Origin of the sequence: Pricia antarctica (genome assembly GCF_900101815.1) — a bacterium.
Classification (GTDB): domain Bacteria; phylum Bacteroidota; class Bacteroidia; order Flavobacteriales; family Flavobacteriaceae; genus Pricia; species Pricia antarctica.
In genome coordinates, this window is sequence record NZ_FNAO01000002.1 from 403,701 (window position 1) to 461,371 (window position 57,671).

Below are 57,671 nucleotides of genomic sequence, written 5' to 3' on the forward strand. Positions count from 1 at the left end.
GCGTATTGTTGGACGGCTTCCATATGACCATCGAAGAGAAGAACATCCGCAAGGCGATCAATTCAGTTGGCGACAAGCTCATCCACGTACAGGTATCCGAAAACCACCGCGGCATCCCCGGAACGGGACTCACCCCCTGGAACGATTTTAAAAAAGGGCTAGAGGATGTCAATTATAACGGAGCGATATCCATAGAAAGCTTTACCCCCGAGATCAAGGAACTCGCCGGGGCCGTCTGTATCTGGAAACACATGGCCGATAGTCAAGATCAATTCGCATCCGAGGGGCTGAAGTTTTTGAAGAAAAATTTCAATTGACCATAAAATAGAACCTAAAGAAACGGATTCCCACGGAAGCCTGTGCTGAGTGCAGTCCTGATACGGGAACGACAAAAATTAGAATAGCATGAAACAAATCAACATAGCCATAGTCGGATTGGGCTTCGGCGCGGAATTCATCCCCATTTACCAAAAACATCCCAACGCCAATCTGGTCGCGATCAGCCAACGCAACGAGACGAAATTGAACGAGCTGGGCGATGCTTTTGGCATTGAAAAGCGTTACACCTCCTACGACGAACTCCTGAAAGACCCCGAAATCGATGCGGTACACATCAACACGCCCATCCCCAATCACGGGGAGCAATCGATCAAGGCCTTAAAGGCGGGAAAACATGTGGCCTGTACCGTGCCCATGGCGACCACCGTTGAAGAATGCGAGGAAATCGTGCGATTGACCGAGGAAACGGGACTCACCTATATGATGATGGAAACCGTGGTCTACGCCCGGGAATTTCTCTATATGAAAGAACTCTACGAAAACGGCGAGCTGGGCAAGATCCAGTTTTTAAAGGCCAGCCACCAACAGGATATGGACGGGTGGCCCAACTACTGGCCAGGTCTGCCGCCCATGCACTACGCCACGCACTGTGTCGGCCCCGTACTGGCACTGACCCGAGGGGAAGCGGAATACGTTTCCTGTTTCGGGTCCGGCACCATCCGTGAGGAACTGATCAAGGAATACAATTCCCCCTATGCCGTGGAGACCACCCATATCAAATTCCGCAACTCCGATCTGAGTGCGCAGGTGTACCGCTCGCTGTTCGATGTCGCAAGACAATATCGCGAAAGTTTTGAGGTCTACGGTTCCAAAAAATCGGTGGAATGGCCCTTGATCGAAGGAAAACCTTTGGTGGTGCACACCGCCAAAAAACCCGAACCTGAAATTCCCGAAGAAGTCGGGAGTCCCGATTTTGCCAAACTGTTGCCGAAGGAAATCCAACATTTTACTACCAAAGGCGTGTACGATGAAGACGAGCACCAGCATCTGTCCTTTACCCAAGGGGCCGGCCATGGCGGGTCGCATCCGCATTTGGTGCACGAATTTGTCGATACCCTGGTCAATGAACGCTCGCCCTATCCCAATGCGAGGCAGTCCGCCAACATTACTTGTGTTGGGATCTTGGCGCATGAATCTGCGTTGAAGGGCGGGGAGATTATCCGGTTGCCGGAGTTTACTTTTGGGATATAAGTTTTATAAGTTTTTTATTACATTTCTAAGGCAGTAAATGAGTTAAAAACTAAGAAAATATACCACATACACACAATTATAGACGACTTATACACTTCCATTTCCTTTCGCAGTACTATTTTGATATTTTTTGGTCGTAATTCAAATGGATATCGTATCCCCTAAGGAACAGATATCCTTTTCCGCTACAACCGTTTTTAAACATCCTTCCAAATAGTACGTGGCATGACTGAACAAACGTCTATATATATTGCCGGTTTTTGCCCTTTGCTGCTGCACGGACTTGAGTTCATGTTAAAACAGGAGCAGTTTAATTTTGAAAAAAAAATCGTATCCGATGCGCTTGCTATCATTGAGCCTTCTAAAAACAAATTTTTGTTATTGTTCCATTTGAGAAAAAACTTTGCCGGAAATAGAAAATCGGTAGAATGCTTCTTAAAACGATATCCATTATCGCGAATCATTGTACTTTCCGAGAACTGCAAGCAAACCCATATCAAGGCATTTTTTAAGTTGGGAATTCGGGGATATGTGTTGCCGACTATTGGAGATATGAGACTGAAACAAGCCATTTATGAGGTACTTTCAGGTAAATCGTTTTTAGATCCCTCGATTAGTAAAAAATGGATCGATATGACCTTTCACAATGCGAAACCTAATGCAAAACTTACCCGAAGGGAAGAAGAGGTACTCGATTTGATCATTGATGAATATACCACGAAGGAAATTGGGCAAAAACTTTTCATTAGTTCCTGTACCGCAGAAACCCACCGTATCAATATCATTCGAAAATTAGGGGTGCGCAATACCGCGGGTGTAGTTCGAGAGGCGATGCGCATGGGTCGATAAATGACTTTCCTTTTCAAAAATCATGGTTTTCCATGATATTCAGATTTACAGGTTTTCCGTGATGTATCTGATCGGTACCTATTCTACTTTTAGTATTCCGTAAAAGTTCCCGCACCCTTCATGTGATTATGAAGAATGATATTGATTGATTATCAAGGATCATGCCCGCAGTACGAGACACGATATCCGACATTCTAGCAGTCCTAAGATTCAATCTGGAAGAGGCCTTAAACGACCTTGCCCCCATGCCGGACAATACCGACGATGACCGGGTGGTTCTCGGCAATATAGCTTTTCACGAAAGTTCCGATACTTCTATTACCAATGCCATAGGCAATCGCATTGTTTTGACGTTGGTAAAGACCGAAGAAGAATATGCCATGAAAAACCGGCCCAATCATAGACGCAATCCGGTATCCGGAAATTTGGAGTATGCCAATCCCCCGGTTTTTCTTAACCTCTATGTATTAATCACTGCAAACGTCGGTGAGTATGAAGTTGCCTTATCCTTTCTATCGAGGGTCATCAGCTATTTTCAGCACCAAAATGTCTTCAATGAAAACAACACGGTAGCTCCCTCGGGTGGGTTCGTGCCGGAAATTTTTCATTTTAATGTCAGCATGGTATCTCCCGGGTTGGAGCAGCTCAATCATCTATGGGGCGTACTGGGCGGAAAGATTATGCCGAGCGTTTTTTACAAATTACAGTTACAACAAATCGAATACATTCCAGATGAACCGCAACCGGCAAGCCCGATAACGAAAATTACCTTAACGGAACAAATAAATTAGTATGGGGTTTCAAATTACATATAACAAGCTTTTCGAAGTAGCCTTTTGGCACCATGCCCAACTTCGTACGAGCAGTTATGACCCCGCGCTATTTGGATATGATACTGTGGGATACGACCCCCTTACAAGCCCCTTTATAATTCCGTTATCTACGGTCGTGCCCGATGAAGTAGGTCGACGTCTTTTAAACTTCGACCTGCGGAACCTTTTGCACATCCGACCGAATCCTGAAACGGCGGAGCTGTTAAAGCAACTGGGACTTGTTTTCAAGACAACCACCCTAGGTTTTTGGGTGGTATATAACGAACTAAGGGATCTGCCTGCTGATGACGCGCTCCGGTTTACCTTCGATGTTGCCCTTGTCGCCCCCGAGTTTATCGACCAGGTCGAGGTAAAGCCCGATTGGCCCAGAGGAAAGGTATTTCATTTGTCAAATGCCCAGCAGCCTCCCGAAAACCGCTATCTATTAAGCGACAATGCCGCGGTAGGGGAAGTATTGCATAGCAATCATTTTTTTGAAAGACGCGGGCGCATCGTACGGGTGCCGCAGCTTGCTCCCGGATCAGCAACCACTTTGGAAGTGTTTGACGCCTTGGCCGCTGCCGCCGCTCCGCCCATCTTTACGGTAGACTTCCCGGCCGTTAACCAACAAACTGAGTACGAACTGGATCTGCGCCCGTTACGGGAAGGACGATACCGGATTAATGGACCCAACATAAATGAAATCACCTTATATCTGGGGCTGGAAAACCGTCCCGGTATACTAGGGGTTATAGACCTCTTTCCGAATGCATGGGAAGGAACCATTTATGACATACGATTGGCCGAAGCAACGGTCTAAGGCCTGTAAATAAATGAATATAAATCTTAAAACCTAATTCTTATGCCCAGTAACTATTCAATACCAGGGGTTTATGTGGAAGAAATCACAAAATTCCCGCCTTCGGTCGCCGCGGTGGAAACGGCTATTCCTGCCTTTATAGGATATACCGAACGCCGACTCGCCACCGATGGCTCTGAACTTGACCCGAATTCACCGGTACGCATTTCGTCGCTGACCGAATTCGAGACCCGCTTCGGCTTTGCGCCGAGGTTGACCGTAACGGAAGTGCGATTAGATGCCTCTGACAACTTTCTTGGAGCCGACATTTCGACCTCACACTACCTCTACCACGCGTTACAGCTTTTTTATGCCAATGGAGGCGGCGATTGTTATATCGTTTCTGTAGGCACTATAGGTTTACCTGCATATGACACAGGTGATATCGAAGATGGTATCAATGCTCTTGAGGCGTTCGACGAGCCGACTATCATCTGCTTCCCAGATGCGGCGGCCTCCGATGGTACAGACCAATTGTATGATAGACAGGTTCAGGCTCTTATGCAATGTGCTGACTTGGGTGATCGGGTAACGCTATGCGACTTGTATGATTCGGATCCTACAGGAACTGATTTTCGGGATGGAATAGGGATTAACAACCTAAAGTATGGAATGGCCTATACGCCTTGGCTAAGAGCAACATTACCTAAAAATGTGACCTATGCTGAACTGGACGGTGACATTTTTTTACGTGCGGGTGCGGCCGCGGCGGTAGGTCTGGAAGATCTCACCACGGACACTGATATCGGCGCATTGATTACCGCTTACGATACAGCGATAGCCGCTCCTGAAACCGCAGAACAACTTGCTGATCGTGAATTAGAACTTATAAATACGTTCGGTCTTTATAAAGCAGTCGTCACAGGTCTCAATTCATTACCGCTAAATATCCCGCCCAGTGGAGCGGTGGCCGGTGTATACGCATCTGTCGACCGCACCAGGGGGGTTTGGAAAGCCCCGGCAAATGTGAGTCTTAATTTGGTGGCTGAACCTGCAGACACATTTACACAGTCCCAATTGTCAGCCCTCAATATCGATACAGCCGCTGGAAAATCAATCAACGCCATCCGCACTTTTACCGGTAAGGGTACTTTGGTTTGGGGCGCCCGTACCCTGGCAGGCAACGATAATGAATGGCGTTATATCAATGTACGCCGTTTTTTTAATATGGTAGAGGAATCGGTGAAAAAAGCCAGTGGCCAGTTTGTGTTCGAGCCGAATGATGCGAACACCTGGGTACGGGTTCAGGCGATGATCGAAAACTTCTTGAGCCTGCAATGGCGCGACGGTGCACTTCAAGGGGCTACCCAGGAACAGGCATTTCAAGTGGCAGTGGGTTTAGGGAAAACTATGAACGCCGACGATGTGCTTAACGGTCGTATGATCATACAGATCGCGATGGCCCCCGTACGTCCAGCAGAGTTTATTATCCTGCGCTTTGAGCAGAAAATGCCCGAAGCCTGATTTTTTAACATTCTAAAATTAGTTTAACAACATCACTATTATGGCAAATTATCCACTTACAAAATTCAGCTTCCTTGTAGAATGGGGCGATGCGCGTTTGGGTTTTACCGAAGTTACGGGCCTGGAACGCACTATTGAACCTATTGAATATCGCGAAGGGTCCAGTAAAACATTTTCGAAACTCAAGATGCCGGGAATGGAGACCTTAACGAATATTACGTTGAAACGCGGAACCTTTCAAGGAGACAACGGTTTTTACGATTGGTTCGATACCGTTCAGATGAATACGGTAGAACGACGCGATGTCATCATCAAGTTGCTCAATGAAAATCTTGAACCCACCATGGTCTGGCGTATGGTGAACTGCTTCGCCGTTAAATATCAGGCAACCGAACTCAAGGCCGATGGCAACGAAGTAGCCATCGAGACTCTGGAAATCGGTCATGAAGGATTCAAATTGGTGACTTAGTAATTTGAACCGATAATCAGCGATACCAATTATGGCCCACTACCCTCCCGTCGGATTTCACTTTCTCGTCCGCTTTGGTTTTAGCGGAAATGAAGACGATTCCCGTTTTCAAAGTGTTTCGGGCCTTAGTGTCGAGTACGATACCGAAACTATCATAGAAGGAGGTGAAAACCGGTTTGTACATGAACTTCCGGTTCGTACCAAGTACAGTACACTGGTATTGAAGCGGGGAATGTTAGTGGGGTCCGATGTGGTCAAATGGTGTTTGGATGCCTTTGAAAAACGCCAATTTGTACCGACCGACCTGCAGGTGCTGCTGCTAAACGAAAATTCCGAGCCTTTGAAGGTTTGGAAATTGGCACGGGCCTGGCCTAAAAAATGGAGCGTTTCCGATTTTAATGCCGAAGAAAACGCACTGGTAATCGAAACCTTGGAGCTGAGTTACCACTACTTTAAAATTGAATAGAATGCCAATAGAAATAAGGGAATTGATTGTAAAGGTAAAAGTAAACGAAAGGGAAAACAACAATGCCGCGACCACCGACCCCAATGCCCGTAAACAGGAACGCGATGCATCCGAGGATGCCATTATTGCCGAATGTGTGGAACAAACGCTCTTGGTACTCAATAAGAAAAAGGAACGCTAAATGGACTTTCTGGGAAAATTGGAAAAGATGAAAATCCTGGCTTTTAAGGATGTGGCCCACCAAAAGCCGGCCGTCCCTGCTTCTTGGCCGGTCTTGGTCAATCCGGAATCCTATGCTCTCGACTATAAGATCGAATATAATACCGATACGGCCCAGGGCAATGACGGTACCGCAGCTCGTTATACCCGACATGATCCCGAAGAGTTTTCGTGTGACCTATGGTTCGACAATACCGGAATACTGGACAATGCGCCCCGACCCGATATCTATGTCGAGATGGAGGATTTCCGAAGTTTTCTATTGGATATTGAAAGCGAGACCCATGAGCCCCGGCATTTTATGATCATCTGGGGCAAAATGCTCTTTAAAGGCCGTATTACGGGACTGCAGATTCAGTATAAACTCTTCAAATCGGACGGTACGCCCATTCGTGCCATGGCCACGGTAAGCTTTAAGGGCAGTTTTGACGATGTACTGCGATTGGCGAAGGCCAATTTGCTCTCCCCCGACCTGACCCATAAAAAAGTGGTCAAGGCAGGCGATACCTTGCCGAATTTATGTGACGAAATATATGAAAGCACGCGATACGCAACACAGATTGCCCGACTAAACGATCTGGATCAATTCCGGAAACTGGCCGTCGGTACCGAGCTCTATTTTCCACCTTTAAATAAAACCGAATAATCCTATGTCCGCACGATTGATACCCACACCGGTCGCCCCTAGTGTAAGCACTTTTACGATTCTTTCCGATGGGGAGGTCGTATCGGCGCAATACCAGGTCATGTCGGTTTTGGTGTATCGCTCGGTCAATCGCATTCCTTCTGCGACTTTGGTAATTAAAGATGGTGACGCCGCCGCCCAGATCTGGGAAGTAAGTGAAACGGATTACTTTATTCCGGGTAAGCCCATTGAAATTCGAGCTGGCTATCAAGGTACGGAGGATACAATTTATAAAGGCATTGTCGTAAGTCATAGCATTAAGGTCCGGGAACAACGTTCGGTATTGCGTATCGATTGTAGGGATGAAGCCTATAAAATGACCCTGCGTCCGCAAAGCCGTTTTTTTAGGGAGCAATCCGATAGCGATGTCATAGAAGATATGGTAAGTCGGGCAGGCTTGCAATCGGAGGTGGAGGCCACGACCTTTACCCACGGTGAATTGGTACAGTACAATTGTACCGATTGGGATTTCATTCTTACCCGTACCGATGCCATGGGCAAAATCTGCGTTGTAGAGGATGGTACGCTGAAAATCAACAAACCGGACCTCGAACAATCGGCCAGTCTTGATTTGGAGTATGGTGCGACCATCTTGAATTTTGATGCCGAGATCGATTCTCGAAATCAATTTGAAGCTATCGAATCGATGGCATGGAATCCTGCAGATCAGGAAATTCGGTCGGTAGAGGAAAGCAATTTTAATAGCCCTCAAGTAGGTAACCTCACGGCGGAGACCTTAGCGGCAACCCATGCCCAAAATCCGTTTCGTCAACAACATGGTGGCCCCTTATTGGAGGAAGAACTAAAAGACTGGTCCGTAGCCCGTCTACAGAAAAGTCGTTTGGCCCGTATACGGGGGCGGGCACAATTTCAAGGAATCGCCAGCATCTTGCCCGGACAGGTTATCAAATTGGCAGGCGTCGGAGAACGGTTTAACGGGGAGGTTTTCGTAGCTGCCGTTCGACATGAAATAGGGAACGGCAATTGGCTCACCGATGTGGAATTCGGTCTCGATGATGATTGGTTTACCGAGCGATTTTCAATAACACAGGCCCGGGCAGCCTCCCTTATCCCCGCAGCTACCGGACTCCAAATAGGAATCGTGACACAGCTCGCTGACGATCCGCTCGGAGAACATCGGGTCATGATTCGATTGCCCATATTGAGTACCGAAGACGAAGGGGTCTGGGCACGGATCGCCACGCTAGATGCCGGAGAGAACAGGGGCAGTTTTTTTCGTCCGGGAATCGGTGATGAGGTCGTGGTCCATTTTCTGAACAACGACCCGCGTTATCCCATAATCTTAGGGGCCTTGAACAGCAGCGCAAAACCGGCCCCTATCGACGCTACCGATGAAAATTTTGAAAAAGGATTCGTTACCGAGAGCGGCATGCAATTGCTCTTCAATGATGAATACAAGAATATCTTACTGGAAACCCCTGATGGGAATCGGGTCGCTATTTCCGGCGAAAATCAATCGATTACGATCGAAGACCAGAACAGCAATAAAATTGTAATGGACACCTCCGGCATCACCATAGAAAGTGCGAAGGATATTGTGTTAAAGGCAAATACCAAATTGGAAGCGTCGGCTCCCGAAGTAAAAATCGAAGGAAGTGCTACGGCGGAGTTTTCTGCAAGCGGCACCAATACCATTAAGGGAGGCTTGGTACAGATCAATTGAGGATACCAATACGTTCACCGGTAAATGTCATCTGATACATGCCATGTGAATAAAAGAAAGATAATGATATGCCAGCAGCGGCCAGAGTAGGGGATATGCATATTTGCCCCGCGGCAAATGGACCCGTACCCCATGTAGGAGGGCCAATTTTGCCCCCGGGCGCCGCTACCGTATTGATTGGTGGAATGCCTGCGGCACGGGCCGGTGACCAGGCAACCTGCACCGGACCACCGGATATCATTGTGGCAGGTTCTGGAACCGTGTTGATAGAAGGTATGCCCGCGGCCCGTATGGGCGATGCTACGGCACATGGGGGAACAATTGCCCTTGGCGCGCCCAATGTTATAATCGGTGGATGATAAAAAAAGAACGATGGAAGAAAAGAAGCTGAGCACGAATTTTTTAGGTACCGGTTGGAGTTTTCCACCCATGTTTCGACGGGAACTCCGTGGCGTAGTGATGACGTCGGCAGAGGAGGATATTGATCGGAGTCTAGAAATTTTGTTCTCTACCTCCCTCGGCGAACGTGTGATGCTTCCGGCCTACGGCAGTAATTTGGAGGAATTGCTTTTCGAACCGATGGATACGGGCCTACAAACACTCATTTTTGACCGCATCAATACCGCCGTCCTCTACTATGAGCCCCGTATCAAGGTTTTAGAACTGATTGTCAGCGATGAACGGATCATAGAGGGCATCTTACTCATCAAGATGGACTATCGGGTGCGTGCCACCAATTCGCGGTTCAATTTTGTGTATCCATTTTATCTTTTGGAAGGATCTGAAATCAATATTCCTAAATAAAAATTACAAATGGCAAGTCCATGTTCCGACATACGAAATGAATTTAGTTGGGATCATCCCGGAACGGCACAGTCTGAAAGGCAATCGCTCGCGTTGGACCCAAACTATGCGCTGCTTGATGAAAGAAGCTTTGCCGACTGGATCGTCTTTGTGCGCGACTACGCCCGTTTTGTGCACTACTTCAACAGCGATAATACGGCAGACGGAAATTGGGAGGATTTTTGGAGTGCCAATCCCGCCATTATCTTGGCGAACCTCGCCGCAGCTTCCATAGATAATTTCAGGGAAACCGCCAGACAATTGCTCATTGAGCTGGAAAAACTGGAATTTCAGGATAATACGGCCAGTGATAACGAGCATTTGCAACAACATTTTCAACGATTTTTCGATGTGTTCACCACCTTGCTTTGGCAATTGGATCGGCATATCGCAGGCTTGCCCGATACCCTTGCCATCAAAGATTCGCTACGGAGTAGAATCAATCAGCAGCTCTCGGCGCCTTTTCAAAAGTGGATAGCATGGCACAAGCATGCCGTAAATGGGCCTAATAGGTTGGTAGACGTTAATACCAGTACTTTAAGTGACCGGCTATTGAACTTTAAGGTGCTTGGCGCCGATATTTTGCCCACGGAAAATTTCTATACCACTCCGCCGACCCCCCTTCTGTTTAGTGAAGACTGGTTGCCGGAGGGGGAAACCGATTGGTCGACGTATATACAGAATATTGCGGAAGATGCTTCCATATTTGGCGCAGGTATAGCTATTCCAACGGATATCAATGCCGCGATCAAACACTTTTTCTTTACCGGCGTTTACGAACAGTTCATTCAGTCATTTGCGCTGATTATTTCAGAATCGGAGAAAGCCTTGGAAGCGCTTCTCTTTAACTGGAACCGGCATGAACCTCATTTTGCGCTGTTTCTGGCTTTTCTAAGACTACTGACCGAAGAGCAGGCCGCTTTGAATACCCTGACCGATCGGCACCTTCGTTTTTATTATGAACGTGTGCTCCGTATTTTCCCACTGGCCCCCAAACCACATCAGGCCTATTTGACGGCGACTTTGGCAAAGCATGTTTCAGCTTATTTGCTTCCAATGGGCACCCAATTCAAAGCAGGTAAGGACGAGACCGGTCAGGAAATCCGTTTTGAGCTTACCGAAGATTTTGTGGTCAACAAGGGCAAGGTGACCGAATTGAGAAGTTTGTTCAAGGCACCGAATACCTTGGCGCTCTATCAATTCGGCGATGTAGAGCGACCCATTTATAAAGGGGTTGATAAGGATAGGTATTTCGCTGCTGCTGTGAGTAACTCGGCAGATGGTATAGGTGAGAAGAAATTGGCTTCGCTAGACGGACGATGGCATCCCTTTGGCAATCGAAGTGTAGATACCAATACCGATCCGGATACCTGGAACATAGATTTGCCGCGAGCGGAAATAGGCTTTGCCATCGCTTCGCATTATCTTTTTTGCCGACAGGGAAAACGGATCATTTCCCTAAAATTTGAGGGAACCTCCTTGAATGCCTTGAACGGAGTCAAATTCAAGATTGCCCTAAGCACTGAAAAAGGATGGTTGGAAAAAGAGGTGATTGCCACGGCCAACGAATATCAGCTGAGCATACCGATAGATGCCGACGAAGACCCCATTCTCCCCATAGACCCTAAGGTCCATGAGGGCGATTTTGATACTTCCTTCCCCGTTTTAAAGGCCTATTTGATTCATGATGACAGCGTTGATTTTCCCTATCAAGCATTGAAAAACACCCTTTTGAGCCAAATTGAGCTAAAAGTAGTGGTGGAGGATAAGCGCGATATGAGCTGGAGCGGCAGTACAGGTCCTCTAGATGTGAGCAAGCCATTTCACCCTTTTGGTCCAGCGCCTGGCACAGGGGCGGTTTTCGTGATGGGAGACAAGGAAGTATTTCAGAAAAAGGCTACTATCAGCTTGCATTTTAACTGGAAACAGAAAATTGATAATACAAAATACTTTTCAGGTTTTTTAGATGATTCTCCGAAGACTAAATTTCAGGTTCTCGAAGATGGTACGTGGTCTCTTGAAAATGATTCCGTTGATAAAGAAATAGTACCCGCTACACAGAACAATGTTGATTTGGACAACAAAATAATTTTGGGAGCCCTTAATTTGATTGCGCCTGATTTTATTGAAAATCGGCCTTATAGTTCCAAGACCACCGCAGGTTACCTGCGCTTTAAGCTCGATGGGGATTGGGGGCATGCCATCTATGCCAAAGCTTTGGCCGAATATGCAAAAAACGCACCCGCGGACGACCCGCCCCCCCCTGCGCCACTTCCCTTATTCGACCCCCAACTATTGGAGGTAAGCCTTGATTATGACGCAACACAGCGCATCATACTCGATGACTCCAGTGCGACCGACGAGCCGGCCGCTACCTTTTATCATCTGCATCCGTTTGGTTTGGCCGCCCGTCATGGGGGTACCGATAAGGTGCGAATGTTCCCCGAATTAGTACCCCAAAGCAATACGATTACACCTGACGGTCCGCAGAACAACGTCGGGAATGATGGGGGCGAATGGCTGATCGGGATAGAAGATCTAGCTCCTCCGCAGGTGGTATCATTGCTTATTCAATTGGCCCCAGGCACTGCCGATCCCCTTCTGGAAAAGCCAAAAGATCACATCCAATGGTGGTATTTAAAAAATAATGATTGGGTGCCTTTTGAAGATAAAGAGGTCACCGATAGCACCCAGCAACTTTTGCAGTCGGGTCTAATTCGTTTCAGCATACCCGAAGAGGCCAATACCGAACACACCTTATTGCCAGCCGGTAAAACATGGATCAGGGCTACGGTAGAGACAGGGGTAGATGCCGTAAACCAGATCATCGGAGTGCATGCACAGGCATTTCCGGTTATCATGATCGATAATAGTAATGACCCGGCACTTGGTGCACTTCCCTTGCCTGCCGGAACCATTGCAAAATTAATCGATCCAGTAGCGGCCATCAAAAAAGTGGAACAGCCGTATGCCACTTTTGGGGGGAGTGCCAAAGAAGGAAGCATTGCATACTATAACCGAACAGGCGAGACACTTAGGCACAAGGCCAGGGCCATTACGCAATGGGACTTCGAACGCATAGTGTTACAGCAATTCCCCCATATCCATAAAATAAAATGCTTGAATCATTTAAGGTACGAGCCGGGAACTACTGATCCTATTTATCGGGAATTGGCACCGGGGCATGTCACCTTGATTTCGGTGGCTGATCTAAGACAGCTCAACGGGGTCGATCATTTGCGTCCCTATACAAGTTTGGCCGATTTGACGGCGATGCACGAGTACCTGTCCTGTCGAACGACCTGTTTTGCCGAAATACATGTACGCAATCCGCAATTCGAACCGGTGAAGGCCTCATTCAGGGTAAAGTTCCATTTAGGATACGATACAAGTTTCTATGAAAAACAATTGAACGAAGATATGGTTCGCCATTTATCCCCATGGGCCTTCGACAATGCCATCGGTATCGAGTTCAGTACCGAAATGTCGAAATCGGTACTGATCAATTTTATCGAAGAGCGGGTATATGTCGATTATCTGGAAGATTTTGTTCTGAGCCATACTACCGATGTGACCCAGCAAGATGTGGAGACCGTAAGGCCTACGAAGCAGGTTTCCATACTGGTTTCCGCAAGGGAACATGATATAACGCTCATTGATGCCGATGCTGAAAATGAATGGATTGAAGACTGCGGATGCGCCGAGGAGCCAATAACAGGACAAATTATGTGGGTACGCCAGCAATAGTATAGAACATGGAAGAGAGATCGATCACCATAGCAAAGAACGCAAAGCTACCCTTGGCAGAGGATTACGACCGCTTAAGGGCCAAAGGTTTTAGCGCCATCCAAGAACTTGGCAATGCCCAATGGACCGATTACAATGCCCACGATCCTGGGATTACTCTGCTCGAGGCACTGACCTATGCCCTGACCGAATTGGGATACCGAACCGGAATCGACATTGCCGATATCCTTACAGAACCTAGTGGCTATATCAGTTTTCGGCAGGTCCTCTTTACCGCACGCCGTATTTTAACCAATAATCCCTTGACCGTAAATGACTTTCGGAAGGCGATGATCGATTTGCCCAACGTGGCGAATGCCTGGTTTCTTTGCAAACGCTGTGCCTGTGAGACACGGTTTTATGCGGAGTGCGATGAAAATGCCTTGTTTCATGCCCCCCAATGGCGGCTTCAAAATGCCGATGGTGGAACATCCGTTTTCCATGAACATCCTGTTTTTGTCAGGGGCCTGTATGAAGTGCTTTTACATTTGGACCGCGATACCGAATTGGGGGACTTAAACACCCATAAACTTGTACATACCACTACGGTTTCTTCAGGGGTGGCCAATGAACGCCTTCCTTTGACCATCGAATTGCGCTTTTTCGATTGGAAAAGAGAGCAACCCGAACTGTACGGCCTTTTTACCGGGGATCACCCCGATTTCAATTTTACGAATATCCAAGTAGACCGTTTTTCAAGGGATCGTTCCGTCGACGAGATAGTTACGAACGACTCTTTCGCCCAAGGATGGAGAAATCCATTTTTTGTCGATTTTACGGTCGCTTTTGTGACGGTAAGTGGCGGTACGGAACACAGTTTTCAGCTACGGGCCGTTCCCATTCGTTTTTTCTCCTTGGTCGAGCAGGTTAAAAACAGTCCGAATATCGTTGCCGCTGTTTCCGATATGCTGCAGGAAGTATCTTTGGGTGGTGTCTGGGATCGATATCGCAGAAAATTGCAGGCCATTTCCGAAGCGGTGGCTTCGGCCCGTTTTGCGCTACATGATTTGCGAAACCTGGGTGAGGATTTTTGTAAATTCGATACGATTCAAATAGAAGATGTAGCTTTTTGCGCCGATGTTGAGGTAGCCATAGATGCGGATATCGAATATGTGTTGGCGCATATCTTTTACACCATTGAAAAACAGTTTAATCCGGTGGTTCCCTTTTACACGCTTCAGGAGTTGGCGGAAGAAGGTTACACTACCGAAGAAATCTTTCAAGGGCCTCCTTTGGAAAACGGTTTTATAAAGGATGAAGATCTGGTTACTTCTGAACTGAGAGCGGAAATACATATTTCCGATCTCTATAACGAACTGATGGATATTCCCGGTCTGAAGGCGGTCAAGCATGTGCTGTTTACCCGATATGACGATGTGGGCAACCCAATAATGCCCGCGCACCAATGGCATATTCCGATACGGGCCCTGCATGTTCCTAGACTTTATCAGCTGGCCTCCCGTGTTCTGTTCTATAAAAATAACCTGCCCTTTTTGGCACGAATGGATGAGGTACAAGCTATCCTTGCACAACTCCGCGGGCAAGACCTTCAGGGCAAAGTACCTTTGGCGGCCCGAGACTATCCCATCCCGGTAGGCCGCCACCGCAATCTGGCGGGCTATACCCCGGTGCAACATACCTTGCCGTTGACCTATGGAACGGGCCCCGCTGGCCTTGACCCACGTGAAACGGTTTTACGGCATGCACAGGCCCATCAATTAAAGGGATTCTTATTGCCTTTTGAACAGCTCTTGGCAGATATGAACCAGCAATTGGCGCATACCCCAGATCTGTTCTCGACCGACGAAAAAATCGATAAAACCTATTTCAACCACTTTTTTGACCCTTCGCTGTTGCCTCCCGAAATAACGGCCTTAAACGCCCTCGCAACTACCGAATTTACCGAAATCAATCTACGGCAGCTGTCGGAAAGTGCCGCTACCTACGAAGATCGTAGAAATCGTTTTCTCGACCATATGCTGGCCCGATTTGGGGAGCAATTTCGCGACTATGGGCTGATGCTGTATGCCAATGCCGACCGCATTCCCTTTTCCAATGAAAAATTGATTCGGGATAAAATCCGGTTTCTTCGATTCTACCCCAGGATCAGTGCCGATCGTGCGCGCTCCTTTAACTATCGCTATACCGATCGTTGGTGCGACCCCCGTAATCAAACGGGACTGTCAGAACGACTTGGGCGTCTGTTGGGAATAGAATCCTTAAAAGCATACTTCAATGTTGAAATTACCAGCCAATTTGATGTCTTTTCCGCACGTTTTGAGTTGGATAATAGTAACGAGGGCGCACCGGGAACGCTGCTTCAAGAAGTGGATGCCCTCACGGCAAGTACCGGTGAGGCGGTCGAAGAAGCCGTTTGGGAATGGATCGGCAACGTCATCGGTAACTGTACGAACGCGGGGCAATATGTAATTAATGGTAGCGAAACCATTCTACAGGACGAGAATGGAGATGATCTTGCCCTTCTAGCTGCCGGGGTAACCACGGATCAAGTAGTTGATTTTTGCCACGATATTTTGCGAAAAGAACGCCTTTTTACCATAGAACATATTCTTTTGCGCCCCGTCTTTCCAGGAAGTCCTTTTATGGAGGTGTGTTTGGATTCCGATTGCAATTTTTGCGGGGAAGAAGACCCCTATTCCTTTCGGCTAACCTACGTTTTACAGGGAAATTTAGAACCCTTTAGCTACGACATCGATCTTCGGAACTTTGCAGACCGCACCATCCGCAAAGAGACGCCCTCCCATCTGCTGCCCAAGATTTGCTGGGTGGGAAATCTCGGGTTCGAAAAGGATGTGTGCGCTCCCGTTTTCTCGGACTTGGTCGAATTGTTACAACAAGAACAGGGGATGGACGCACAGGCCGAAACAACCTGCGACTGTGCCCATAGCCTTTACGATGGTTTTGATGTGATTTTCCAAAATTATATGGAGGGACAGGAACTCGCCTATCGAGACAGGGCGGCGTGGGAGACGGGCCTACGGAATTTGTTCTTGCTCTTGGACCCCGGTGATTTTCCTTGCCTGATATCGGGGAATGGTTGGGATGTGCTACGGGACAGACTTTTGAATCATTTTACGGACTTGGCCGTTACGGGCTATCAGTTCGATAGGTTCGAACAGGCCTGGTGCCTTTGGTTGGAAGCCAACGATTCATTCGATTGGTTTGTTCTAAACCAACAATTGCAGCGGCAAACCGAACTTTGGTTGCAAGACGGCCTGACGATAACGCAGGGTGGAAACACCTGTGCATGTACCGAAGGTCTCACTGCTTATTTCGGAGATCGTTATCGGCAATGGATAGACCATCTCGTAGAAGCCGAAATCGACTTTGAGGATACCGCGGTAGTACAAGATCAATTGCAGACCCTAGTCTGGGAACCATTTCTTGAAGATTTAGGCAGCGCAAGGGAAAATGACCCGGAATTTTGTCAAGGAATCGATCTGATTGAAAACGATGAAAGATGGGAAGAACTCCGGCTGATTTGGTTCGGATTCTATACCGAATGGATCGAAGTCTCTTATCGCTTAAATATCCTATTACGCATTTTTACCCATTTAAAAAGTATATACCCGACTGCTACACTACACGATTGTGACGATGGTAGTGATGATAATCCCGTACGATTGGATAATACGATTCTTGGCAACCTTTAAAGTCCAAATTATGATACCTGAACAAATTTCCTATCCCAATTTTGAAGCAAATCAAGTGCTGTCAAGTGCGCACCTGAACGATTTATTTAAATATCTTGACGAGCAAGACCGCTTGACCCGTACCAATCTGATCGGTATCGGAATTGTCTGTGGTCTAGAGCCGTCGATAGCTGTCTCGGGAGACAGCATGCGCATTAGTAAGGGTTGCGGCGTTACCTCGGCCGGGTACATGGTCGTATGGGAAGATGCAGCGCCCTTGGAATGGGTTCGACCTTATGGGGTACCTGTCGAACTGCCGTATCGCGAATTTGAAAATCGGGCGACCGAACCACCTCAAGCTTTTCCCATGTGGGAACTGATCGCTGACCGAAACGATGATGCCACCGCAACTAGGTTATCTTCTGATTTTTTGACCGGAAATAACCAGCCTATAGGTAGCGATGATGAGAAAATACTGGTGTTGTTTTTGGAGTGTTTAGCGGAAAGTAACCGTAATTGTACGCCTAATTCGTGCAACGATAAAGGCACTACGGTCACCGCCAGCGTCAGGCCCCTGTTGATACGAAGAAGCGATATTGACTTGTTGCAAGCCCGTATTGAGGCTTTGGGACCCGAAGCCCAAGCCTATTTTACCATTGCCAATTCCACCAATGCACGGTATGGATTGCCTACCCTAAAACTTCCGCGGTACGATGTCTCCGCCACTATCCTAGGGAGCACTACCTCTGTCTTAACGGCTTTTCAAAGCACATTGAACGCAGCCTTGGTCAACTCCGTAACCACTGCCCTGAATGAAGCGTATACCGCCTTTCAACCCTTGTTGCCCGCTTTTCCGACGAATCCATTCCTGAATTTGGAGGGTTCATGGGCCTTTCTCCACGACGGAAGCATAGTAACCAACAATCTATATCTGTGGTATCAATACTATTACGATCATTTGGATACAGTTATTCAAGCTTACGACGAGTTCCGACTAAAGGGAATGGATGTGTTAGGGCTATGTTGCCCCGATAAACGATTGTTCCCAAGACATCTGATGTTGGGAAATGTCGGGGTAAATCCCGTAGATTACGCCTATCGGCATACTTTTGTCCCTTCCCCTATCCATTCCAGTCAAAATGGCGAGATGGAAGAACTCCGGTTGTTGTTCCGACGTCTGGTAGAACTGATTCTTGTTTTGGAACTGCCGCCCAATCTGAACCTGGTTCTCGGAGATGGTTCTAACCGTAGATTTGGTATGGACTTTCTAAGGGCTAACAATTTTAATAGACCCATTCGAATTACGCCGAGCCATTTAGGCAAACCACTGTCCCAAAAAGCGATACCCTACCACTATCGTCCCGTTCCACTCTATGAATATTGGAATTTTCATTTGAACAGACAGGGAAAGGCCAATGAAAATCTGGGCTTCCGCTCCCCAAGTTGGGATTTGGGAGTTCCGTTCGTAAGGTTTCCGCTTGCCTATGATTTAGAGCCATATAGCTTTCTTCGGATCGAGGGCCATATCGGTAGAAACTATCAAGACGTACTCGAAGATCTGATCCATCAAAAAGAGGTGAACAGGCTTCCTATTGATTTGGTAGCGGTAAAAACTGGGTATAACGAAGACAATATTCCGATGCCGGCCGAGGTCGAAGGCTGTCACTTTCAAGATTTGGAAGCGCTATATGCTGCCTTTCGGGAAGAGCTGCTTTGCCAAATCTGTGAACTTCTGAAACATCTGTACAACCTACCCTATCCGCCGGATAGCACACCCAGGACCAGGGTGCAACAGGCCCCGAGGTTGACCGCTTTGCGGCGTTGTGCGCCCGAGTTCCGATATTATACCGATACCTTGGGGGAATTTTACGAAAACCGTCTCAATTCGTTTGCGATATCACCCATTTTTAGCAACTTTTTCTTAGTGCCGGCCTATGTGAACTATGTTATTGGAATCATTCCAAGACTGAATAATCTATGGTTATCCCTCTCCGAAACTTTGAGTTCCTTTCGTTTTGATGATTTCCGGAATATTTACGGCCCGTTGCGCAGCTCGATCGAACCGGTCAATAGAAACCTGATTTTTATCACCAATGATGCGGACAAGGGTGAAAACAACGCCAACCTAGATCTTGAGGAACTTCAAGATCAACTGGACCATTTTCTTTATGCCTGCAAGCTGGAAACCTTTCAGCAGATCAAAAGTGAATATGAAAGACGGGTAGGAAATTTGAAGGAACGGTTGCTCTTATCGAATTTTGCACGCAAGCATGATGGATTACAGCATAAGGCAGGGGTGCCTTTGGGGGGTACGTTTGTCATGGTATACCATGGCGAAGATCAACAGGATGCTATGCCCAGGTTACCGGGTTTCTTTACCGTTAGGGGACAAGTTATTGATGAAAGTGGCCCCTTACCGGGCGTCAATATTGTAGTTGTGGGCACCTCAACGGGCACGATGACGGACTTTGACGGTAATTTTGTCCTGTTTAGGGTTAGTTTACCGGCCCGGCTTAGGATATCGTATATAGGATTTCCAGATCGACTAGTATGGGTTACCTCCAGCACATCTCCCTTACGGATCGACATGGGTTCCGACCAATCTGAAACAGGTTCGACAGGTCGTTTTAATGACATAGGTGTGGGTGTCGTTATCGCAGATTTCTACCTGCCTTATCTCTGCTGTTCCGATTGTGCCCCGATACAGTTTGTATTGCCCAAGGCACCGCCCACTTTCATCTGGGAACAGCAGGGTTGTACCGACGCTAAAGGAGGGGGGCTTGTGCTTATCACCGCAAACGGCGGAACCGCCCCTTATGAGTATAGTACGGACAGCGGTCAGAAATGGATAGCCCTTGGGGAAGATGCCATTTTCATGTTCGACGGGGCGCAGATACAAATACGCGATGCGGAGGGAACTGTATCGGTTCGCAGAACCGTACAGTTGACGCCACCCTTTGTGGTAAGCCAATTGGGCCCGGGGGAATGCAATCCGCAGGGCACTGAGTTTACCGTGGAATTTACCATCAGCGGTGGAAGGCCCCCCTATACACTGCTTACCGAAAATACGACTTCCACTGTTCAGGCCGGTCAAAATGGAACACTTACTTTACCCAGTAATCAAGGTGCCGAAGTGCGGGTTACAGACAGTAATGACCCCGCTTGTGAGCAACTGATTACGGTCGAGCCCGTAAACTGCCCTGAACCTTGCGGCCTTCCATGTAACGGGATTACCAGGGAACCAAGATATCCTTTTTGGATGCAACGCAATAGCAACGCAAACTTGGTATACCATGATGTGCAGCTGATCGTAACCAATTTTGAGTTATTCCTCGAGAATGGTGATACCCTTCCCTTAGATACCGGCCAATTGACGGAAATCTTAAATCCCGATAGGGATATTATCACCAATAATTTTTTGTTGTACTGGAACAGCGCTATATCCAAGGCCAACGATTTTATCCGTAAAGAATTAGGGGATAAGTTGGGTATTGACGAGACTCCGCTGAGGCTCACCTTGGTCCAAGATAGTTCACCGAATGTATCCACATTACGCATAGCGCATTTTGAATGTCATCGTTTTGAATTTAGCCTTGAAGTCCGGTTTACGACAGATAGCGGAAATTTTAAGCCTTCGTATACAAGGGTTTTCAGCTACAACCAGTTGGGAACGACCTTTACAGAGAATATAGAAAATATAGAAAAGCCACAATCCAATAAAGGCGTCCTGCCCGCATTCGATGTTATGCGAAGAGACCGCTGCAATCCTGACAGTAAAGAAATTCCTTTATGTAAGGAACCAAAAGAAACGACCCTAACTTTTGAAACTAATGGGGACCAGGTTTTTTTAGGCACGAAACCATCAGAAGACCTTCCCACACTTTGGATATTGGAACACGGCATTCCGGCCCTGTTCCTTGGCACTACCATGGAATCGGCGATAATGGGCAACACCACTTATGAAGCCAAGGTAATTGTCGTAGATCCCGATACTACCTGCGCGGCAATTGACGTTCGCGATGTGCGTATCGATATAATCATCTAATGATGCAAAGTCCACAACCCCATATCGTGTTAAGAACTACGGTCATTCTCGAAAAGGAAACGAGGGGCGGGCAGGGAAATCATCAAATACTTTTGGAGCGGTTGTCGGATTTGGCAAATGATTCGTTGCCCGCCCTCTTCAATGATAGCTTCAGTGCGGTAATACCCGACAATGAGATTTGGCGTATGGATCGGTTGACCTTGGAAGTTGACATAAATGACCTGTCGGAACTGGAGGAAACCATCAAGCTCCGATTACCTGGCTTGATAAAAGCGGCCGTTAGGAAAACTTCGTCCAAATCTGAAAACACCAAGCTGCGTTTACCAGCGGAAACCCTTGGCAATACGGATTTGATACTCCATTATCTGAAGACCGGAACCTTGTCATGGAACAGTCCGCATACCACTTCCATAATGGATGTTCACGAAGCATTTGACAAAAGCTTGGTGGCGAACCCAACCTTCGTGAGGCAACTGCAACACTTGTTTCTATCCAACGAAAAGGCGCTGGAACGCTTCCTCCTTTACTTTGAAACACCACAGCAGTGGCAACTTTATGAAGCGATTCGGAAGACCATTCCCGAAAAAAAAGGAGCTGATTATCCCGATGGGCTACAGCGATACGGGAAGATGCAAAAAAGAAGCCCGGCAACCGTGAAAGACTATTGGCGGCAACTATTAAAAAGCGTTTCGCATAAAGAAATATCGGGGATGCCCGATAATCCCGAAGCGTTCGATATCGGGGAAAAGTCCGAAGAAAGAGAGGAAGGGCAATCGGAAACTAAGGACCGGGCGATTTATTTGAATCATGCCGGTCTTATCTTTTTGCATCCGTTCATAGCGCGATTTTTAGAAAGTCTAGAACTCGTTCGGGAAAAGGCGATACTTCGGCCAGATAAAGCCGCCTGCGTTTTGCATAGTTTGGTTACTGGCACACCTCCCGAATCGGAATGGCAGTTGGTTTTATCCAAAGTACTCTTAGGGCTTTCCATGGATACCCCATTAAAGCTTGAGCCTGTTTCCAAGAACCAGCTAGAAAGCGGGACTGAAATGATACAGGCCGCCATCGGGCACTGGTCAGCACTTGGTAATGTATCGATAAAGGGTTTTAGGGAAAGTTTTTTACAACGGCCGGGAAGACTTACTCCCATTAAAGAAGGTTGGCTGCTGGAACTCGAAAAGGCACCTTACGATATGCTGATGGGTCAACTGCCATGGCAAATGAGCTACATCCAACTACCTTGGATGAAGACCTGTATACGGATGAATATTTAAGTATAGGGATGAAAACTACCGCGGATAAAACGACACATCATACCCATTTAGATGCCCATAGGCATGGAGATCAAGATGGGGCGGTAGCGACCATGTTCATTCCACCCACAGTACAGACGAAGCTTACCGTAAATACTCCGGGAGACCCTTTTGAACAGGAAGCGGATACCATGGCCAATCGCGTAATGGCTGGATCCGCCAACACTCAAATGGAGGAAGGCAAGCGTGTGCGTTTGCAGGAGGAAGAAGAGGAAGAAAAAATCCAGCGTTCGGAAGAAGAGGAGGAGGAAACCTTGCAACGTATGGAAGAGGAGGAGGAAACTGTTCAGCGTACGGAGGATGAAGAAGAGGAAAAGGTTCAGCGTAAAGAGGAGGAGGAAGTTCAGCGTAAAGAGGAAGAAAACGAGGTACAGCGCAAGGGGGAAGAAGACAAAGAAGGTGAGTTACAGCGTGTAGAGGAAGAACCGGTGCAGCGTTCTGAAAATTGGTCAACCCATCATGGGGGTACAACAGCACCTTCTATCGTGTCGGAAGTGGTATCCTCGTCGGGTCAAATCATGGACAAGGGTACCCAGGGCACCATGGAAAACAGTTTCGGCACCGATTTTTCCAGTGTCCGGATACACAATGACGATAAGGCCCAAACGTCGGCAAAGTCCATCTCGGCACAAGCGTATACCTATGGTTCCCATATTGTATTTGCCCGGGGAAAATACGAACCTCATACCTCCTCTGGAAAGCATTTACTCGCTCACGAACTTACGCATGTAATGCAGCAAGGAGCAGCTGTGAAAAGAAGGGTCGACCCGGATGCCAGTACTGTAAATGGCCACGCTGCTACCGTTGATATTGCCACTGCCGAGTCTCCTACCGCCCTAGTGCCCGTACCCGATTCTGAAGTGGCGCCTGCATCTTCTCCCGAAGCCGGTTTGGAGAACGTGCCGGCCGCCGAAGGTGGGCCCTTGCCGACCCAAATCGAATTGGAACCCATAATGCCACCTCCTCCCGAAAGCTTGAATCCGGAAGCTCAAAGCAGGTTGAATCGGGCACAGAACAATGCGGGTACCGCGGCCTCGAACAATGCGGAATTGCCGCCGGCCAGTGAACTTGCCGATGAGGCCCGGGGCGGGGTCACCGAACCAATTTCGGAAACAGAGGGTAGGGCAAGTGGGCAGTTGACCGCTGCATTGAACCAGCGAGTGGCGCCGAGCCCTGAAATCGAGGAACTATGTGATAACATCCGACGGGTCATCCGTGAGAAACGTCCACCCGATGAAGATTCGCTCTTACAGGCAGATCCGGAAGAGGCCGCAAATGAGGCGGGGAGCCAACTGAATGAAAACATTGATTCCGATGTGGATCGTGTAGATAGTGAATACGACGAATTGGATGAATCCCCTACCGGCGAAACCGAGCAAATAGGCGATACTGTTGAACTGCCCCCTGAAGAGGTAGGGGAACCGAATATCAATGCCCAAGGCGCTGCCCCGGATCCCCTTACCGAAGATGAGGTTTCTTTGGAAGCGGATGTAGCCGCTTCTGCTGAACAGATGCAGCAAGCCGGAATGATAACCCCTGTAACCGAAGTGATTCCAGATGGTCCGATAGCGGAAGCGCGGGCGGTTCACGGGGAGCTGGAGGAAACGGCTGCGGAAGATCCCGCTTTGGTACTCTTGGAACAAGAGGAAGCTTTGGGCAATGCCCGTACCGATATGGAAGCCCTTCAGCAAAGGGCATTACTGGCCTTGGAGAATGCTAGGGCAGGCAGTGTGCGTGATTCCGGTACCCAGCAAACAGACATGGTCGAAAGTGAAACCGATCAGCGCGATGCCTTGGGAATCAGGGCAGAGGAACTATTTACAGGCGCCCAGCAACAGGTGAACGATTTGTTGACCCCACTGACGGAGACGGCCATGAACATGTGGGAAACGGGTAAGACAAGAATCGCCACAGAGTTTGAACAACATTTGGCGCGGGTACAGCGGTGGGTAGACGACAGGCACTCAGGTTTTGGTGGCGGTATTACAGAGCTATGGGACGATCTTACCGGCTTGCCGGATTGGGTGACCGATAACTACAATGATGCCGAAGAAACCTTTGGCGATGCTATTTGTGCGCTTATCAGGGAGATTTCAATCTATGTGAATGGCATTGTAGTTACCTGTGAAGAAATTATCACTTTGGCCAATACTGCCATCAACTCGCTTTTCGATAATGCCCCGGAAGAATTAAGGGAATGGGCCGAAACCGAAAAACTGCGTTTTCAAGGTCGTTTAGACGGGTTACGGGAAGAAGTCACCAATACCCAACAGCACTTTAACCGTGATCTGGCCAATCGTGCTTCGCAGGCCGTTCAGGAAGTGCGGGAAAAAGTACATGCGCTAAGGGAGGCGGCAAAAGGCCTATTGGGTAAAATCGCTGATGCCATAATCGAATTTTTGGAAGATCCGATTCGGGCGATTATCAATGGCTTATTGCGATTGGTAGGTATAGAACCTGCTGCTTTTTGGGCGTTGATTGCCCGTATTGAACAGGTCATTTCCGATATTGCCAATGATCCGCTGGGTTTTGCATCGAACCTTCTTGCCGCCATTGGGGCCGGTTTTCAGAAATTCTTCGATAATTTCTTCAATCACTTGTTCGAGGGCTTTATCAGCTGGATTTTTTCCGGCCTGGGTGCTGTCGGGGTAGAAATACCTCCGGATTTCTCCCTAAAAAGTATCATCACCTTCTTTCTTCAATTGATGGGAATTACCTGGGAACGGATTCGAATGCTACTGGCAAGACATATAGGGGAAGAAAATGTTGCCTTGTTAGAACAGGCTTATGAAATTATAAGCGATCTGATCGAACTGGGACCTCAGGGCGTCTTTGAATTGATTAAGGAAAAGCTCGATCCAAGGCAAATCTTGGATCAGGTCATCGAAATGGCCGTTAACTTTGTCATTGAAACTTTAGTCACCCAAGCGACCATACGCATTGTGGCCCTTTTTAATCCCGTAGGTGCCATTGCTCAAGCCATTGAGGCCATTTACAAAGTCTTGAAATGGATATTCGAAAATGCGGCTCGGATTTTTACTTTGGTGGAAACTGTGGTCAATGGCATTGCAGACATCATTGCCGGCAACATTGCAGGAATGGCGACAGCGGTCGAAAGTGCGTTGAAACAATTACTGGTTCCCGTAATCGATTTTGTAGCCAGCTTTATGGGTCTTGGAGATCTGCCGGAGAAAGTGGCCGAAATGGTCAAGGGGTTACAAGATTGGGTAGAAGGTATCTTGGATACGGTCATCGGTTTTTTGGCAACCCAAGCACGGAATCTTTTGTCGGCCTTGGGAATTAGTGAAGATGCCGACCCAGAGGCGGAGGAGGAAGCGGCTGCGGAGTTGGAGGATACGGAGGTAGGGGAAGTAGTGCAGTTCAATGCACTGGGAGAACATCATCGTCTTTGGATCGACACGGATGGAAGTAGTCCTAAAGTAATGATGGCCAGTAATGTGACAGAGGTGGATACAGTATTAAAAGAATTGGATGTTAAGGCAGAGAATGGAACGGAAGAAGATGCACCAGAAAAAGTTGATGAAGCGCAAACTTCTTTACAAGCTGTTATAGATAATTCAACTGAAGCCCAAGAAGCGATTCAAAATGCACAAGATGAGCAACCTCAAGAAGGAGAAGTAGAAGCGGCCGAAAACGCAGATAATGAACTAGAAGCGCAGGAACATGTTTTGGCGAACAATCTGGCCGATGCGATACAAGCTACTGAGGAACCTCCGTTACCAGAGACCTGGGAAGTTACCCCCGACGGATTTCCAAATAGCACGGCCGACACTGTAGAAGTAAAAAAGGTTGTGGCGGGAAACCATCCTGATGGTAGCACCCCTGGAGCTGGCACTCTTGCCGATGCGTGGGAGGTCATCTCGAATTTTGGTTTAAATGCTGGAGCTACCTGGGTTAGGTTTCATATATTTAATCATAATATTGGCGGGGCGGGCCGTGATTCTAATTTAATCCCCACCCCAAGATATGTGAACAACAACTACCGAAGTTTTGAGACGCCTATGAAGAATTACCACGATACGGAGGTTCCAGTATGGTTCTTGGGGATGGCTACCTATTATTCCGATAATCCCCTTTTTGTGCAAGAGTTCAGTGCGGTCGGAGGTGGAATGAAATATGAAAATGGTGATTGGGTAGAAGATTCTGATAAGGAAATTTCCGAATTCAGGGATTCTCCTGGATTTCCTGAACCTTTGAAAATAGCAATCAATTCGATTTTAACCGATGATATGTTAATGTGGAATACTGTTAGCAATTTGACCCCATTATCAATAAATATTTTAACAACGCTCAAAGATAATATACCAGGAGGTGGGTACACTAGTAATGAACAACTACAAACTATCTTACAGCAAAACTTAAGCGATGGTTCGTATAAAACGCAAATCCTAACCGCGATGAGTCAATTTGAATCTTCGCAAATGTTTACATTTAACTAGAACAAATGGCAAATCATTTCATCGCAAATCTAAAAGAGGCAATTAAACAGGACCCTACCATTGAATTACTGCATTTTCAGACCTTTAAAGGGCTCGATATAGATGAAATCGATGATTTATGTAAATATAACGTTCGCAGATTAACAAAGGATTTAATTTCTTTTTATCAAGCTAGTAACGGTCTTCAGGTGTGTTGGATATCAAAAGAAAACAGCTCTTATGAACAACTGAAATTGGATTGGAAATATACTGAGGACTGGTGGAAATGGAAAAAAGAGTATTACTACTATGATGGAATAATACAAATTCTCCCTTTGTCGGAATTATTTGGCCAAGCGGCTAAATTTAAATGGTGGTTCGAAAATGAGGTTGATTTTTCAGTAGAATTTTTGGGTCGAAAGACCAATAGCTTGAGTGTAAAAAAACGATCTTTGCTATTCGATGTGTATGATATTTTCTATTCATCGGCTTTGTATTGGCCCACTAAGACTGCGCAACCAATAGTGTTATTTTTAGAAGACCATGAGGCCGATTTTTTTTCGTCCTCCCCAGTTACAAGTTCTGAATATTTTAGTATGCTTTTAGAAACAAAAGGGTCAATAGCTGCCCGAATAAGAAAATGACTAAAATGATAGGCGATGTGACTAATAAACAATTACCAGTGAATGTTTTTTCTCTGTTATTGGCACACCTTAAAACATTAATCGAAGCCAGACTTGAGATACTACTTGAAAAAAAAAATGATGTACAACCGCCTGACCTTTCCATACCCAAAGGGTATATACCTTTGGATTTATTTTTTGAAAATTACAATCCGGATTTTCAGGAAGTCACAACCCTTAGTCTTGCCCTTGCCCCCCATATCCAAACCGATTTCTTCGACAACATCCTAAAAGAACATTTCCCAGACGGAAATCAGTTTCCGGCTTTTGGGGGCGTACGGGGGAAAAACCATCGCGGTATTCTACCAACTGGGGAAACGGCCCAGTTTATTATTGCGGGCAATGACTTGGCCAAAAGAATTGCGGTGCAGAGCCTCTTCGGTCCCGAACATTGGTTTGCGACCGACAGCATTCTTAGGCTCGAAACCGTTCCGACGGGAGAACCGGTGATGAGCGGCCGGCTTATCCTAGACCCGGAATGGTTGGAGCGAATCATCACCGGCACCGTTTCCCTGCCCCGTTTTAGCCCCAGCTTTCCTGCGGAACAGCTACAGAACGCTTTGGAGTGGGAAGATTTGGTCTTGCCGCAGAGTACGCTGAAACAAGTACGGGAGCTTCTGACCTGGATCGAGCATCGTGAGGCAATACAGGGCCACGAGGCCTTGCAAAAGCATTTGAAACCGGGATATCGGGTATTGTTTCACGGTCCTCCGGGAACGGGAAAGACCCTTACTGCCAGCCTACTGGGGAAGGCAGCGCAACGCCCTGTTTTTCGGGTCGATCTTTCCATGGTCGTTTCAAAATATATCGGGGAGACCGAAAAAAACTTGGCCAACCTTTTTGACAAGGCCGCCAACAAAGATTGGATCCTCTTTTTTGATGAAGCGGACGCCCTTTTCGGAAAGCGTACGGAGATTCGGGACGCCCGTGACAAATTTGCCAATCAGGAATCCGCATTTCTATTACAAAAAGTAGAGTCTTTTCCCGGCTTGGTCATCTTGGCCTCCAATTTTAAAAATAATATGGACGAGGCCTTTGCGCGCCGGTTTCAGTCCATTGTATATTTTCCTTCTCCCGATGCCGAACACCGTTTACTGCTTTGGCAAAGTATCATCCCCAAACAGTTAAAACTGGACAAGGGAATCGACTTGAAGAAAATTGCGGACACCTATGGATTTAGTGGTTCCAATATCGTAAATATTGTACACTATTGTAGCCTCCAGGTACTGTCCGATGGTTCAAAAATGCTGGGTGCGGACTTGCTTACGGAAGGTATTCGTAGGGAATATCGTAAGGAAGAGCGATTGTCATAACAGCGAAAGCCACATCTCACCACATCATCACCCCAGTGTCCCCAGTGGAATACTGCGAATACATCCGTATGCGCAATACATATTTTCTGTCCGGGTAGAGCCGTGGCTCGATTCTGGAATTCAGGCTGGTACCGCTGTCGTCATCGCCGGCAAGATAGCGAAGTTCGCCGTCGACTTCCTCGAACAGTACCATTACGGTGTCCGATCGGCCGAAGGTCTGTAGGGTGTAGGTACGGGTGGCATCCGGTTTTACGTCATAGTTCTTTTGCGCCGCGGGTTCCAGGGAGAGCATTTTAAGGTTAAAAGGTTCCAAGGTTTCATATTGCGCGGGTTTTATTGGCGGATAGAAGCGTTTTACTTCCTCCATATCGATATTCGACAGGCCAAGCTCTGGGGTCAGGCCTCCCGCATATTCGGGGGGACTGATAATAAGTCCTGGGCCGAAGCCGTAGTGCATCACGGAATTGGGGTCCCAGTCCGATCCTTCAACCTCGGCCTGGGGTAATTTGCGGAGTACGTTGTGAAAGGTTGATTCGTGTGACCAGTTGTTCGGCGGGCCGCCGAAATAGTCGTATACCGCCTGCTCGTCCCAAACGATGCCGGAGTTCGGGTTCTGGTGCTCGTGCGGAAAACCGAGGGCATGGCCGATCTCGTGTACCGGGGTATCGACGCCTCGGGGATCCTGGGTAAGGTCCCATCCGAAATTCATGGTGCGCTCGAACTGCCCTGGAATGTCAATATTGTCACGGCCTACGTAAGACCATGAACTGCCGTCTCTTAGAAATCCGATACGGATCTCGGCTTCTGCAATCTCGTTTACTTGTTCGAAAGCGATTCCTATGCCCACGTCTTCCCATACTTTGAACGCTTCCTTTACCAAGTTGACATTGGAGGTAATGCCGACGAACGGACCCTCGTTAAAAATAAAATAGCGCAGTTTTGTACCGTTGACCCATTTCCGGTCGCTAAGGAGTATGAGCATCTCACGAAACGGGGATACATCGGGATCAAACTGTCTTTGGGGCACTTCGGGTAGGCTACAAAAATGCATAGTGCCGTTTTTTCCCTCCTGAAGTGCGGTTGCTTTTGTTTTTTTGGTCTGGGCGGTTTCCAATTTTTCCATGCGCTCGGCCAACTCCGTTACCTGTGCTGAAACTGTTTTTGCTTTTTTTGCCATGATCTTATTTTTACTGGACGATTTTTGCCTCTGAAGGGGAGTTAGGTTGTTTCCTATAAAAATAATAGAACTTACATAGTTTATAATTTGATTATGTGTGATTTGTAGGATTTATTGTATGTATGGTATTTTTTTGTTATTTATAAAATCTAGCATCATTTGTTGTTGAGAGACTACTTTTGGTGGTTGACCCTGCTATTTAGGTCGTTGACCCACTTCAATGTTAAATTAAAACAAACCTATCCTTAAAATCGAGTTTAAGGCTTAATTTTATGCGCCATAATTAACGATCCAACTAGAAATGAAAGTAAAGTACCTTGTGTATCTTATATTGCTTATCGGGATAGTCAGTCTTGTGGGCTATCGGATCTTAGCGAATAAAGAAGTGGGTACACCGGAAAATAGGCCAGGGGGAAGCAATGCCGTTACGGTATCCGGTATGGTACTCCGGCCGCAGGTGTTTAAGGACAATATTTCATTATCCGGCACACTAGAGGCCAATGAGCAGATCGATCTGCGGAGCGAGGTCTCCGGAGTGGTTGAAAGTATCAATTTCGAAGAGGGAAGCAAAGTGAAACAGGGCCAGGTACTTTTCCGGGTCAACGATATCGAACTCCAGGCCCAACTTTCAAAGGTGAGAACGGCGCAAAAACTGGCGGCTGAAAACGAAAGACGGGCCAAATTATTATTGGAGAAACAGGCTATTAGCCAAGAGGAATATGACATTGCGAGTGCCGATTTCCAATCCGCAGAGGCCGAATCGGAATTGATAGGCGCCCAACTTTCCAAAACAACGGTCCGCGCGCCTTTTTCCGGCACGATCGGTTTGCGTTCCATCTCAAAGGGCACCTACGTTACACCGCTTACGTTGATCGCCAAGTTGGTGAATACAACGCAGCTGAAGATCACGTTTTCTATTCCCGAAAAGTATGTTTCACAGGTCAAAGTAGGCACCCAGCTTACGTTTACGACTTCCGATTCCGATGAGGAACACAGTGCTACGATATATGCCATAGAGCCCCAAGTGGAGATAGCCACCCGAACCTTAAAAATGAGGGCCATTGCGGAAAACCAAGACGGGAAATTGTATCCCGGCACCTACGCCAACGTTATTCTTCCCCTAGAAACCGTTGATGATGCCTTGCTCGTGCCTACGGAAGCCTTAATACCGGTTCAAAATGGGAAAAAGATTTTTATTTCCGAAAACGGTAAAGCAAAAGAGATAGATGTAGAAATCGGTGCCCGAACGGGCAGCTCAGTAAGGGTGATTTCCGGTTTGCAAGCTGGCGATACCATCCTGACTTACGGGGTAATGGCCTTGAAAAATGATACGCCCGTCAAAATTAAGTTCGACAGATCCCAAAGCATGACCGCCGAAAAATGAACCTATCCACATTAAGTATAAAGCGTCCGGTGCTTACGATCGTCATGAACGTAGCCATAATTCTTTTTGGGATTATAGGGTATACCTATTTGGGCGTTCGTGAATTTCCCTCCATAGACCCCGCACAGGTATCCGTCCGCACGAATTATGCCGGCGCCAATGCCGATATTATCGAATCACAGATTACCGAGCCTTTGGAAAAGGCGATCAATTCGATAGATGGCATCCGTAATCTTAGTTCCTCGAGCGTTCAGGGTTCCAGTTCGATCAGCATTGAGTTCGATCTCGATAAAGATCTCGAGGTAGCGGCCAACGATGTGCGCGACAAGGTGTCTCGGGCCGTTCGAAGCCTTCCCGAAGATCTCGATGCCCCGCCTGTGGTTTCCAAATCGGATGCCGATGCACAACGCATCCTTTCCATGACCGTTCAGAGCGACGGCAAGAACATTCTCGAACTATCCGATTATGCCGAAAACGTGCTGGCGCAACGAATAGAGACCATCCCCGGTGTCAGTAGCGTGCAGATCTGGGGGCAGCGAAGGTATGCTATGCGTTTGTGGATCGACCCGCTGAAACTATCTTCTTACGGAGTGACCGTTGCCGATGTGCGCAGGGCTTTATTGGCGCAAAACGTCGAACTCCCCTCCGGAAAGCTAACGGGCGACAATACCGAACTTACGGTAAAGACCATAGGAAACCTGAATACCGAGGAAGGGTTCAACAATATTATCATTATGGCCCAAGGCGAAAAACTGGTGCGCCTCAGCGATATCGGTAAAGCCAGTTTGGAAGGCGAAAACATGGAAACGAAGATGAGCGATTCCGGTCAGCCCATGGTCGCCATTGCGGTAGTTCCTCAACCGGGGAGCAACTATCTCGAAATTGCGGATGCCTTTTATATCGAATACGAAAAGCTGAAAAAAGATCTTCCGGAAGGTTTTAAGCTCAACGTGGTCATCGATGATACGGTTTTTGTCAGAAAAGCGGTGACGGAAGTAGCCGAAACCCTATTGATATCCATCATACTGGTTATTTTGGTCATCTTCCTCTTTTTTAGGAACTGGTCTTTGGCACTTCGTCCGCTCATCGATATACCGGTTTCGTTGATCGCCACTTTTTTTGTCATGTGGATGTTCGGCTTTTCCATAAATGTACTGACCCTTTTGGCCATTGTTCTTGCCACGGGGCTTGTAGTCGATGACGGCATCGTGGTCACCGAGAATATTTATAAAAAAGTCGAGGAGGGCATGCATCCCATCGAGGCGGCGGTAAAAGGATCCAATGAGATATTCTTTGCCGTTATTTCCATTTCCGTTACGCTGGCCGCCGTATTCCTGCCCGTTATCTTTTTAGAAGGTTTCGTCGGCAGGCTGTTTCGGGAGTTCGGCGTTGTTTTGGGTGCAGCGGTGCTGGTTTCCGCCTTTGTATCCCTGACCTTGACGCCGATGTTGAACGCCTATTTGATTCGTCCCGGGAAACAAAAACAATCCAAATTTTATCATTTTACGGAGAAATATTTCTTGCGGATGAATCGATATTATGCGGATTCCCTAGCGCTATTTATGAAACGGAAATGGCTGAGTTTTCCTATTTTATTTGGATGTATCGGCCTTATTATCCTATTTTACAACCTGCTGCAGAAGGAAACGGCGCCATACGAAGATCGTAGTTTCGTATCATTGAATGTAAGTGCTCCGGAAGGATCTTCCTACGAGTATATGGATCGTTTGATGACGGATATTACGGAACTGATCAATGATTCAATCCCCGAAAAAAAGGTCAGCTTGATTCTTACCTCCCCAGGGTTCGGAAGCTCTTCGGTAAACAGCGGCCGTGCCTTTATAGCCCTTGATCAGCCAAACGAAAGGGAGCGTTCGCAGCATGAGATCGCTATGGATTTGGGTCGGTGGTCGAAAACCTATGTAGGCGGTAAATCGAACGTTTCGGAAAAACCGACGATTTCAGTGAACCGGCGCGGTGGTCCCCCTATTCAGTTTATTATTCAGGCCCTCAATTTTGAAAAGCTTCAAGAAAAGATTCCTGAATTTATGAGGGAAGCCGAAAACGATCCGACATTTTCTTTTGTCGATGTGAATCTAAAATTCGATAAACCGGAGATTTATGTTTCCATCGATCGGGAAAAAGCGGAAAGTCTGGGTGTATCTGTCCTAGATGTGGCGCAAACCCTACAGTTGTCTTTGAGCGGCCAGCGGTTCGGCTATTTTTTGATGAACGGAAAACAGTATCAGGTTATCGGCCAGTTCGCCAAAGAAGACAGAAACGCACCTTTGGATCTTACTTCCATTTTTGTTAAAAGCAAAGACGGACTCTTAATCCAGCTCGATAATTTGGTGCAAACATCCGAGCATAGTAGTCCCCCTCAATTATTTCACAACAACCGCTATATGTCCGCTACTGTATCGGCCAATCTGGCCCCCGGGAAAAGTATTGGCGATGGCATTGAGGCTATGGAAGCGATAAAAGAAAAGGTACTTGACGATACCTTTACCACGGATTTGGCCGGTGAATCCAGGGATTTCACGGAAAGTGGGTCAAATACCCTGTTCGCCTTCGGTCTCGCTTTGCTTTTGATCTTTTTAATATTGGCCGCGCAGTTCGAAAGTTTTATAGATCCCTTCATCATTATTTTAACGGTACCCATGGCCGTGGCAGGTGCTATGTTCTCGCTATGGCTTTTCGGGCAGACCTGGAATATCTTCAGTCAGATTGGTACGATTATGCTGATAGGCCTGGTAACCAAAAATGGGATATTGATCGTAGAGTTCGCCAATCAACTTCGCGAACAGGGCCTTTCTAAAAGGGAATCCGTACTAAAAGCCTCCGAATCTCGGCTGCGTCCGATTTTAATGACCAGTCTGACCATTGCCCTTGGGGCCTTACCGATCGCCCTTTCCTTGGGTGCCGCTTCGACCAGTCGTATTGGAATGGGCGTTGTCATTATCGGGGGAACGATGTTCTCATTGATACTTACCCTATTTGTTATTCCTGCGCTTTATATGTTGTGGTCCAGGGAAAAAGTGCAGCGACCTGAATTCAAAGCCCTTGAAGCCTATTGAAATGACCGACCGTATGTCCCTATTTTTTTGTACTGTTTTGCTGCTATTGTCCTGTTCTGTTTTTGGGCAAGATGTGCTTCCCGAAGGAATGAAGGAATCGGGTACCGTGGAAGAACAGGAAATGGATACCTTGGAAGAACGGGGAGTGGATACCGTGGAAGAACACGATTTGGTTACTATAAAAGAGAAGGAAGTGCTTACCGTAGAAAAAGCGGTAAAGATGGCCTTGGAAAATAATTACCAAATCAAGACGGCATCCAACGAATTGAAAATCGACTCCATTTCGGTAAGCCCGGGCAATGCAGGGATGTTTCCATCCTTAGCGGCACAAATTACCGACAACAATAGCATCCAAAACCTATCCCAAACCCGCTCCGACGGTACCAAGGTAGAGCGCAACAATGCCAAGAACAATAGCCTGAATTATGGCGTTGCCTTGGATTGGACCCTTTTTGACGGTCTTCGGATGTTCGCCAACCTAGAGCAACTCAAGCAGACCCAAAAATTGGGGGAGGCCGAACTAAAGCAGGTTATATTGACCAAAGTAGGCGAGGTCATGATTACCTATTATGACCTGGTACAGCAGCAACAGCAGCTTTCGGCTTTAGATAGTACCCTGCTTATATCCAAACAGCGGGTCGAACTGGCCCACAACCGGTTTACCATCGGAAAAGCTTCAAAGTTGGAAGTATTGAACGCCCAGGTAGACCTAAATACCGACCGCACCTTAATGCGGCGCCAACAAGAGCTGTATGTCAACACGAAGATACAGTTGAACGAACATTTGGCGCGCGACCTAAAACTGGATTTTAAGGTAATACCTGAAATTTTTGTGGACGAAAAACTAAAATTGCCCGAACTGGAAACCCAGATTGCCAATGAAAACCCCCAGCTACAGGCGCAATTAATCAATAAAAAAATCAGGGAACTCGAAGTCAAGCAAATAAAAGCGGGACGCTACCCTACCATTTTTGCGACGACGGGATATAACTTCGGCCGCTCGGAATCCGATCTCGGCTTTTCTACCAGTGCGAACTCCCGAGGCTTTAACTATGGCTTTGGAGCCACTTTGAACCTTTTTGACGGCTTTACCCAAAACCGGAACGAACAGATTGGCAAAATTGCCGTCAAAAATGCGGAAGTGGCCATCGCCGAGCAAAAACAGGAATTAATGTCATTGGTAGGCACGACCTATCAAACCTATTTGACGAATATCAGTCTTATCGTATTGGAAGGTAACAACGAAGCGATCGCCAAAGAAAATCTTGACATAACCGTAGAAAAATATAGGATCGGCACCATACCTACTATCGAGTTCCGAACTGCACAACTCAATTATATCAATGCCAAGGTGCGCCATAGCAATGCAAAATTCCAGGCCAAGCTTTCCGAGATCATTTTAAAGCAACTTTCCGGAAGATTGGATTTATAAGGTATGGGTTCCCCTATGGACCCAAACAAAGCGCATTTCATCGATAAAACCCTGTAAATACAAGATGAAGTGACCTAAAAAAGCGGCAAGCTGGTCGTATTCACAATTTCTTTCATCACGAAATAACTTTCCATTTGCCTAATGTTCTTGATGGTAGCCAATTTTTTAAAGTTGAATTCATGATAGTGGTCAATATCTTTGGTATACACCTTTAGCTGAAAATCGAAGGCGCCGGTAATATGTAAGCATTCAACAACCTCTGGAATCTTCTTGATTTCTTTCATGAAAATTAGGGCTCCTTCATCGGAATGCTTCTCAATACTTACCATCACCAACACCATGACATGTAATCCCAATTTTTTTCTGTTCAATAAAAATACCTTTTTCCGCAAAAGTGCCGCTGCATTTAATTTCTTGATGCGCTCATAAACGGGTGTCACGGTAAGATTGGTGGCCTCTGCAATCTCTTTGTTGCTAATATTCGCATTTTCTTGTAAGAGTGACAGTATTTTCAGGTCTTTCTTGTCAAGTTTCATTATACAGTAATTTTAGACTAATAATAATGTATTTTTAATTAAAAACAGCATAAAATTAAGGCTAGTTGTATAAATAGTAGAATTATTTTCTAAAAATGATTAACTTTAAGTATAAAAGATGTATTTATATTGAAATTACAGTAAATTCGTGCTATTGTCGTAATGATTTTCAATAATTCTCAATCAGCTTGTAATTTCCGTAATTCACCAACTAATAACGCTAAAAGTATGAGAACACTACTTAGACAGCGGGAATGTATTCCTTCCCAGCCAAAATTCGTTTTGAAATCAAGGCTTACTACATTTTTAGTAGTCGCTTCTTTACTCCCAATTCACGCTATCGAAGTTAATAGTGAAAAGGTCTATTATTTATGGGGTATAGAAAATGAATCTCTCGAGATTGTTTCAAACCAACAATTCGAGGTCATGGGTACGATATTAGATCAGGAAGGCCAACCTTTACCTGGCGCCAACGTTCTTGAAAAAGGCACTTCAAACGGGGTGCAGACCGATTTTGACGGCAATTTCACGCTGACGGTTACCGACCAGAATGCTACATTGGTAGTTTCCTACATCGGTTTTACAAAAAAGGAAATTGCTTTAAATGGACAGACGGATCTAAAGATAAATTTGGAAGAAAGTGCCACGGGATTGAGCGAGGTCGTGGTTACCGCCTTGGGCATCAAGCGTGAAAAAAAATCCTTGGGCTATGCCTCCCAAGAACTGGATAGCGAAGAAGTTACCTCTGCCCGGGAACCCAATTTATTGAATGGTATTTCAGGTAAGGTAGCCGGACTTCAGATAACGAACAGTCCGTCTGGTGTGGGAGGGTCCGCAAGGGTATCCATTCGTGGTGATGCCTCCCTGAATATTAACGGAAACTCGCCACTGTTCATTGTGGATGGTACGCCGATCAGTAACGAAATAGTTGGCTCTTCGGGTTCGGGTACCCAAGATGTTGACTACGGAAACGGGGCATCCGAAATAAATCCCCAGGATATTGAATCCATCAACGTATTGAAAGGTCCTGCAGCGGCTGCTCTTTATGGTTCGCGCGCTGCCAACGGTGCAATTATCATTACAACCAAAAAAGGCAGTAATAAAAATGGAAGGCTGGGTATCTCCATAAACTCTGGCGTAACGATAGAAAATGTTTTGTTGATGCCAGACTGGCAAAATGTTTACGGACAAGGGAACGGAGGTCAATTCGGTTTTGTCGATGGCAGTGGCGGCGGAACTTCCGATGGCGTGGATGAAAGTTGGGGTCCAAAATTGGACACGGGCCTGTTAATTCCGCAATTTGATTCGCCGCGTACCGATGGTACTCGAGGTGGCGATCTGGTGAGCGATGCGCCGATAACCGCTACCCCATGGGTTTCCCATCCTGACAATACGAAAGACTTTTTCAACACGGGATTTACGAAGACCAACAGCATCGCTATCTCAAAATCAGGGGACTTGGGAAATATCCGTTTTTCCTATCAAAATTTAGATCAAGAAGGTATCGTTCCGAATACAGACCTTAAAAGAAATACTTTCAGTGTAAGTACCGGCCTGAATCTTACCGATAAGGTGACCATCAATACCAATATCAATTACATTAAATCCGATAGTGGCAATAGGCCCTCTATTAGTTATGGTACCGAAAGCGTTATGTATCTGTTTATTTGGTACGGACGGCAATTGAATACGGATAGTCTAAGGGATTATTGGATGGCCGGGCAGGAAGACCTGCAACAGTTCAACTACAACTACAACTACCATGACAATCCCTTTTTCAACGTATTTGAAAATACTAATTCGCAGGACAAGGATAGGGTCTATGGAAATGTAAGTATGAACTATAAAATAAACGAAAATTGGAATCTGCTTCTTAGAACCGGAAGGGATTTCTATAGCGAACTTAGGGCTAAAAAACGGGCTTTCAGTACCCAGCGTTTTCCTTTGGGCTACTATAGGGAAGATGATGTGTTTTTCGAGGAAGCCAATACAGATTTCCTATTGTCCTATGACAAAACTTTCAACGAAAAATTCAACATCAATATTTCTGCGGGAGGAAACCAAATGCGACGAAACCAGGATTATAAGCAGACGGTAGCCCCGGAACTTATCAATCCGGGAATCTATTCCTTCAACAATACCCGTAGGCCGTTGGAAGTATCGGTCAACAATAACGAAAAACGAATCAACAGCATCTATGGTTTCGCACGTATGGCCTACGACGAGAAACTATATCTAGATATCACCGGAAGAAATGACTGGTCTAGCACCTTGCCGACGAACAACAATTCCTATTTTTACCCCTCGGCGACGCTGAGTGCTATTGCAAACGATATTTTCAATATGCCCGAATTTGTGTCCTTTGCCAAATTCAGGGCGGCCTATGCAGAAGTCGGGAATGATACGGATCCCTATCGACTGGCCAGTTTCTTTACCAATGAAACACCTTTTGGCGATAATCCCGTATTGACCGAATCACGGTTGATTCCCAATGCGGATCTAAAACCGGAAATCACGTCATCCTATGAGTTCGGATTGGATCTGCGATTGTTTCAAAGTCGGATTAATCTGGATGCGACCTATTACGACGGAAGGACCAAAAACCAAATCATCCCCATAAGCACTGATATTTCAAGCGGATACACTAGTAAACTCATCAATGCAGGTGAAGTACGTAATTATGGATTCGAGGCCATTCTCAACGTAGTCCCGATCCGTACCGATAATTTTACATGGAACAGCACGTTCAACTTTTCCAGAAATAGAAGTGAGGTTACCGACTTGGGAGGAGTGGACTATACCTTGACCGAACGAAACGATGTGTTCATCCAGGCTAGGGAAGGGGGCTCTATAAGTGCCATTTATGGGCGAGGGTTTCAAAGGGTCGAAGATCCGAACAGCGCATTTTTGGGCCAGTTGATCATAGACAGTAATGGCATTCCATTGCGCACCGACGATCTCGTCTATCAAGGAGATTATGCGCCTGATTACTCTCTTGGCATTCTAAACAGTTTTAAATATAAGGCGTTCGATCTCGGCTTTTTGTTCGACATCCGGCAAGGGGGTATTGTTTCTTCGTTCACGAAAATTATCGGGTCCACGTCCGGACAATTAAAGGAAACGCTTGAAGGACGGGAAACGGGGATAGTTGCGGAAGGGGTGCAAGAAACATCGCCAGGCGTATTTACGCCAAATACTGTGAATGTCGATGCCCGAACCTATAACAACCGCCTATATGAACGTGACAACATAGAGGCCGCAAAATATGATGCTTCCTTTACGAAACTACGGGAGGTTACTTTAGGATATTCGTTGCCCCAACGCTTTGTCGACAGACTGCCTATTGCTAAAGCTCGATTTTCCCTAACGGGAAGAAATTTATTGCTTTGGACCGATAATCCCCATTTTGACCCTGAAACCGCAGCTCTTGCGGGCGGCACTTTACAGCCGGGGATTGAGAACATGTCCTATCCCAGCACCAGATCATATACGTTTAATTTGCAAATTGATTTTTAATACCTAAAAGATGGAAAACATACAGAAAAAAACAGCGGTATTTTTCATGGCCATAGTGGGATTCACCTTTTTTGGTTGCACCGAAGACTTCGAAGAGATCAACCAAAATCCAAATTTCCCCGAAAGAGCATCGCCGGAACTTTTGCTGCCGGGCGTAATGCGTCAAATGGCCTATAATTGGGGGAATCAGGGCTGGGAAGAAGGCTTTACGGTAGTTCAGTACGGGGCCAGGCTTCAGTTCACTTCCGGAGATCGATACAACTGGTCGCCAACGAACAATCCTTATTTTGATGCCTATGATAGTATGCGGGATATTGAGAATATCCTTAGGGATACCAAGGAAAATCCCGATCAACAAAATTATTACGGCGTGGGATTAATTGTAAAGTCATGGATATATTCCTATTTGACCGATGCCTATGGCAATGTTCCCTATATAAATGCCTCTAAGGGAATCAGTGATGACAATATTACCCCCGAGTTCACGCCACAACAGGAAATTTACAGCGGTATACTCGGAGATTTAAAAAGTGCGAACGATATCTTGACCGGGGAGGATAATATTTCTGGGGATATTCTGTACGGTGGTGACGTGAATAAATGGCGCAAATTTGCCAATTCGCTTCGTTTGCGGCTTTTGATGCGCATAAGCGATGTGGACAATGCAACGGCAATGGCCGGCATGAACGAAATAGTAAACAACTTGGACACGTATCCTATCTTTGAGGGAAATCAGGATAACGCCGTTATACAGTGGAATTCGGACGATCCACAGCCCAAATTTGAAACACGTTCCGGAAGTTTTGACGAGGTTAGGTTGAGTTTGACCTTGGAAACCCGTTTAAAGGCTTTGAACGATAGGCGGCTAATTGTATATGCACAGCCTACATCGGCATCGGGACAAGGTATTTTTTCGGAGAATTTAGATGATTACGTAGGTATGCCCAACAGCTTGGACGATGCCGCTGCACTGGCCTATAGTCCGTCAGGTAATCCGGCGGAAGCGGGATCTAATTTTATTTCCCGTTTGGGAGTACTGTTGACCTGTCGGGCATGTGACGAAGAAAATGCATCCGCAACGGCTTCCCAGACCATAATTATGGATTTTGCGGAACTTCAATTTATTCTGGCGGAAGCGCGTGAACGGGAATTTATTTCCCTCGGCGATGCCGGAGAATATTATGATAACGGGATACGTGCATCGTTCGATTATTATACGGGTAGAATTATTGCCGGTGGATGGAACGAGATAGCGACCGATCTTCAAGGTTTTGACCTAGATTTATACATCGCTCAGGCCGATGTGATTTACGCAGGATCTACAACTGAAAAATTGGAAAAATTGGCTCTTCAAAAATGGATTGCCCTCTTTTATACGGGTTTTGAAGCATGGTCCGATTGGAGGCGAACGGGTATGCCCGAAATCGTACCGGGCAAGGACGCAGCCAATAATGGGAAGGTTCCCGTACGTTTCCTATATCCCAATGATGTAAAATCTACCAACAACGCCAATTATCAGGAAGCCGTAAACCAGATGGGCGGCGATGATCTGAATACCAGACTATGGTGGGATGTGGATTAAATCACCCATGAATATGAATACTAAATGTGTAGTGCTTATTGTAAGCTTCATTTTTCTGACCCCGGTTCAGGCCCAAGAGCAAAATCCGAGAATGGTGGTACAACCCTATCTTCAGAATGCTTCACCGAACGCTATAACCGTCATGTGGGAAACCTCATCGGGTCAAGAAAGTTTTGTTGAATGGGGTACCTCCAATACCCTGGGAAATAAAACAGAAGGTATTGCCTTTGACATCAATTTCTCGGAATCTCGGGTGCATGAAGTGACTATAGAAGGCCTGCAGCGGTTTACCTCCTATTATTATAGGGTAAAAACCGGTAATTTACGATCCGATATTTATCAGTTCAAAACGCCACCTTTTGCCAATGACGAAGCATCTTTTAATATGATTGCCATGAGCGACATGCAATTAGATTCGCAACATCCGGAAAAATTCGGGGAAGTTGTACAAGAGGGCATTTTGGCTTATTTAAAGAAGGAATTTGGGGGGAAGCTACCGGATAATCTTGCTTTAGTGATGATTCCCGGTGATCTGGTGGCCAAAGGTAGTAATTACGACCATTGGAACGGTCATTTTTTTACCCCTTCGCATCCGCTCTTTTCACAGGTACCCGTTTATCCCGTATTGGGCAATCATGAAGACAACAGCGAATTCTACTTTAAATACTTCAGCCTTCCCAAAAACGGTACCCCTGCCTATGCAGAGCACTGGTGGTACAAAGATTATGGCAATACACGTATTATAGGGCTCGATTCAAACGATGGTTACCGGGATCTGAAGCAACAATTGGAATGGTTGGAGGCTGTTTTGGCCAAAACTGAAAACGATTCCGATATCGATTTTGTTTTTGCGCAGTTACATCACCCCTATAAATCAGAACTTTGGATTCCGGGCGAGGAAGATTTCACTGGAAAACTGGTCAAGCTCTTGGAAGATTTCAGTACCAAGACCAATAAACCTAGTATTCATTTCTTTGGGCATACCCATGGATATTCAAGGGGTCAATCAAAAGACCATAAACATCTATGGGTTAACGTGGCCAGTGCTGGCGGTGCCATCGATAATTGGGGCGAATTCGAAGGTAGGGATTATGATGAATTTACCGTAACCCAAGACGAATACGGTTTTGTTATGGTCGAGGTGAGCGGAGATCCGAACAACCCGAAATTTACATTGAAACGGGTAAGTCGTGGCAATAATGCCCATCCGAAAAATAATCAAATTACCGATAGTATTACGGTTTGGAAGAAAAACAAAGCACCCGATATAGCGCAAACAATTTCGCCCATAAACAACCAAGAAATCAGTTACAACGACATTCTTTTAAAGGCCACACCTTTTAAAGGAAATATGGATGAGGCATTTCATGCCGCCTCCAATTGGCAAATTTCAACTTCTACGGATTTTACCAAACCCATTTATGACAGCTGGAAACAGTTTGAAAACTGGTATTATTTGGAAGATCGGCAGAAAAATGATGACCTTACGGATGAAAAGACAGAAAACCTAGAACCGAACAAAACCTATTTCTGGCGTGTACGCTATCGAGACCAATACCTGAATTGGGGTGATTGGTCGACTATTGCATCATTTAAAACTAGTACGCAAACAACTGAAAATTAAGGTAGACCAAGCAAGTATGGGGATTAAACTTAGGTTCATAGGCAGAAAAAATAATATATTGAACACGGTCACTTAACGCTGTTTACTAACCAAACAAGTGGACCAATACTTTAAAACAACCAACATGGCAAAAGGCGTGAAGTATAAGAAAATGGACAAATCGTATTTTGAGTCCAGGGAACTTAAACGTCATGCAGGGGTCTGGTCGCTATGGGCCTTGGGGGTAGGTGCCGTTATTTCGGGACATTTTTCGGGATGGAACCTGGGTCTGGCCTCCGGCGGCTGGGGAGGCATGTTCGTTGCCACGGTTCTGGTGGCGATTATGTACATTGGTCTTACCCAAAGTGTCGCCGAAATGTCGCCCGCTTTACCGCATACCGGCGGTGCCTATTCGTTCGCAAGATCGGCCATGGGCCCGTGGGGCGGTTTTTTCACGGGTCTGGTCGAGAACCTGGAATTTATTTTGACGCCGGCGGTCATTGTCTTTTTCCTGAGCAATTATATGGCGGGAATATTCGGGACCTCCCCTGAAATATTACCTTTTTGGTGGTTCGGGTTTTATGCCGTGTTTACCGGCCTAAATATAATTGGCGTTGAGATGTCTTTTCGCTTTACCGTGGCACTAACGCTATTGGCATTGGCTTGTTTGGTGGTGTATTGGGTATCATCCATATCAAGTGTAGATTTTACCAGGTATGCATTGGATATCAAGGCGGGGGCAAACGCAGAGGCCGAACATCTTGAAGGGGGTGGGGGAGCGTTATTTCCCTTCGGATGGGCCGGTGCCCTCAAGGCAATGCCTTTTGCGGTCTGGTTGTTTTTGGCCATCGAACAATTGCCATTGGCGGCCGAGGAGTCCGTAGACCCTAAAAAGGATATGCCCAAGGGATTGACGTATGGTATGATTACCTTGATTATATCGGCCTTTTTAATGCTGTGGCTAAATGCTGCGACCCCGCTGGGATCTTATGCGCTGTCACAATCGGGAGAACCTTTGTTAGACGGTTTTAAAGTGTTGTTCGGTGATGATATAGCCAAACTTCTGGCCCTAGTGGCTTCCATTGGCTTAATAGCTTCTTTTCATACTATAATTTTCGCATTCGGTAGGCAAATTTACTCCTTGTCAAGGGCGGGCTATTTCCCGGTATTTTTTTCGGTAACGCACAGTAAAAGAAAAACACCGTATTCCGCTCTCATTTTGGGTTCTGCCATAGGATTCGCCGTGTTGATGATAACCCGGTTTCTGGCAGGGAACGAAAGTGGCGTTTTTATAGGCGGGGCTTTGTTGAACATCGCTGTTTTTAGTGCCATGTTGTCCTATATTTTACAGTGTGGATCCTTTATTTTATTACGGAAGGGAAAGCCTGATATGGATAGGCCTTACGTGAGTCCGTTTGGGAATACAGGGGCATGGGTGACCATATGCCTTGCGGCCTTGATCATCTATTATCAACTACAGGATAAATCGTACCGAACCGCGGTATTCATCGCCATGGGGTATTTGGCGATTGGCCTTGTTTATTTTGCGTTGAGAGGCAGGCATCGGTTAATACTTTCCCCTGAGGAGGAATTTGCGCTGGAGCATGAAACAAAAATGAACGCTAAAAAGGAGAACTTGGGAAAATCCGATATTTTATAAGTCGATTTAGGTAATTTTAGGGAACAAGAGGACAAAAAGAAGGAAGGCAAAATGAATATCGAAACCGTAAAAAAATATATTGAAGAGCATCACATAAAAAATGTGAAATTGGCCGTTGTCGATATTGATGGCGTGCTAAGGGGCAAATATGTCAATAAAAACAAGTTTCTTTCCGCCTTGGATAAGGGTTTTGGGCTCTGCAATGTGGTTTTTGGATGGGATTCCAACGACGACTTGTATACGAAAGACTCCTTTACCGGTTGGAAGGATGGCTTCACCGATGCAATGGCAACCATCGATGCCTCCAGTATGAGGATGTTGCCCACCGAGGAGAACAAATCGGTCATTCTTTTAGCGGATTTTTCGGAGGGTAAGGCGGCCCAGGTTTGTCCGAGATCCATCCTAAAAAAAACCTTGGCCAGATTGGACGGTCTGGGGTATTCGGCCACGACGGCCTTTGAATTTGAGTTTTTTCTTTTTAACGAGACTCCAAAATCCGCAAGGGATAAAAATTTCCATAATCTGGAACCGATAACCCCGGGCAATTTTGGATACTCCGTGTTACGATGCTCTTCGCATGCCAGTTTTTATCATGAAATAATGAACCTGACCGAGGAAATGGGAATGCCCTTGGAAGGACTTCACACCGAAACCGGGGCGGGCGTTTACGAAGGGGCCATTGAACATTCCGATGCTTTGAGAGCGGCCGATAACGGCGTATTTTTCAAAACATTTATAAAGGTATGGGCACAACAAAATAATATGATGGCCGGGTTTATGGCTAAATGGTCGCCAAAGTATCCGGGACAATCCGGCCATATTCATATATCCCTCCAGAAAAAGGATGGGTCATCCGCTTTTTATGATACGAACAATCCCGATACAATGTCCGATGTGATGCGTTGGTTTATTGGTGGGCAGCAAAAGTTAATGCCCGAAGTTTTGGCAATGGTGGCGGCTACCTGTAATAGCTATACCCGGCTTATCCCAGGTTTTTGGGCGCCTACTGCAGCATCTTGGGGAGTGGACAACCGCACCTGTGCGATCCGGGCCATTCCGGGAAGCGCAAAGTCCCAACGGGTGGAATACCGGGTCTCCGCCGCCGATATTAATCCGCATTTAGCCTTGGCTGCGGCCATAGGCTCCGGCATTTGGGGTATCGAAAACAAAATAGAGCCTTTGGAGGGCGTTTCTGGCAGCGCTTATGAGGTCACCTTTCCCGATGAACTTCAATTGCCCAGAACGCTATCGCAGGCTGCCGAAAAATTTAAAAACTCCAAGGCAGCCCGTGATCTGTTCGGAGATGCGTTTGTCGATCATTACGCGTATACCCGGGAGTGGGAAGACCAACAACAACGTAAGGCCATAACCGATTGGCAACTGAACAGATATTTCGAGATCATATAATGAACTCATTTAGACTTCTTGTTTGGAACCGAGAATATCGGCTTTTGAGGTCAGATGAGGTCATTTTTAATAGCATAGCAGGGCTACGGTTTTCAAAAATGAGGAAAAAGGGCCTCAAAATGAGATATTCGTAGGTAAAAGAAAAAGTCTAATTGAGTTCAAAGAGTTCAAAATGAGGGAAACCATTTCACCAATAGACGGCTCGGTATACCGTTCTACCAAAGAGCACGGCCTAAAGGATATCGAAAACGCGGTAAGCTTAGCCCACAAGGCTTTTCCCGGTTGGGCTTCTTTGTCCATTAAAGAAAGGGTGGTATATGTAACCTCCTTTGTAGAAGCGATCGTAGCCAACAAAGCCGATATCGCAAAGGAAATTACATGGCAGATGGGAAGGCCTCTTGGTCAGTCTCCCGGAGAGATACAAGGCTTTGCGGACCGTGCCAACTACATGATCGGAATAGCCGAAACGGCTTTGGCAGCCTATGCGCCAGAAGATCAAAACCCAGGAAAACGCTCTGTTGAGCGGGTACCTCTTGGTATTGTTGGCGTATTTAGTCCTTGGAATTATCCTTTCTTAACATCCGTAAATGCTATTGTTCCTGCTTTAATGGCAGGAAATGTAGTGATTTTGAAACACTCCACCCAAACGCCGTTGGTTGCGGAACGTTATGCCCAAGCCGCGGTGAAGGCAGGACTGCCGAAAGGCGTATTTCAAATTTTACATTTGAATCATAAAAACACGGCCCAGCTGATTGCAGACCCTAAATTAGGGGGTGTATGTTTTACGGGATCGGTAAAGGGTGGAATAGCGGTACAACACGCACTTACCGACTCGTTTATTCCCTGCGGACTGGAATTGGGTGGAAAAGACCCCGCTTATGTAAGGGCTGATGCCCATTTAGAACACAGTATCGAAAATTTGGTCGATGGGTCGTTTTTTAACAGCGGGCAATCCTGTTGTGGCATTGAAAGAATATATGTTCACGAGAGCCTATACGGCAAATTCGTCGATGGCTTTGTAAGCATGGCCGAGAAATATCGATTAGGCAATCCCTTGGAAAACGAAACCAATCTAGGGCCGATGGTAAAAACGGAGGCTGCCGAGTTTGTAAGGGCGCAGATTGCTCAAGCCTTGAAAAAAGGGGCGAGGTCTTTGGTAGACGAAACCTTATTTAAAGCTTCCAAAAAAGGCACTCCCTATCTATCTCCCCATGTTTTGATAGATGTAGATCACGGCATGGAAGTAATGGTCGAAGAGAGTTTTGGTCCCGTGGTCGGAATTATGAAAGTAAAAAACGATGAAGACGCCATCCGATTGATGAACGATTCAAAATATGGCCTGACCGCGTCAGTGTGGACAGAAGATATGGACAAAGCAGAAAGCATAGGGCGTCGCATTGAAGCCGGCACGATATTCATGAACCGCTGTGATTATTTGGATCCCGCCCTGGCTTGGACGGGGTACAAGAATTCAGGCAGGGGCGTCACCCTTTCCAAGTTTGGGTACGATCATCTGACCAAGCTAAAATCCTTCCATTTCCGCGAAATACAGTGAGAAAATAAAATCAGCCCTTCCCAATTTATAAAGGTTTAAACAAAAAGTTGTCGATGAAGTTAATGAATACCAATTGGAATTACCCGACCAGCGTATGGTTCGGAGCCGGCAGAATAAACGATTTACCGCTGGCATGTCAAAAAACAGGAATTAAAAAACCCTTGTTGGTTACCGATAAGGGATTGGTGAAACTGGATATCGTAGAAAATACGAAACGCATATTAAAGGAAGCGGGCGTAGATTTTACCGTATTCAGCGATGTACAAGGTAATCCGACCGAAGCCAATGTGCTAAACGGGTTGGCCCATTACACTAAAAATGGACATGACGGGGTCATCGCCTTTGGAGGAGGTTCTGCCATCGATGCGGCCAAAGCAATTGCTTTTATGTCCGGCCAATCACTTTCGTTATGGGATTTTGAGGATGTGGGCGACAACTGGACACATGCAGACATAAACGGGATAGTACCTATAGTGGCTATTCCAACCACAGCGGGAACCGGATCCGAAGTGGGAAGGGCATCCGTAATTTTAGATGAAAAGTCCCAAAACAAAAAGATAATCTTCCACCCTAAAATGCTGCCTGAGGTGGTCATTCTAGATCCCGAACTAACCCTTGGGCTACCGGCACACATTACTGCTTGGACAGGAGTAGATGCCATGGTACATGCCATCGAGGCCTATATTGCCCCCGGATATCATCCTATGGCAGAAGGCATTGCCATAGAGGCCATTAGGATAATAGCGAAATATCTACCCGTAGCCTTTACACATGGGTCTGATATAGAGGCCAGAGGGCAAATGTTGGTTGCCGCTTCCATGGGAGCAACGGCTTTCCAAAAAGGTCTCGGGTCCGTGCATTCGATAGCCCATCAGTTGGGCGCCATCTACAATAAGGAGCATGGTTTGCTCAACGCCATTTTATTGCCGTATGCCCTAAAACAAAATAAACCGGCAATTGAAGAAAAAATGGCGTATTTAAGCAAGGTATTGGAACTTCCAACACACGGTACCGATGCTATTATAGCCTATATTTTAGCACTTCGAAATAAGTTGGATATACCCCACACCCTTAAAGAAATAGGGATTAACGACGATGAGGCCGAAAGAATTGGAAAGATGGCTTTTCTCGATCCTTCTACCCCTTCAAATGCCATGCCCTTGAGTGCCGATGATCTGGAAAAATTGTTTCGGGCAGCCTTACAGGGTGATTTAAACACTTTGTAGATGAAGCTTCTTATTGTTGAAGGTAACACAAAGGAGGTCCGGGAGGAAAGGGAGGCCTTTGGCATCAAGCCCTATCATCTTATTTTTAGGGAAATGCTTCATTTTTTAATGCCTACCTCACAAACGGAAGTGGTCTTTCCGGCGGATGGGTCCAAAAATTTACCGACTGCTATTCAGCTAACCAAATATGACGGAATATTATGGACCGGGAGTTCTTTAAGTGTAACGGAAATCATACCCTCGGTAACCGATCAACTTAATTTTGCCGAAACAATTTTTGGAAGTGGCACCCCATTGTACGGCAGTTGCTGGGGCCTACAGGTAGCCACAACCGTAGCAGGTGGCAAGGTGGCACGCGGCAACCAGGGCTTGGAGTTTGGAATCGCCAATGGGATCACGCTCACGGAACCCGCATTAAAAAGCCCATTCTTCCCAGAAAGAAAGTCGAATTATTCCGCACTCTGCATACATTTTGACGAAGTGGTCAAAATCCCTGAAAACGCTATAGTTTTAGCCGAGAATTCACATTCCGAAGTGCAGGCACTGGTATTCGATTATCACAAATCATCTTTTTTCGGGGTACAGTACCATCCTGAATTTAAAACCTCCGATATGGCCAAGATCACTTCCCTTTTATCGGGAAAGTTGATAGACAGTGGTCGTTTTACTTCGGTCGCCGAAGTTGAAGCATTCGTCGTGCGGTTGTCGGAGGAAATGAATTTACCTGAAGAAATAGTGGATTACAAACTCCACACGCTAGAAATTGGGGCTTGGCTAAAACATATTTCCCTTCAATAACATCAAATGGTAGGATAGGGCACCCTAAGCGCTTCAATCGGTCATCGATAGGTACTATCCGTTGGAAGAAGTAGCCATAAAACATCAGCATGTAGAAACAGCCAGCGGGCGCCTCTTTGAAATCAGTATTTCAAAAGTTCTATTTTTCTAAAATCGATGGGATGGCTGTTGGATTGTAATGAAATGTATCCCTCTTTCACGGATACATCCCCATTTTCTATTAATGTTTTGGCTATGTCATTCTCGGGATCGTAAACGGGATTTGAATACGTCAATATTTCCTCGCCGTTGACGTAATGGGTGATTTTGCCGTCCTTTACATCTATTTCCAAAGTGACCCACTGGTCCCCATGAAAAGTTCTTTTCACGGTAGGAGGGGTACAATAGGAAGTATTCTTCTCGCCATCGATCTCAATGAACATGCCATTGGCACAAATTTCGCCCACAGGTCGTTCATCCGTACCATTGCCGCCGTGAAGGTTATATTCCAAAGAAACAGGAAAGGCCTGGTCAAGTTTTAGAGATGCGGGAGGTTGGCCATGAAACTGGACACCACTGTCCCTAAAGCCCCATTCCGGAGCGCCGGGAGCAGTTTCCCCAACAAATCGGTATTCCACCTTTAAACGGTAGTTGGAAAGTATATCATTGAAATATAACGCGCCGAACCTATTGTCAAAATTGTCACCATACGCATCGTAACGTATACTCAATATACCGTTTTCGACCCTAAAAGTATTTCCGTAATTTTCCCCTAACGGATGTCCCACAATTTTCATATTCCAGCCGGATAGGTCAGTACCATTGAACAAGGATTTCCACTTGCCTGTTTCCTTTTTTTGTTCAATGGAAGCAGAATTTTCATTTTTAATATCCTTTTTCTTTTCCCCACATGAGATCGTGAATAGTATACAAAGGAATAAAGAAATTGCGAAACGTATCATAGCCGCTTGATATTTAGGGTTGGTCGCTAAATGTAGCGAAAAATAGTTAAGGATTATATTAGATTTCTAACCTCACAAAGCCGTTTATCTCTGTAAATGGTATTGATATGGATATTTGGGACGCTTTTTTTGGAACTCATAAAAAAGCCCCTGAGTTGTTTCAGGGGCTCTTTCATTGTAAGTAATAAATAATTGATTAGTTCATCTGGCCATTAAACAGGAATGTTCTCGGTTTTGTCCATGCGATCCCAATTGCGGTGCTTCGCAATGGCGGATATAAAATCGCTAGCGTTGCCGTTTATAAAGATGGCCTTGTCTTCCTTATACTCGGTAAAGGCACTTTTATCCAAAAGCTGTTCTCCCTCGTTATCCACGGCAATCGCCTTGCAATGTTTGAACGTTTCGTTTAGAAATTTGATGAATTTGGATTTCTTCATTAGGGCATCGATGGATTTCTTACCTCCAGGAATATAAACGGCATCGTAAAGCACACTTTCTGTGGTCATAATCGAGGCATCGACTTTATGTTCCATTTCCGAATCACAAGTAACCATACCGCCATGGGGAGCTATGATCTTGACCACGGCATTTTCCTTTTCCAAGGCTGCCTTCATTTGGTCAAAGTCCTTCATATGAAATCCATCGGCGACCAAAAAGGCGATTTTTCGTGTTGCGATGGTGTCGAATTTAGTGTTTGCCTGGCTTAAAGTAGGCGCTTTGTCCAAGTAAATTTTCTTTTTGCCGGGCTGATGGTCCGCTACATTGGCATCGGCACCTATCGCTTGATTAATGGGCCGTTCGATGTCCTCTGGAATTTTCATACCCAAATTTTCCGCGACCTCGTTGGCTAGGTCATCGTCTATTTGTGCGATAAGCCACAACATCCGCTCTTGAATGTGGGCGTGGTTGCATTTACCGAGTTCGAAGGAATAGGCATCCGCCACGTGCTTCTTTTCCCAATCGGCCAGACTTCGGTAAAATAGGGCGGGCTGTGAAAAATGGTCGCTGAAACTTTCGCTACGCGTTCTGATTTTGTTGGCATCGATACGCTCTTGATAGCTTTCAAAGCCGCCTTCCTCCACGGAAGAAAGATAGGGGCAGCCCCCACTTAGCGTATTCGGGAAATAAGCAGTCTGGCCTTTCGGAATTTCCATCTGCATGTGTCCGTCCCTTTGATTATTGTGGACGGGAGTGATGGGTCTGTTGATGGGAATTTGATGAAAATTGTGACTTCCCAACCTGGAAAGTTGGGTATCCCGATAAGAGAACAATCGGCCTTGAAGTAGCGGATCGTTTGAAAAATCAATTCCCGGTACAATACTTCCGGGAAGAAAGGCCACCTGCTCCGTTTCGGCAAAGAAATTTTCGGGATTCCGGTTAAGTACCATCCTACCGATCAGCTGAACGGGCACCATTTCTTCCGGAATTAGCTTGGTGGCGTCCAATAGGTCAAATTCGAACTTATGTTCATCCTCTTCGGGTACAATTTGCACCCCGAGTTCCCATTCGGGAAATTGACCGGAATCAATGGCATCCCATAAATCCCTACGATGAAAATCGGAATCCGCACCACTTATCTTAACCGCCTCGTCCCAAGTTACGGAATGAACGCCCAATTTAGGTTTCCAATGGAACTTTACAAAATGTGCCTTACCTTCTTTATTGATCAAACGAAAGGTATGGATGCCAAAACCTTCCATCATGCGCAAACTTCGGGGTATGGCTCTATCGCTCATTACCCAAATTTGGTTGTGCAAGGTTTCCGTGGTTAATGAAATGAAGTCGTAGAAGGTGTCGTGTGCCGATGCGGCTTGTGGAATTTCGTTATTGGGTTCCGGTTTGACCGAGTGGATCAAGTCGGGGAATTTCATGGCATCCTGAATAAAGAAAATGGGCATATTGTTTCCGACCAAATCCCATGTGCCTTCCTGGGTATAGAATTTAACCGCAAAACCACGTACGTCACGGGCGAGATCTGTCGAGCCTTTAGAACCGGCAACCGTAGAGAATCTTGCAAACACCGGGGTTTTTCTAGAAGTATCGGTAAATATGCCCGCTTTAGAATATTTTTCGATGCTTTCATAAAGTTCAAAATAACCGTGGGCGGCACTACCCCGGGCATGAACGATGCGTTCGGGAATGCGCTCGTGGTCGAAATTGTGAATCTTTTCCCTCAGCAAGAAATCCTCCAATAAAGTGGCTCCCCTTGCGCCTGCTTTTAAGGAGTTATTGGTATCGTTAACCTTTAGGCCCTGCCTTGTAGTCAGGGCTTTATCCTTACCATCTACTGAAAAATTCTCCAATTGTTTGCTTTTTTCGTCGCTAGAGTTCGACGATTTCGTTTTTTTAGCCATAATCTTAACTTTTAAAGATGTAATTTCTGATTGTCGAACCTATACATACTGCTAGGTCGAAATTTAAACGGAAGGTAGATAGGCCCATTAAAAGATGATAGCCCTATTAGAAGATTTGTTAATCCAAAATTTTAAATCGATTGATTTTCGATACGTATGTGCGTTCGCATGAACATAGTATCATTTAGCTCGAAGATTTGTTTTTCCCGGTTATAAAATTGTACACTAATAAAATAACGGCAACAACCAGCAATATATGGATTAGACCACCTAAGACCTTAAAAACTAAAAAGCCGAAAACCCAACCTATTAAAAGTATAACTACTAGAATCCAAAGAATATTTTTCATAACGTTTCAAGTGTAAGAATTGTGATGGGAGAACTGTGATAAAGAAAATGAACCTAAAGGATGCGGGCCATCTATTTTCGCATCGGGTGAATGTTTATATGGTAACTGTCTTTTTCAATGTAGTACTTGGACAATATCCTATGCTTTAAGTTTTTTTTGTTTTCTATTTTTTAAATATTTATAGCCCAGAAAAAGGAATTGGGCGCCAACAAGGGCTAACGTAATTTTTCGACTTTTTGTCAATGCGGCAGCAATGCCTAATAATTTTGATTTCATTCTACTATTATTTTTGAGTCAAAATGATTTTCAGGTCAAGAAAAGTGTAATTCGATGTAAATTTTGTTATCGAGTAAGCAATTTAAATGTTTTGTTGGCAAAATCCAGTAAAATAGCTAAATGAGTTAAACTTTAATGCTAATGAGTTGGTGGTAGATGCTGATTCCAACTTTCACGGTGGTGACGTTATAGAAACCTAATCTTGTTGGCGAAGTACTACTTTTGATTTGTAACCTTTACTGTTAATAGGATGGGTGAATGACGGAAATATTTGGATGTAGCAGCGCGTTGTGTTCTATTCGATATATTATTGATTCCATCACGTTTTTGCGGAATATTTTCCATAATTAATTTCTTGAGCACTTCTTGATAGAGTAGGTTTGTCGTCAATTTTAAATATATTCAATATGAAAAAGTCCATGAAAATTTTTGGGATGTTGCTAATTTTTATGACAATAGCCGCTTCCTGCGATAATGACAACGATCCTTCTGATGACAATCTGTTTGCAGGTCAATATCAAGGCTCGGTGAGCTATTCCGATCCAGAAAGTAGTACCGATATATCTACCGATGGGGGTCAGGTTACGGTGGTTAAAATAGGAAATTCCTATACTTTCAACTTTTCCAATGAAATACCGAGCCTCAAGGATATTACAATGGAAAAAAATCAGAACACTTTGATCAGTACTGACGGTGCAATTAGCATCGACGAAAGCACCCTTGTAATTGCTTTCACTCAAAACGACAAGGTTTGGGGAGCTGATTGTTCAAGGTAACAGTAAGCAACTACTTTTTTGATACTAAATAGCCGTTCTTAGCCGAACGGTTTTTTTGTGACAATTCGAGTCCATATGATTTGATGAACAATTGGCTTTAGTACATTTTGCTCCAACAAAATTTTTGAATAGTACATCCGATGAGGGAAACCATAATCATTCTTATAAGGAAAATAAAAGCCCTAGCAGCGCGGATATTCCATCGTGATAATCCGTATTTGCCCTATATCATCATTGTTGCGGTAGCTTTAGTGTTGGGGGTCGGGGGAATTAATATTTTCATCGAGCTAACCGAGGAATTAAAGGAGGGGGAACTGGTCGGTATCGATACCCAGATTACAGAATACATTATATCGTTTCGCACCCCTGACCGGACAGCACTTTTCTTATGGTTAACCCATGTGGGGGACCTCTACGGGTATCTTGTCATAGGTGGTATCTTCATATTTGTTTCGGCAGTGGTCTTTAAAAGTTGGAAATATATTGCTCAAATAACCATTGTTCTTGTATTGGCTACGTTTTCAAATATGATTTTAAAACGATTTATCGATCGGGCGCGACCTGATATCGAACATCTGGTTTCGGTAGAAACATTGAGCTACCCCAGTGGTCATGCGATGAGCGCAATGGCTTTTTATGGGTTTCTCATTTATCTGATTTATTCTTTCAAGTTGAACCATGCGTTGAAAGTTCTTGCTATTACCCTCTTAATTTTTCTTATTTTGGGTATAGGTGTCAGTCGAATTTACCTTGGCGTGCATTTTCCTTCAGATATCGCCGGTGGTTTTATAGCGGGGTTTATTTGGGTAGTTTTCTGTAGTGTCGCATTCAATTTGATTGAGGTTTTCAGACGAGATCCGAATACCTGATGTCAACTTGAATTATTGTGTTCCGATCTCCTTTATATAAATAGGGAATGGCATTCAGGTCTCATGGTGTGGTAGAGGAGGTGTGCATTTCCCTCTTGCCCAGTTCCGTAGAGATAGCAATAGGAGTAATTTAAAACGCTATAGAAGCAAGTGTAAGGGCGTATGATTATTAATTTCAAAGGCTTAACTAGTTCAAAGGATGGGTTGGGTTAGAAGCATCAATTACAAAATACACCTTTATATGGATGACAATATCAAGAAAATTGCCCGAACGGGATATGTTTCAAAAGGATTGGTATATGCAATAACAGGAGCACTGGCATTCGGGGCCGCCGTTGGACTGGGCGGGAGTTCAGAAGGAAAGCTCGGTGTTCTTAAATTTTTGCAAAAGCAGCCGTTCGGCAATGTGCTTTTGGGAATAGTGGGGCTCGGCTTATTGTGTTATGCGTTTTGGCGATTTTTTCAGAGTATTAAGGATCCTGAAAATATCGGTGACAACGCCAGAGGAATGGGGAAGCGAATCGGTTTCTTTTTCAGTGGCCTGGTATATCTTGGATTGGGTGGATATGCTATTTACCAAATATTCAAGCCTTCGGCAGGAAGCGGAGGCAGCAAGAGCGGAATGCTTCCGCCAGAATATTTGCCCTATATCTTTTATGCTATCGCAATTGGTTTAGCGACCAAGGCGATTTTTCAATTCGTTAAAGCATATAAAGGCGAATTTCTCACTAAATTTCATTTGGACGCGATGTCGAACATCAACACGCGCAAAACAATCAAATGGTTAGGATATGCGGGAATGGTAGCCCGGGGTATAGTAGTTGGTATTGTTGCCTACTTCTTTTTTAGGGCCGCCAGCTCCGCCGGTTCGGAAGAGATGAAGGGTACCGAAGAGGCCTTCTCGTTTCTCCGTCAAAGTTCTGGACCCTGGCTTATGGGCTTGGTAGCCTTAGGTCTGATTTGCTATGGTGCCTATATGTTTATTATGGCCGGATATCGGAAATTCAAGGATTAATGCGCTATCCAAGTAGACCGCGACCTTTAATTTTTGATTTCCTACGGAAAGGTTGGCTATAAGACCTCTTTAGGTGTAACGAATACAACAGAACCATCGTCGTAGTTGGCGTTTATCGATTCTCCTTTTTTCAACGCCACAATGTATCTGATTGCTCCATTTGGATATTTTATCCGTTTATTCCTTATCGACATTGCGATTGATCTGAATGAAAATTTGGATATCCTGTTTTATATTCCTTTTAATTTCCGCACGAACATTTTTCACCATGGTTTCCGCATCCGATAAATTGATGCCCTCAACAAGTTCTATTTCAATAACCGACAATATCTTATCCGGACCAAAATGCATGGTTTTGGGATATGCATAGTGCTTAATATTCTTGTTCCTATCGAGCACACTGCTAATGGCATTTATAATATCGGACTTTGCGCTTTCGCCCAATAACAGGCCTTTGGTCTCCCGCGCTAAAAAGACGGCGACGCACAATAGCAAAACCCCGATAAGAAGGGAGGCGACCCCATCGAGATAAGGACTTTGTAATTGCTGGGAAAGAAAAATACCCAACAGGGCTATCAACAGACCCGTAACGGCCGCAGAGTCTTCGATGATTACCGCAAAATTCGCCGGATCTTTACTTTTAATTATGTTAGTGACCAAACCACCCGATGGGTTGCTTTTTCTGAACTCCCGTGTCGCTACAATTAACGATGTACCTTCGAACAGAAGTGCCGCTCCTAGCACCGCATAATTCCAAACCGGGTTTTCAATGACTTCGGGATCCCCTAGGGAATGTATACCCTCATAAATAGCGAACCCTCCACCTAAAGAAAAAATCAGGATACTGACTACAAAACTCCAAAAATAGATTTCTTTCCCGTAACCGAAGGGGTGGTTTTTGTCAGCCACACGATTCGAACGCTTTATTCCAAACAATAGCAATAGGCCGTTGCCCGTGTCAATTACGGAATGGATGCCCTCGGCCAACATGGCCGAACTCCCAGTGAAAAAAACGGCAATAAATTT

Annotated in this window: 41 protein-coding genes (2 of these 41 cut by a window edge); 34 read left to right on the forward strand and 7 right to left on the reverse strand. The window is 45.8% G+C overall.

All coding sequences use genetic code 11. The features are described from left to right. The 20 genes from BLT07_RS04615 to BLT07_RS04710 form a co-directional block, all read left to right on the forward strand. On the forward strand, positions 1-317 hold the final stretch of the coding sequence (locus BLT07_RS04615; RefSeq protein ID WP_091866240.1) for a sugar phosphate isomerase/epimerase family protein. The gene continues 541 nt to the left of window position 1, outside the view; only the last 317 of its 858 coding nucleotides appear in the window; the start codon falls outside the window, past its left edge; its stop codon occupies positions 315-317. Positions 318-405: 88 nt separating this feature from the next. Continuing rightward, positions 406-1,530, forward strand: a complete 1,125-nt coding sequence (locus BLT07_RS04620; RefSeq protein ID WP_091866242.1) for a Gfo/Idh/MocA family protein — start codon at positions 406-408, stop codon at positions 1,528-1,530. 225 nt (positions 1,531-1,755) lie between these two features. Further along, on the forward strand, positions 1,756-2,379 hold the full coding sequence (locus tag BLT07_RS04625; RefSeq protein ID WP_091866244.1) for a LuxR C-terminal-related transcriptional regulator: 624 nt from the start codon (positions 1,756-1,758) through the stop codon (positions 2,377-2,379). A gap of 161 nt (positions 2,380-2,540) precedes the next feature. After that, positions 2,541-3,170, forward strand: a complete 630-nt coding sequence (locus tag BLT07_RS04630; RefSeq protein ID WP_091866246.1) for a Pvc16 family protein — start codon at positions 2,541-2,543, stop codon at positions 3,168-3,170. Between the two features lies 1 nt (position 3,171). Next, a complete protein-coding gene (locus BLT07_RS04635; RefSeq protein ID WP_091866248.1) occupies positions 3,172-4,011 on the forward strand; it encodes a hypothetical protein in 840 nt (279 codons plus the stop codon). Positions 4,012-4,053: 42 nt separating this feature from the next. Next, positions 4,054-5,514, forward strand: a complete 1,461-nt coding sequence (locus BLT07_RS04640; protein ID WP_091866250.1) for a phage tail sheath family protein — start codon at positions 4,054-4,056, stop codon at positions 5,512-5,514. A gap of 40 nt (positions 5,515-5,554) precedes the next feature. Further along, positions 5,555-5,983 (forward strand): phage tail protein, encoded by a 429-nt coding sequence (locus BLT07_RS04645; RefSeq protein WP_091866252.1) that lies wholly within the window; start codon positions 5,555-5,557, stop codon positions 5,981-5,983. Positions 5,984-6,014: 31 nt separating this feature from the next. Beyond that, the gene (locus tag BLT07_RS04650) at positions 6,015-6,449 is read left to right on the forward strand and encodes a phage tail protein (RefSeq protein WP_091866254.1); all 435 of its coding nucleotides are present in this window, start codon (positions 6,015-6,017) and stop codon (positions 6,447-6,449) included. A gap of 1 nt (position 6,450) precedes the next feature. Beyond that, a complete protein-coding gene (locus tag BLT07_RS04655) occupies positions 6,451-6,630 on the forward strand; it encodes a DUF5908 family protein (protein WP_091866256.1) in 180 nt (59 codons plus the stop codon). A 27-nt stretch (positions 6,631-6,657) separates the two neighbouring features. Further along, positions 6,658-7,314 carry a CIS tube protein gene (locus BLT07_RS04660; protein ID WP_217633289.1) on the forward strand — a complete coding sequence of 219 codons (657 nt, stop codon included), beginning with the start codon at positions 6,658-6,660 and terminating at the stop codon, positions 7,312-7,314. Between the two features lie 4 nt (positions 7,315-7,318). Continuing rightward, on the forward strand, positions 7,319-9,037 hold the full coding sequence (gene vgrG / locus BLT07_RS04665; protein WP_091866260.1) for a type VI secretion system tip protein VgrG: 1,719 nt from the start codon (positions 7,319-7,321) through the stop codon (positions 9,035-9,037). Positions 9,038-9,105: 68 nt separating this feature from the next. Further along, the gene (locus BLT07_RS04670; RefSeq protein WP_091866262.1) at positions 9,106-9,396 is read left to right on the forward strand and encodes a PAAR domain-containing protein; all 291 of its coding nucleotides are present in this window, start codon (positions 9,106-9,108) and stop codon (positions 9,394-9,396) included. A gap of 13 nt (positions 9,397-9,409) precedes the next feature. Next, complete coding sequence (locus tag BLT07_RS04675) at positions 9,410-9,841, forward strand: GPW/gp25 family protein (protein WP_175455257.1); 432 nt, start codon at positions 9,410-9,412, stop codon at positions 9,839-9,841. A 9-nt stretch (positions 9,842-9,850) separates the two neighbouring features. Beyond that, on the forward strand, positions 9,851-13,627 hold the full coding sequence (locus BLT07_RS04680) for a hypothetical protein (protein ID WP_091866264.1): 3,777 nt from the start codon (positions 9,851-9,853) through the stop codon (positions 13,625-13,627). Positions 13,628-13,635: 8 nt separating this feature from the next. After that, entirely contained in the window at positions 13,636-17,340 is a 3,705-nt protein-coding gene (locus BLT07_RS04685; protein WP_091866266.1) for a hypothetical protein, read from the forward strand. Between the two features lie 10 nt (positions 17,341-17,350). Next, positions 17,351-21,364, forward strand: coding sequence for a carboxypeptidase-like regulatory domain-containing protein (locus BLT07_RS21310; protein ID WP_245726449.1), 4,014 nt, complete (start codon positions 17,351-17,353; stop codon positions 21,362-21,364). Next, on the forward strand, positions 21,364-22,638 hold the full coding sequence (locus BLT07_RS04695) for a contractile injection system tape measure protein (RefSeq protein ID WP_139205104.1): 1,275 nt from the start codon (positions 21,364-21,366) through the stop codon (positions 22,636-22,638). The genes BLT07_RS21310 and BLT07_RS04695 overlap by 1 nt, the downstream gene beginning before the upstream one ends. Next, positions 22,578-27,137: an eCIS core domain-containing protein gene (locus BLT07_RS04700; protein ID WP_091866270.1), complete on the forward strand. Its 4,560-nt coding sequence runs from the start codon at positions 22,578-22,580 to the stop codon at positions 27,135-27,137. The genes BLT07_RS04695 and BLT07_RS04700 overlap by 61 nt, the downstream gene beginning before the upstream one ends. A 5-nt stretch (positions 27,138-27,142) precedes the next feature. Next, entirely contained in the window at positions 27,143-27,760 is a 618-nt protein-coding gene (locus tag BLT07_RS04705; RefSeq protein ID WP_091866273.1) for a hypothetical protein, read from the forward strand. Between the two features lie 38 nt (positions 27,761-27,798). After that, on the forward strand, positions 27,799-29,112 hold the full coding sequence (locus tag BLT07_RS04710) for an ATP-binding protein (RefSeq protein ID WP_217633290.1): 1,314 nt from the start codon (positions 27,799-27,801) through the stop codon (positions 29,110-29,112). A 16-nt stretch (positions 29,113-29,128) separates the two neighbouring features. Here BLT07_RS04710 and BLT07_RS04715 read toward each other — a convergent pair whose 3' ends face one another. Beyond that, a complete protein-coding gene (locus tag BLT07_RS04715; protein ID WP_091866275.1) occupies positions 29,129-30,289 on the reverse strand; it encodes a matrixin family metalloprotease in 1,161 nt (386 codons plus the stop codon). A gap of 301 nt (positions 30,290-30,590) precedes the next feature. Between BLT07_RS04715 and BLT07_RS04720 the strand changes: the two genes are divergently transcribed. The 3 genes from BLT07_RS04720 to BLT07_RS04730 are packed head-to-tail and all read left to right on the forward strand — an operon-like array spanning position 30,591 to position 36,182. Beyond that, a complete protein-coding gene (locus BLT07_RS04720; RefSeq protein WP_091866277.1) occupies positions 30,591-31,673 on the forward strand; it encodes an efflux RND transporter periplasmic adaptor subunit in 1,083 nt (360 codons plus the stop codon). Next, entirely contained in the window at positions 31,670-34,750 is a 3,081-nt protein-coding gene (locus BLT07_RS04725) for an efflux RND transporter permease subunit (protein WP_091866279.1), read from the forward strand. The genes BLT07_RS04720 and BLT07_RS04725 overlap by 4 nt, the downstream gene beginning before the upstream one ends. 13 nt (positions 34,751-34,763) lie before the next feature. Continuing rightward, positions 34,764-36,182 carry a TolC family protein gene (locus BLT07_RS04730; RefSeq protein ID WP_245726450.1) on the forward strand — a complete coding sequence of 473 codons (1,419 nt, stop codon included), beginning with the start codon at positions 34,764-34,766 and terminating at the stop codon, positions 36,180-36,182. Between the two features lie 74 nt (positions 36,183-36,256). On the opposite strand, the gene BLT07_RS04735 is transcribed toward BLT07_RS04730, so the two are convergent. Further along, complete coding sequence (locus BLT07_RS04735) at positions 36,257-36,718, reverse strand: Lrp/AsnC family transcriptional regulator (RefSeq protein ID WP_091866281.1); 462 nt, start codon at positions 36,716-36,718, stop codon at positions 36,257-36,259. A 228-nt stretch (positions 36,719-36,946) separates the two neighbouring features. On the opposite strand from BLT07_RS04735, the gene BLT07_RS04740 reads away from it, so the two are divergent. The 8 genes from BLT07_RS04740 (at position 36,947) to BLT07_RS04775 (ending at position 50,065) form a co-directional block, all read left to right on the forward strand. Next, complete coding sequence (locus BLT07_RS04740; protein ID WP_245726451.1) at positions 36,947-40,234, forward strand: SusC/RagA family TonB-linked outer membrane protein; 3,288 nt, start codon at positions 36,947-36,949, stop codon at positions 40,232-40,234. A 10-nt stretch (positions 40,235-40,244) separates the two neighbouring features. Continuing rightward, positions 40,245-41,816 carry a SusD/RagB family nutrient-binding outer membrane lipoprotein gene (locus BLT07_RS04745; protein ID WP_091866284.1) on the forward strand — a complete coding sequence of 524 codons (1,572 nt, stop codon included), beginning with the start codon at positions 40,245-40,247 and terminating at the stop codon, positions 41,814-41,816. 13 nt (positions 41,817-41,829) lie between these two features. Beyond that, positions 41,830-43,440: a purple acid phosphatase family protein gene (locus BLT07_RS04750; RefSeq protein ID WP_245726452.1), complete on the forward strand. Its 1,611-nt coding sequence runs from the start codon at positions 41,830-41,832 to the stop codon at positions 43,438-43,440. Positions 43,441-43,564: 124 nt separating this feature from the next. Next, positions 43,565-45,079, forward strand: a complete 1,515-nt coding sequence (locus tag BLT07_RS04755) for an amino acid permease (protein ID WP_091866288.1) — start codon at positions 43,565-43,567, stop codon at positions 45,077-45,079. A gap of 51 nt (positions 45,080-45,130) precedes the next feature. Then, positions 45,131-46,486 (forward strand): glutamine synthetase family protein, encoded by a 1,356-nt coding sequence (locus BLT07_RS04760; RefSeq protein WP_091866290.1) that lies wholly within the window; start codon positions 45,131-45,133, stop codon positions 46,484-46,486. A 172-nt stretch (positions 46,487-46,658) separates the two neighbouring features. Further along, positions 46,659-48,041: an aldehyde dehydrogenase family protein gene (locus BLT07_RS04765; RefSeq protein ID WP_091866291.1), complete on the forward strand. Its 1,383-nt coding sequence runs from the start codon at positions 46,659-46,661 to the stop codon at positions 48,039-48,041. A gap of 53 nt (positions 48,042-48,094) precedes the next feature. Then, complete coding sequence (locus BLT07_RS04770) at positions 48,095-49,267, forward strand: iron-containing alcohol dehydrogenase (protein ID WP_091866293.1); 1,173 nt, start codon at positions 48,095-48,097, stop codon at positions 49,265-49,267. Beyond that, on the forward strand, positions 49,268-50,065 hold the full coding sequence (locus tag BLT07_RS04775) for a type 1 glutamine amidotransferase (RefSeq protein ID WP_091866294.1): 798 nt from the start codon (positions 49,268-49,270) through the stop codon (positions 50,063-50,065). Positions 50,066-50,187: 122 nt separating this feature from the next. Here BLT07_RS04775 and BLT07_RS04780 read toward each other — a convergent pair whose 3' ends face one another. From BLT07_RS04780 to BLT07_RS20900, 4 genes are all read right to left on the reverse strand, one after another. Further along, a complete protein-coding gene (locus BLT07_RS04780) occupies positions 50,188-51,006 on the reverse strand; it encodes a 3-keto-disaccharide hydrolase (protein ID WP_091866296.1) in 819 nt (272 codons plus the stop codon). A gap of 212 nt (positions 51,007-51,218) precedes the next feature. Continuing rightward, on the reverse strand, positions 51,219-53,360 hold the full coding sequence (locus BLT07_RS04785) for a catalase (RefSeq protein ID WP_091866298.1): 2,142 nt from the start codon (positions 53,358-53,360) through the stop codon (positions 51,219-51,221). 184 nt (positions 53,361-53,544) lie between these two features. After that, complete coding sequence (locus BLT07_RS20690) at positions 53,545-53,709, reverse strand: lmo0937 family membrane protein (protein WP_175455258.1); 165 nt, start codon at positions 53,707-53,709, stop codon at positions 53,545-53,547. A gap of 138 nt (positions 53,710-53,847) precedes the next feature. Next, positions 53,848-53,985 (reverse strand): hypothetical protein, encoded by a 138-nt coding sequence (locus BLT07_RS20900; protein WP_175455259.1) that lies wholly within the window; start codon positions 53,983-53,985, stop codon positions 53,848-53,850. Between the two features lie 407 nt (positions 53,986-54,392). Between BLT07_RS20900 and BLT07_RS04790 the strand changes: the two genes are divergently transcribed. From BLT07_RS04790 to BLT07_RS04800, 3 genes are all read left to right on the forward strand, one after another. Further along, positions 54,393-54,761: a hypothetical protein gene (locus tag BLT07_RS04790; RefSeq protein ID WP_091866300.1), complete on the forward strand. Its 369-nt coding sequence runs from the start codon at positions 54,393-54,395 to the stop codon at positions 54,759-54,761. Between the two features lie 140 nt (positions 54,762-54,901). Then, complete coding sequence (locus BLT07_RS04795) at positions 54,902-55,630, forward strand: phosphatase PAP2 family protein (RefSeq protein ID WP_091866302.1); 729 nt, start codon at positions 54,902-54,904, stop codon at positions 55,628-55,630. A 241-nt stretch (positions 55,631-55,871) separates the two neighbouring features. Further along, a complete protein-coding gene (locus tag BLT07_RS04800; RefSeq protein ID WP_091866508.1) occupies positions 55,872-56,645 on the forward strand; it encodes a DUF1206 domain-containing protein in 774 nt (257 codons plus the stop codon). Positions 56,646-56,822: 177 nt separating this feature from the next. On the opposite strand, the gene BLT07_RS04805 is transcribed toward BLT07_RS04800, so the two are convergent. Continuing rightward, positions 56,823-57,671 carry the 3' portion of a cation diffusion facilitator family transporter gene (locus BLT07_RS04805; protein ID WP_091866304.1) on the reverse strand. Its footprint extends 66 nt past the window's final position, so 849 of the gene's 915 nt are visible here — the last part of the coding sequence; the start codon falls outside the window, past its right edge — the gene reads right to left on this strand; the stop codon is at positions 56,823-56,825.

Bases quoted from the DNA above. Each gene is read 5' to 3' on its own strand.
- BLT07_RS04620 (WP_091866242.1), top strand. From the start codon at position 406: ATGAAACAAATCAACATAGCCATAGTCGGATTGGGCTTCGGCGCGGAA.
- BLT07_RS04625 (WP_091866244.1), top strand. From the start codon at position 1,756: ATGACTGAACAAACGTCTATATATATTGCCGGTTTTTGCCCTTTGCTG.
- BLT07_RS04630 (WP_091866246.1), top strand. From the start codon at position 2,541: ATGCCCGCAGTACGAGACACGATATCCGACATTCTAGCAGTCCTAAGA.
- BLT07_RS04635 (WP_091866248.1), top strand. From the start codon at position 3,172: ATGGGGTTTCAAATTACATATAACAAGCTTTTCGAAGTAGCCTTTTGG.
- BLT07_RS04640 (WP_091866250.1), top strand. From the start codon at position 4,054: ATGCCCAGTAACTATTCAATACCAGGGGTTTATGTGGAAGAAATCACA.
- BLT07_RS04645 (WP_091866252.1), top strand. From the start codon at position 5,555: ATGGCAAATTATCCACTTACAAAATTCAGCTTCCTTGTAGAATGGGGC.
- BLT07_RS04650 (WP_091866254.1), top strand. From the start codon at position 6,015: ATGGCCCACTACCCTCCCGTCGGATTTCACTTTCTCGTCCGCTTTGGT.
- BLT07_RS04655 (WP_091866256.1), top strand. From the start codon at position 6,451: ATGCCAATAGAAATAAGGGAATTGATTGTAAAGGTAAAAGTAAACGAA.
- BLT07_RS04660 (WP_217633289.1), top strand. From the start codon at position 6,658: ATGAAAATCCTGGCTTTTAAGGATGTGGCCCACCAAAAGCCGGCCGTC.
- vgrG (WP_091866260.1), top strand. From the start codon at position 7,319: ATGTCCGCACGATTGATACCCACACCGGTCGCCCCTAGTGTAAGCACT.
- BLT07_RS04670 (WP_091866262.1), top strand. From the start codon at position 9,106: ATGCCAGCAGCGGCCAGAGTAGGGGATATGCATATTTGCCCCGCGGCA.
- BLT07_RS04675 (WP_175455257.1), top strand. From the start codon at position 9,410: ATGGAAGAAAAGAAGCTGAGCACGAATTTTTTAGGTACCGGTTGGAGT.
- BLT07_RS04680 (WP_091866264.1), top strand. From the start codon at position 9,851: ATGGCAAGTCCATGTTCCGACATACGAAATGAATTTAGTTGGGATCAT.
- BLT07_RS04685 (WP_091866266.1), top strand. From the start codon at position 13,636: ATGGAAGAGAGATCGATCACCATAGCAAAGAACGCAAAGCTACCCTTG.
- BLT07_RS21310 (WP_245726449.1), top strand. From the start codon at position 17,351: ATGATACCTGAACAAATTTCCTATCCCAATTTTGAAGCAAATCAAGTG.
- BLT07_RS04695 (WP_139205104.1), top strand. From the start codon at position 21,364: ATGATGCAAAGTCCACAACCCCATATCGTGTTAAGAACTACGGTCATT.
- BLT07_RS04700 (WP_091866270.1), top strand. From the start codon at position 22,578: ATGGCAAATGAGCTACATCCAACTACCTTGGATGAAGACCTGTATACG.
- BLT07_RS04705 (WP_091866273.1), top strand. From the start codon at position 27,143: ATGGCAAATCATTTCATCGCAAATCTAAAAGAGGCAATTAAACAGGAC.
- BLT07_RS04715 (WP_091866275.1), bottom strand. From the start codon at position 30,289: ATGGCAAAAAAAGCAAAAACAGTTTCAGCACAGGTAACGGAGTTGGCC.
- BLT07_RS04720 (WP_091866277.1), top strand. From the start codon at position 30,591: ATGAAAGTAAAGTACCTTGTGTATCTTATATTGCTTATCGGGATAGTC.
- BLT07_RS04725 (WP_091866279.1), top strand. From the start codon at position 31,670: ATGAACCTATCCACATTAAGTATAAAGCGTCCGGTGCTTACGATCGTC.
- BLT07_RS04730 (WP_245726450.1), top strand. From the start codon at position 34,764: ATGTCCCTATTTTTTTGTACTGTTTTGCTGCTATTGTCCTGTTCTGTT.
- BLT07_RS04735 (WP_091866281.1), bottom strand. From the start codon at position 36,718: ATGAAACTTGACAAGAAAGACCTGAAAATACTGTCACTCTTACAAGAA.
- BLT07_RS04740 (WP_245726451.1), top strand. From the start codon at position 36,947: ATGAGAACACTACTTAGACAGCGGGAATGTATTCCTTCCCAGCCAAAA.
- BLT07_RS04745 (WP_091866284.1), top strand. From the start codon at position 40,245: ATGGAAAACATACAGAAAAAAACAGCGGTATTTTTCATGGCCATAGTG.
- BLT07_RS04750 (WP_245726452.1), top strand. From the start codon at position 41,830: ATGAATACTAAATGTGTAGTGCTTATTGTAAGCTTCATTTTTCTGACC.
- BLT07_RS04755 (WP_091866288.1), top strand. From the start codon at position 43,565: ATGGCAAAAGGCGTGAAGTATAAGAAAATGGACAAATCGTATTTTGAG.
- BLT07_RS04760 (WP_091866290.1), top strand. From the start codon at position 45,131: ATGAATATCGAAACCGTAAAAAAATATATTGAAGAGCATCACATAAAA.
- BLT07_RS04765 (WP_091866291.1), top strand. From the start codon at position 46,659: ATGAGGGAAACCATTTCACCAATAGACGGCTCGGTATACCGTTCTACC.
- BLT07_RS04770 (WP_091866293.1), top strand. From the start codon at position 48,095: ATGAAGTTAATGAATACCAATTGGAATTACCCGACCAGCGTATGGTTC.
- BLT07_RS04775 (WP_091866294.1), top strand. From the start codon at position 49,268: ATGAAGCTTCTTATTGTTGAAGGTAACACAAAGGAGGTCCGGGAGGAA.
- BLT07_RS04780 (WP_091866296.1), bottom strand. From the start codon at position 51,006: ATGATACGTTTCGCAATTTCTTTATTCCTTTGTATACTATTCACGATC.
- BLT07_RS04785 (WP_091866298.1), bottom strand. From the start codon at position 53,360: ATGGCTAAAAAAACGAAATCGTCGAACTCTAGCGACGAAAAAAGCAAA.
- BLT07_RS20690 (WP_175455258.1), bottom strand. From the start codon at position 53,709: ATGAAAAATATTCTTTGGATTCTAGTAGTTATACTTTTAATAGGTTGG.
- BLT07_RS20900 (WP_175455259.1), bottom strand. From the start codon at position 53,985: ATGAAATCAAAATTATTAGGCATTGCTGCCGCATTGACAAAAAGTCGA.
- BLT07_RS04790 (WP_091866300.1), top strand. From the start codon at position 54,393: ATGAAAAAGTCCATGAAAATTTTTGGGATGTTGCTAATTTTTATGACA.
- BLT07_RS04795 (WP_091866302.1), top strand. From the start codon at position 54,902: ATGAGGGAAACCATAATCATTCTTATAAGGAAAATAAAAGCCCTAGCA.
- BLT07_RS04800 (WP_091866508.1), top strand. From the start codon at position 55,872: ATGGATGACAATATCAAGAAAATTGCCCGAACGGGATATGTTTCAAAA.